The 57,671-nt window shown below is 55.4% G+C and carries 42 protein-coding genes (1 of these 42 running past the window's edge); 22 read left to right on the top strand and 20 right to left on the bottom strand.

Annotated elements, in window-relative coordinates:
- The 3 genes in view from ACETPC_RS16455 to ACETPC_RS16445 are tightly spaced (at most 10 nt apart) and all read left to right on the top strand, a layout consistent with a single transcriptional unit that may run on beyond the window.
- On the top strand, positions 1–1,574 hold the end of the coding sequence (locus tag ACETPC_RS16455) for a molybdopterin cofactor-binding domain-containing protein (RefSeq protein WP_380183143.1). Its footprint begins 1,645 nt before the window's first position; 1,574 of the gene's 3,219 nt are visible here — the last part of the coding sequence; its start codon lies beyond the left edge, outside the window; the stop codon is at positions 1,572–1,574.
- Between the two features lie 10 nt (positions 1,575–1,584).
- Positions 1,585–2,043, top strand: coding sequence for a (2Fe-2S)-binding protein (locus ACETPC_RS16450; protein WP_380183141.1), 459 nt, complete (start codon positions 1,585–1,587; stop codon positions 2,041–2,043).
- A gap of 5 nt (positions 2,044–2,048) precedes the next feature.
- Positions 2,049–2,615, top strand: a complete 567-nt coding sequence (locus ACETPC_RS16445; protein ID WP_380183139.1) for an NTP transferase domain-containing protein — start codon at positions 2,049–2,051, stop codon at positions 2,613–2,615.
- 3 nt (positions 2,616–2,618) lie between these two features.
- Here the strand turns inward: ACETPC_RS16445 and ACETPC_RS16440 are convergent, their stop codons facing one another.
- Complete coding sequence (locus ACETPC_RS16440) at positions 2,619–4,394, bottom strand: sigma 54-interacting transcriptional regulator (RefSeq protein ID WP_380183137.1); 1,776 nt, start codon at positions 4,392–4,394, stop codon at positions 2,619–2,621.
- Positions 4,395–4,749: 355 nt separating this feature from the next.
- On the opposite strand from ACETPC_RS16440, the gene ygeW reads away from it, so the two are divergent.
- The 5 genes from ygeW to arcC are packed head-to-tail and all read left to right on the top strand — an operon-like array spanning position 4,750 to position 10,748.
- A complete protein-coding gene (gene ygeW / locus ACETPC_RS16435) occupies positions 4,750–5,940 on the top strand; it encodes a knotted carbamoyltransferase YgeW (protein WP_380183135.1) in 1,191 nt (396 codons plus the stop codon).
- Positions 5,941–5,976: 36 nt separating this feature from the next.
- On the top strand, positions 5,977–7,188 hold the full coding sequence (locus ACETPC_RS16430) for a diaminopropionate ammonia-lyase (protein ID WP_380183133.1): 1,212 nt from the start codon (positions 5,977–5,979) through the stop codon (positions 7,186–7,188).
- The gene (locus ACETPC_RS16425) at positions 7,182–8,396 is read left to right on the top strand and encodes a YgeY family selenium metabolism-linked hydrolase (RefSeq protein WP_380183407.1); all 1,215 of its coding nucleotides are present in this window, start codon (positions 7,182–7,184) and stop codon (positions 8,394–8,396) included. Before ACETPC_RS16430 ends, ACETPC_RS16425 begins: the two co-directional genes overlap by 7 nt.
- Positions 8,397–8,430: 34 nt before the next feature.
- Positions 8,431–9,816, top strand: coding sequence for a dihydropyrimidinase (gene hydA / locus ACETPC_RS16420; RefSeq protein WP_380183131.1), 1,386 nt, complete (start codon positions 8,431–8,433; stop codon positions 9,814–9,816).
- Complete coding sequence (gene arcC / locus ACETPC_RS16415) at positions 9,816–10,748, top strand: carbamate kinase (protein WP_380183129.1); 933 nt, start codon at positions 9,816–9,818, stop codon at positions 10,746–10,748. Before hydA ends, arcC begins: the two co-directional genes overlap by 1 nt.
- Here the strand turns inward: arcC and ACETPC_RS16410 are convergent.
- Entirely contained in the window at positions 10,735–11,559 is an 825-nt protein-coding gene (locus ACETPC_RS16410) for an XdhC family protein (RefSeq protein ID WP_380183127.1), read from the bottom strand. The two genes, arcC and ACETPC_RS16410, sit on opposite strands and share 14 nt — an antisense overlap.
- Positions 11,560–11,732: 173 nt before the next feature.
- On the opposite strand from ACETPC_RS16410, the gene ACETPC_RS16405 reads away from it, so the two are divergent.
- From ACETPC_RS16405 to ACETPC_RS16390, 4 genes are read left to right on the top strand one after another with little or no spacing between them, the layout of a single operon-like run.
- Entirely contained in the window at positions 11,733–11,888 is a 156-nt protein-coding gene (locus ACETPC_RS16405; protein WP_380183125.1) for a hypothetical protein, read from the top strand.
- 23 nt (positions 11,889–11,911) lie between these two features.
- Positions 11,912–15,019 (top strand): putative selenate reductase subunit YgfK, encoded by a 3,108-nt coding sequence (gene ygfK / locus ACETPC_RS16400; RefSeq protein ID WP_380183123.1) that lies wholly within the window; start codon positions 11,912–11,914, stop codon positions 15,017–15,019.
- A gap of 2 nt (positions 15,020–15,021) precedes the next feature.
- A complete protein-coding gene (gene ssnA / locus ACETPC_RS16395; RefSeq protein WP_380183121.1) occupies positions 15,022–16,347 on the top strand; it encodes a putative aminohydrolase SsnA in 1,326 nt (441 codons plus the stop codon).
- Positions 16,348–16,406: 59 nt separating this feature from the next.
- Entirely contained in the window at positions 16,407–17,876 is a 1,470-nt protein-coding gene (locus tag ACETPC_RS16390; RefSeq protein ID WP_380183119.1) for a nucleobase:cation symporter-2 family protein, read from the top strand.
- A 345-nt stretch (positions 17,877–18,221) separates the two neighbouring features.
- Here the strand turns inward: ACETPC_RS16390 and iolB are convergent, their stop codons facing one another.
- Positions 18,222–19,043 (bottom strand): 5-deoxy-glucuronate isomerase, encoded by an 822-nt coding sequence (iolB, locus tag ACETPC_RS16385; protein ID WP_380183117.1) that lies wholly within the window; start codon positions 19,041–19,043, stop codon positions 18,222–18,224.
- 18 nt (positions 19,044–19,061) lie between these two features.
- The gene (locus ACETPC_RS16380) at positions 19,062–20,567 is read right to left on the bottom strand and encodes a CoA-acylating methylmalonate-semialdehyde dehydrogenase (protein ID WP_380183115.1); all 1,506 of its coding nucleotides are present in this window, start codon (positions 20,565–20,567) and stop codon (positions 19,062–19,064) included.
- A gap of 497 nt (positions 20,568–21,064) precedes the next feature.
- Here ACETPC_RS16380 and ACETPC_RS16375 point away from each other — a divergent pair, with 497 nt between their 5' ends.
- A complete protein-coding gene (locus ACETPC_RS16375) occupies positions 21,065–21,889 on the top strand; it encodes a TIM barrel protein (RefSeq protein ID WP_380183113.1) in 825 nt (274 codons plus the stop codon).
- A gap of 113 nt (positions 21,890–22,002) precedes the next feature.
- Here the strand turns inward: ACETPC_RS16375 and ACETPC_RS16370 are convergent, their stop codons facing one another.
- Entirely contained in the window at positions 22,003–23,211 is a 1,209-nt protein-coding gene (locus tag ACETPC_RS16370; protein ID WP_380183111.1) for an MFS transporter, read from the bottom strand.
- Positions 23,212–23,431: 220 nt separating this feature from the next.
- Here ACETPC_RS16370 and ACETPC_RS16365 point away from each other — a divergent pair, with 220 nt between their 5' ends.
- Entirely contained in the window at positions 23,432–24,493 is a 1,062-nt protein-coding gene (locus tag ACETPC_RS16365; RefSeq protein ID WP_380183109.1) for an AI-2E family transporter, read from the top strand.
- A 3-nt stretch (positions 24,494–24,496) separates the two neighbouring features.
- Here ACETPC_RS16365 and ACETPC_RS16360 read toward each other — a convergent pair whose 3' ends face one another.
- Positions 24,497–25,438 (bottom strand): ABC transporter substrate-binding protein, encoded by a 942-nt coding sequence (locus tag ACETPC_RS16360; protein ID WP_380183107.1) that lies wholly within the window; start codon positions 25,436–25,438, stop codon positions 24,497–24,499.
- A gap of 9 nt (positions 25,439–25,447) precedes the next feature.
- Positions 25,448–26,212 carry a class II aldolase/adducin family protein gene (locus ACETPC_RS16355; RefSeq protein ID WP_380183105.1) on the bottom strand — a complete coding sequence of 255 codons (765 nt, stop codon included), beginning with the start codon at positions 26,210–26,212 and terminating at the stop codon, positions 25,448–25,450.
- Positions 26,213–26,403: 191 nt separating this feature from the next.
- Between ACETPC_RS16355 and ACETPC_RS16350 the strand changes: the two genes are divergently transcribed.
- On the top strand, positions 26,404–27,966 hold the full coding sequence (locus ACETPC_RS16350) for an EAL domain-containing protein (protein WP_380183103.1): 1,563 nt from the start codon (positions 26,404–26,406) through the stop codon (positions 27,964–27,966).
- Positions 27,967–28,022: 56 nt separating this feature from the next.
- Here the strand turns inward: ACETPC_RS16350 and ACETPC_RS16345 are convergent, their stop codons facing one another.
- Positions 28,023–28,505: a hypothetical protein gene (locus tag ACETPC_RS16345; RefSeq protein WP_380183101.1), complete on the bottom strand. Its 483-nt coding sequence runs from the start codon at positions 28,503–28,505 to the stop codon at positions 28,023–28,025.
- Between the two features lie 414 nt (positions 28,506–28,919).
- On the opposite strand from ACETPC_RS16345, the gene proP reads away from it, so the two are divergent.
- The gene (gene proP / locus ACETPC_RS16340; RefSeq protein WP_380183099.1) at positions 28,920–30,425 is read left to right on the top strand and encodes a glycine betaine/L-proline transporter ProP; all 1,506 of its coding nucleotides are present in this window, start codon (positions 28,920–28,922) and stop codon (positions 30,423–30,425) included.
- A 305-nt stretch (positions 30,426–30,730) separates the two neighbouring features.
- Here the strand turns inward: proP and ACETPC_RS16335 are convergent, their stop codons facing one another.
- From ACETPC_RS16335 to ACETPC_RS16320, 4 genes are all read right to left on the bottom strand, one after another.
- Positions 30,731–31,825 (bottom strand): ABC transporter substrate-binding protein, encoded by a 1,095-nt coding sequence (locus ACETPC_RS16335; RefSeq protein WP_380183098.1) that lies wholly within the window; start codon positions 31,823–31,825, stop codon positions 30,731–30,733.
- Positions 31,826–31,841: 16 nt separating this feature from the next.
- Entirely contained in the window at positions 31,842–33,971 is a 2,130-nt protein-coding gene (locus ACETPC_RS16330; RefSeq protein ID WP_380183096.1) for a TonB-dependent siderophore receptor, read from the bottom strand.
- A 140-nt stretch (positions 33,972–34,111) separates the two neighbouring features.
- On the bottom strand, positions 34,112–37,504 hold the full coding sequence (locus ACETPC_RS16325) for an autotransporter outer membrane beta-barrel domain-containing protein (protein WP_380183095.1): 3,393 nt from the start codon (positions 37,502–37,504) through the stop codon (positions 34,112–34,114).
- Between the two features lie 619 nt (positions 37,505–38,123).
- On the bottom strand, positions 38,124–39,305 hold the full coding sequence (locus ACETPC_RS16320) for an NAD(P)/FAD-dependent oxidoreductase (protein WP_380183094.1): 1,182 nt from the start codon (positions 39,303–39,305) through the stop codon (positions 38,124–38,126).
- A 243-nt stretch (positions 39,306–39,548) separates the two neighbouring features.
- On the opposite strand from ACETPC_RS16320, the gene pitA reads away from it, so the two are divergent.
- Positions 39,549–41,051, top strand: coding sequence for an inorganic phosphate transporter PitA (pitA, locus tag ACETPC_RS16315; RefSeq protein ID WP_380183092.1), 1,503 nt, complete (start codon positions 39,549–39,551; stop codon positions 41,049–41,051).
- A 58-nt stretch (positions 41,052–41,109) separates the two neighbouring features.
- On the opposite strand, the gene uspB is transcribed toward pitA, so the two are convergent.
- On the bottom strand, positions 41,110–41,445 hold the full coding sequence (gene uspB / locus ACETPC_RS16310; RefSeq protein WP_380183090.1) for a universal stress protein UspB: 336 nt from the start codon (positions 41,443–41,445) through the stop codon (positions 41,110–41,112).
- 375 nt (positions 41,446–41,820) lie between these two features.
- Here uspB and uspA point away from each other — a divergent pair, with 375 nt between their 5' ends.
- Positions 41,821–42,258 carry a universal stress protein UspA gene (gene uspA / locus ACETPC_RS16305; protein ID WP_380183088.1) on the top strand — a complete coding sequence of 146 codons (438 nt, stop codon included), beginning with the start codon at positions 41,821–41,823 and terminating at the stop codon, positions 42,256–42,258.
- An 87-nt stretch (positions 42,259–42,345) separates the two neighbouring features.
- Here the strand turns inward: uspA and rsmJ are convergent, their stop codons facing one another.
- Complete coding sequence (gene rsmJ / locus ACETPC_RS16300; protein WP_380183086.1) at positions 42,346–43,101, bottom strand: 16S rRNA (guanine(1516)-N(2))-methyltransferase RsmJ; 756 nt, start codon at positions 43,099–43,101, stop codon at positions 42,346–42,348.
- Positions 43,098–45,146 (bottom strand): oligopeptidase A, encoded by a 2,049-nt coding sequence (gene prlC / locus ACETPC_RS16295; RefSeq protein WP_380183084.1) that lies wholly within the window; start codon positions 45,144–45,146, stop codon positions 43,098–43,100. The genes rsmJ and prlC overlap by 4 nt, the downstream gene beginning before the upstream one ends.
- 181 nt (positions 45,147–45,327) lie before the next feature.
- On the opposite strand from prlC, the gene ACETPC_RS16290 reads away from it, so the two are divergent.
- Positions 45,328–46,152 carry a CPBP family intramembrane glutamic endopeptidase gene (locus tag ACETPC_RS16290; protein WP_380183082.1) on the top strand — a complete coding sequence of 275 codons (825 nt, stop codon included), beginning with the start codon at positions 45,328–45,330 and terminating at the stop codon, positions 46,150–46,152.
- A gap of 91 nt (positions 46,153–46,243) precedes the next feature.
- On the top strand, positions 46,244–47,086 hold the full coding sequence (locus tag ACETPC_RS16285; protein ID WP_380183080.1) for a 23S rRNA (adenine(2030)-N(6))-methyltransferase RlmJ: 843 nt from the start codon (positions 46,244–46,246) through the stop codon (positions 47,084–47,086).
- Between the two features lie 42 nt (positions 47,087–47,128).
- Here the strand turns inward: ACETPC_RS16285 and rnz are convergent, their stop codons facing one another.
- Positions 47,129–48,043 carry a ribonuclease Z gene (gene rnz, locus ACETPC_RS16280; protein WP_380183078.1) on the bottom strand — a complete coding sequence of 305 codons (915 nt, stop codon included), beginning with the start codon at positions 48,041–48,043 and terminating at the stop codon, positions 47,129–47,131.
- Positions 48,044–48,195: 152 nt separating this feature from the next.
- On the opposite strand from rnz, the gene gorA reads away from it, so the two are divergent.
- Entirely contained in the window at positions 48,196–49,548 is a 1,353-nt protein-coding gene (gorA, locus tag ACETPC_RS16275) for a glutathione-disulfide reductase (RefSeq protein ID WP_380183076.1), read from the top strand.
- A 257-nt stretch (positions 49,549–49,805) separates the two neighbouring features.
- Here the strand turns inward: gorA and ACETPC_RS16270 are convergent, their stop codons facing one another.
- A complete protein-coding gene (locus ACETPC_RS16270; RefSeq protein WP_380183074.1) occupies positions 49,806–51,986 on the bottom strand; it encodes a hypothetical protein in 2,181 nt (726 codons plus the stop codon).
- 239 nt (positions 51,987–52,225) lie between these two features.
- On the bottom strand, positions 52,226–54,394 hold the full coding sequence (locus ACETPC_RS16265) for a TonB-dependent siderophore receptor (RefSeq protein WP_380183072.1): 2,169 nt from the start codon (positions 54,392–54,394) through the stop codon (positions 52,226–52,228).
- 266 nt (positions 54,395–54,660) lie between these two features.
- Here ACETPC_RS16265 and ACETPC_RS16260 point away from each other — a divergent pair, with 266 nt between their 5' ends.
- Entirely contained in the window at positions 54,661–55,482 is an 822-nt protein-coding gene (locus tag ACETPC_RS16260; RefSeq protein ID WP_380183070.1) for an alpha/beta fold hydrolase, read from the top strand.
- A 25-nt stretch (positions 55,483–55,507) separates the two neighbouring features.
- On the opposite strand, the gene birA is transcribed toward ACETPC_RS16260, so the two are convergent.
- Positions 55,508–56,470, bottom strand: coding sequence for a bifunctional biotin--[acetyl-CoA-carboxylase] ligase/biotin operon repressor BirA (gene birA / locus ACETPC_RS16255; protein ID WP_380183068.1), 963 nt, complete (start codon positions 56,468–56,470; stop codon positions 55,508–55,510).
- Positions 56,467–57,504, bottom strand: a complete 1,038-nt coding sequence (gene murB / locus ACETPC_RS16250; protein ID WP_380183066.1) for a UDP-N-acetylmuramate dehydrogenase — start codon at positions 57,502–57,504, stop codon at positions 56,467–56,469. Before murB ends, birA begins: the two co-directional genes overlap by 4 nt.
- Between the last annotated feature and the right edge of the window lie 167 nt (positions 57,505–57,671).

Here is a 57,671-nt window from a genome sequence, read left to right as displayed (position 1 = left end):
TGAAAAAAGAGCTGGAGATAGCCACCGATGACGAGCTGGTGTTTGAAAACGGCAAGGTGTTCAATGCCCGACATCCCTGGAAGCGTCTGGATTTTCAGCAGGTTGTTGATATTACCAGAGCCACCGGTGCCAACCTTTCCGCCTATGGCTGGCACGTAGCGCCGGATATCCACTGGGATGAAGAAAAAGGCTGCGGCAGCCCTTATTTCACCTGGGTTTACGGTTGTCAGGTCGCCGATATCGCTCTGGATACACGTACCGGGAAAATTTCCTTCAACAATGCCACGGCGGTGCACGACGTCGGCAAGGTAATCAATAAAGTTGGCTTTGAAGGGCAGGTATACGGCGGCCTGGTGCAGGGCATGATCGGTTACGCCATGCTGGAGGAGTTCAATATTGAGCAGGGCGAGGTCAAGTCAGAGAACTTCGATACCTACCTGCTGCCCACCATTAAAGATGTCCCCAATATTGATATCGTCGCGGTAGAAAATCACGACAAGGCTGGCCCTTACGGCGCGAAAGTTATCGGCGAACCCGTGCTGGAACTGGGCGGCGCAGCGCTGAATAACGCCGTAAGTTTCGCGCTTGGGCGGCGCAACTACGCGCTACCGCTTACGCTGGAGCAGGTTCGCCTGGGTTATGCCCTGAAAAAACCGGTCAGGCAGAGCGAGCTGCTGGCGGAATCTGGCGATAAAAAACAGGTTCTGCGCCTGAATACGCTGCGGTTTTATCGCGCCCGAACGCTGGAGAAAGCGCTTCAGGCGCTGGCCGATGGCAGCAGCAGGCCAATCGCTGGCGGTACGGATGTGCTGGTACAGGCAAGGCTCAGCACGGCACCTTTGCCGCTGGTAGATATTTCTGGTTTGGCTGAGCTAAAAACTATTGCGCCCTGCGAAGAAGGCATAACTATCGGCGCGGGCGTGTGCTTTAGCGAGCTAACGGCCAACAAACAGATTCAGGCGGACTATCCGCTGCTGGTCACTGCCTGCAACACCATTGGCTCCTTACAGCTACGCAACCGCGCCACCATCGGCGGCAATATCGTCAACGCCGCGCCCTGCGCAGATTCAGTACCGCCACTGATTATTTACGATGCGGCAGTGGTACTGCAAAGCCATAAGGCCCGGCGCAACATGCCGCTGGCGGATTTTATTACCGCTGGCTATCGCACTCAGCTACAACCGGACGAGTTACTGACGGCGGTGATCCTGCCTGCGCCTTATCGTGACGCTGGTTTACAGCAGCGTTATCTGCAGCTGGGCCGCCGCAACGCGTTAAATATCACCCGCCAGAGCTTTACCGGCCAGTTCACCTTTAACAAAGCGGGGATTTTAGTCCGCTGTCGGCTGGTAGACGGCGCGCTGTTAAGCAAACCGCAGCGCCTGATTGCGGTTGAAAAAGTCCTGACCGGACAAACGCTGACCGCCGCCCAAATCGAGGCGGCGGCCCAGGCCCTTGAGGCACAGCTAATGGCCGCAATAGGCAATCGCTGGTCCGCTGCGTACAAAGTGCCGGTAGCGTTAGACATGTTACGGCAGATATTGCAGGAAGCCCGTGAAGCCGCGGCATATTAAGGAGCAAAGCATGAATGAGATCAGGCTGACAGTAAATGGTGTACAGGTTGAAACAACGGTAGGGGACAATCGACGCCTGCTTGATTTTCTGCGGGAGGATCTGCAGCTGACCGGCACTAAAGAAGGCTGCTCGGTAGGCGAGTGCGGAGCCTGTACGGTTATCATGAACGGCAAATCCGTCTGTTCATGCCTGCTGCTGGCGGCACAATGCGAAGGCGCGGAAATTACCACTATCGAGGCGTTGCATCAGGATGAGATCGGTCAGAAACTCCAGCAGGCATTTGTGCGGCATGGCGGCGTGCAGTGCGGCTTTTGTACGCCGGGCGTTTTGATGAGCACCAAAGCGCTACTGGATAAACACCCCCAGCCCAGCGATAACCAGATAGCCGAAGCCCTTGAGGGCAATCTTTGCCGCTGTACCGGCTATCAACCGATTATTCAGTCAATTAAAGCCGTACTAAAAGATTAAGGCAGATGAAAGAGTGCATTATGCTGGCGGCCGGCCTCTCTTCGCGGATGGGCAGCTGGAAAATGCTGCTGCCGTGGCAAGGCAGCACGGTGCTGGACAGCGCGCTGGATAACGCCCTGGCATTCTGCGACAGGGTTATACTGGTAACCGGCCATCGCGCAGCCGAGCTACACCAGCGCTACATGGGATGTTCTGCTGTCCAGCTTTGTTATAACGTGCGCTATCAGGCGGGCATGTTTTCATCTGTTCGCTGCGGCGCGGCCGCCCTCTCTGGCGGACGATTTTTTGTGGTGCCGGGCGATATGCCAGCTATCGATGCAGAAGTCTACGCGCAGCTCTGGCAACAGCAGAGCTGCGGCTGTCTGCTGCCGAGCTATGCCGGGAAAAACGGCCATCCGGTTTTGCTGCCTTTTACGCTGGCTACTCATATTTTGGCCGCGCCGGAAGAAAGCAATTTGCGATCGCTGATCCGCGCATATGGCTATACCAGCGTACCGGTGGAAAGCCGGGCCATTCACTGGGATTTGGATACTCCCGAACAATATCAAAAGCGGCTGGCCACCGCCTGTTAGGACTCATGCTTTAAGTCCATATTTCTTTATTTTGCGATAGAGCGTCGCCACGCCGATGCCCAGCTCTTCCGCTATCTGCTTTTTATTACGGGTACGCTGCAACGCCTCTTCAATCAGGTTTTTTTCCAGGAATTTTAGCTTCGCACCCTCTTCTTCTTGATGCTCATCCATCATTTCCGGCATGGAAAGCGCTGGCGTGACCGGACGAACGGCGGTATGAAACAGCGGCGGCAACAGCGCGCTATCAATCACTTCCCCTTCCGGTACTATGTTGACCAAATATTCGACCAAATTGCTTAGCTCGCGCACGTTGCCTGGCCAGGGGTAACGTTGCAGCAGTCTGATCACTTCCCGGCTAACGCCAGGATAGGTGCAGCCGACGCGCTGCGAATGAAGATTAATAAAATAGTGCAGCAGTAGTTCAATATCGCCGCTGCGATCGCGCAGCGCCGGCACTTCCAGCGGGATAACGTTAAGACGGTAGTAAAGATCTTCACGAAATTTTCCTTCCGCGATAAACCTTCGCAGATTCTGATGCGTGGCGGAAATAATTCGGATATCAACCGGCACGGGTCGACTGGCACCGACCGGCAGCACTTCGCGGTTTTCAATCGCCCTTAGTAGCCGGGCCTGCAGGCTTAGTGGCATATCGCCAATTTCATCCAAAAACAGCGTGCCGCCATTAGCTGACTGGATTAGCCCCGCCCGCCCGCCTGGCGCCGCGCCGGTGAAGGCGCCTTTCACATAGCCAAACAGCTCGCTTTCCAGCAGGTTCTCCGGGATAGCGGCGCAGTTTATTGCCACAAACGGCTTATCGTGTCTTTTACTGAGCCGATGAATCGCCCGCGCTACCACTTCTTTGCCGGTTCCGCTTTCACCCAGAATCATCACGCTCGAAGGGCTGGAGGCGATGCGCACGATTAACTGTTTTAGCTGGCAGATAACATCCGATTTTCCTACCAGACGTTCAATGCCGGGCGGCTCGTTTTCGACCAGAAGAGGCGTGCCGGAAGCATCCTGATGAAAAGCCATTAAAAACAGCGTCTGATTTCCGGCGTGATGCAGCTGACCCGTTAGCAGCAGTTGCCGATCGTCCAGCCTGACACGGTACTGCGCATTACCTTTACTCGCCTCACGCTGGCGGCTTAACGGCTCAATAATCAGTGGCCGCCCTGTTAAACTGTCCTGCGTCGCATGCAGTTGGCTTAGCGCCCGATCGTTAACAACTTTAATTTTGCTGTCGCGATCCAGCAGGATCACGCCCTGATCCATATTACCCAGCAAAATATGTAAAACGGCATCATTTTGTGGCAGCCGCTGCTGTACGCTGGCAAGGTTAGCCACCAGCAGGCGGGAAACATGCTGCATGTATTGCACGAACATTTCCGCATTATCACTAAGTTTACGATGCTGTTCATTGTTAACGGCGATCAGACTGATAACGCCCAGACAGCGCTGGGGAGCCAAAATAGGCACGCCGATAAAGGCCCGCTCTTTGCAGGTCGAGCGGTGTTGACAGGCTTTGCACAAAGGATTGTGGCGCGAATCCACCACTACCATCTCTTTCTGCGTTTCGATGACGTTCCGCAGCAGGCTGGTATTGCCCTCCGGGCTGTGGCCAAAATGATGGCCATAGGGGCCGGTGCCGGCAATGCGGATCAGATGGCGATCGACAACTTCCACCTCCATTTCCAGTACGTTAGCCAGCAGGCTACTGAAATTCAGGATAGTCGGCTGTATCGCCATCAGGGTCGAAGGCAGCGTTGGGGTTTCATCCATGGAAAATATCCTTTTATCCACTGTCCATTCTCTTATCCGGGAGAATCTGACGCCGAATCTCATTTTGAGAGAAACCGCGGGCTTTATCATTTTGAGCGCTGAGAATTCAACGATCGCGTAACACCATACTCCTTCAGGCGACCGGCTGTCATGTTCATTGCCCTGCACAAAGCTCGTTCATTAACAATTTCGTTTTTATTTTGCAGCAAGCCTCGCAAATTCAGAAATTGATCACATTTTTTTCGCATAAAAGCGCACGCCAGTACGCCCTGGCACAAAAGTTGATTACAGCGGGCAGGCTTTCCGCCGCGCCGTCAGCGGTGGAATAACTTTATCGTTATAAGGAACCGCTTAAATGGAAGAGACAGGCGCACTGCTGCAGGCCATTGGCCAGAGAAAAACCGACCTCGCCAGTAAAGATTTTCTGCTTACCTGGGAGCAGACCCGCGGCGAGCTCGAACAAATCCTCGATATCGCCAGGTTAATGAAAATGATGCGGGAAAAAAACATCGACACGCGGGTTTTTAATAACGGCCTTGGAATCTCGGTTTTCCGCGATAACTCCACGCGCACGCGCTTTTCCTATGCTTCAGCGCTGAACCTGCTTGGCCTGACGCAGCAGGATCTGGATGAAGGAAAATCGCAGATTGCCCATGGCGAAACCGTCCGGGAAACCGCCAACATGATCTCCTTTTGCGCCGATGCGATCGGCATCCGCGACGATATGTATTTAGGCGCGGGCAACGCCTATATGCGAGAAGTCGGCGAAGCGCTGGATGAGGGCTTCGAGCAGGGCGTGCTGCCGCAGCGGCCTGCGCTGGTTAACCTGCAATGCGATATCGATCATCCTACGCAGTCGATGGCCGATCTGGCCTGGCTAAAAGAGCATTTCGGCGGGCTGGACAAGCTGAAAGGTAAAAAAATCGCCATGACCTGGGCCTACTCGCCCAGCTATGGCAAACCGCTTTCGGTACCGCAGGGCATTATCGGCCTGATGAGCCGTTTTGGTATGGATGTCACGCTGGCGCATCCCGAAGGCTACGACCTGATCCCCGAGGTGCTGGAGACAGCCCGCCGCAACGCCGCAGCCTCCGGCGGCAGCTTCCGCCAGGTCAGCAGCATGGAGGAAGCTTTCCGCGATGCCGATATCGTCTATCCGAAATCCTGGGCGCCCTGGCAGGTGATGCAGCAGCGAACCACGCTGCTGCGCAGTCAGGACGGTGCGGGGCTGAAAGCGCTGGAACAGCGGTGCCTGCAGCAAAACGCGCAGCATCAACAATGGCACTGTACGGAAGAAATGATGAAGCTGACCCGCGGCGGAAAAGCGCTCTATATGCACTGTCTGCCTGCCGATATCACCGGCGTTTCCTGCGAAGCGGGAGAAGTGGCCGCCAGCGTTTTCGAACGTTATCGCATCGCGACTTACAAAGAAGCCAGTTGGAAGCCCTGGATTATCGCCAGCATGATCCTCGCCAGAAAATTTGCCGATCCCGCGGTCGTGCTGCGCCAGCGCCTGCAGGAAGCGCTGCCGAGAATCAAATGCTGAGGGCCACCCGCTCGCTTTTTTAAGGAAAGGTCAGCTATGTCGAATTTCACGTTAAAAATGACTATTGCGGATAACACCGCTTTTGCCCCCCGGCGTTCCGAACTGTTTAACCGGCAATCCGCCAGAGAGGCGCGAGCCTTTCACAGCAAGCTGCCGGGCTATCGGCCTACGCCATTACTCTCTCTGCCCGCCTTTGCCGCCGCGCTTGGCGTTGAACAAATTTTGGTTAAAGACGAGTCCCATCGTTTTGGACTGAATGCGTTCAAAATGCTTGGTGGCGCATGGGCTATCGCCCGTCTGCTCTGTAAAGAAACCGGCTGTGATATTCACGATTTTTCATTTGCCGCCTTTCGGCAGCAGCAGCGCGAACCTATGACTTTCGCCACCACCACGGACGGCAACCACGGCCGCGGCGTCGCCTGGGCAGCGCGCCAGCTGGGACAGCGGGCCGTTATCTATATGCCTAAAGGTTCCTCTCAGGCCCGCGTCAAACACATCACCGAGCTGGGCGCGGAGTGCATCGTGACCCAGATGAACTATGACGACACGGTGCGTTTGACCATGCGCAATGCCGAGAAGCACGGCTGGAAGGTGGTGCAGGATACGGCCTGGGAAGGCTACAGCGAAGTGCCCACCTGGATTATGCAGGGTTACGCCACGCTGGCGGATGAGGCGGTAGAACAAATGCAGGCGATGGCTGTTCGCCCTACCCATGTTTTTCTTCAGGCTGGCGTAGGCGCCATGGCCGCTGGCGTACTTGGCTACCTGAGCGATGTTTACGATGCCGAAAAGCTGCATGCCGTGGTGGTAGAACCGGATAAAGCCGACTGCCTTTTTCGCTCGGCCAGAAAGGGAGAGATGGTGAATGTTGGCGGCGAGATGAACACCATTATGGCCGGGCTGGCCTGCGGCGAGCCGAACCCGCTTGGCTGGCCGCTGCTGCGCGACTGCGCCCGCCAGTTTATCTCCTGCGAAGATCGCGTGGCCGCTTTAGGCATGCGCGTATTAGGTAATCCGCTGGGGGAAGATCCGCGCATCGTCTCCGGCGAGTCGGGCGCGGTCAGCGCAGGCGTGCTGGCCGCTATTTTGCACCATCCGCAGGCTGAGGCACTGAAACAGAAATTAAAGCTTACCCCAGCTTCACGCGTGCTGCTGCTCAGCACCGAAGGCGACACCGATCCGCAGCACTATCGCGAAGTGGTATGGGAAGGAAAAGACGGCGTTACCATTGACAGGAGTGAATCATGAAAACCGTTCCGTTCGAAGAGATCCTTGAGTTGGCAAATAAATACCAGCCGGAAATGACGCGTTTTCTGCGCGATATGATCGCCATTCCCAGCGAGAGCTGCGATGAAAAACGGGTGATAGCACGTATCCGCGAGGAGATGGAAAAAGTCGGGTTCGACAGGATCGAGGTCGATCCTATGGGCAATATCCTGGGCTATATCGGCCACGGCCCTCGCCTGCTGGCTATGGATGCCCATATTGATACGGTAGGCATCGGCAATCGTAAAAACTGGCATTTCGATCCTTACGAGGGCATGGAGGATGATGAGCTGATCGGCGGACGCGGCGCCTCCGATCAGGAAGGTGGCATGGCGGCAATGGTCTATGCGGCTAAGATCATTAAAGATCTGCATCTGGAAGATGATTATACGCTGCTGATAACAGGCACAGTGCAGGAAGAGGACTGCGACGGCCTGTGCTGGCAGTATCTGATTGAACAGATGAACATTAGGCCCGAATTCGTTATCAGCACGGAGCCTACGGACTGTAAGATCTATCGCGGTCACCGTGGGCGTATGGAGATCCGGGTCGAGGTACAGGGCGTAAGCTGCCACGGTTCGGCACCGGAACGCGGCGATAATGCCATCTTCAAAATGGCACCAATCCTGACCGAGCTGCAGGATCTCTCCGGCCAACTGGGTGATGACGAGTTCCTTGGCAAAGGCACCCTGACCGTTTCTGAGATTTTCTTTACTTCGCCCAGCCGCTGTGCAGTGGCGGACAGCTGTGCCATCTCCATCGACCGCCGCCTGACCTGGGGCGAAACCTGGGAAAACGCGCTGGAGGAGATCCGTGCTTTGCCTGCCGTTAAGGCAGCGAAAGCAGAAGTTTCGCTTTATACCTACGAACGGCCTTCCTGGACCGGGCTGGTCTATCCCACTGAATGCTACTTCCCTACCTGGAAAGTCGGGCCTGAACACTTCACCGTGCAAGCTCTTAGCACTGCCTACCGCGGCCTGTTTAAATGCGAACCCGTGGTAGATAAATGGACGTTTTCCACCAACGGCGTTTCTATTATGGGCCGCCACGGCATTCCCGTTATCGGCTTCGGGCCGGGCAAAGAGCCGGAAGCCCACGCGCCAAATGAAAAAACCTGGAAAGCGCATTTGGTGACCTGTGCTGCCCTGTACGCCGCTACGCCGCTGACCTGGCTGCAACAGCAGGCCTGATGCTGGCGTAGCTGGCGCGGGCAGGAGAGCGAGAATGAAGATATTGCTGAAAGGAGGCACCCTGGTGGACGACGCCGGGGAGTACCGTCAGGATCTGCTGATTATGCAGGGGAAAATCGTTCGGCGCGCGCCGCAGATTGATGCAGATGAAACCATGGGCGTCATTGACGCCCGTGAACTGCTGGTCATGCCGGGCGGCGTAGATGTGCATACCCACTTCAATATAGACGTTGGTATTGCGCAAAGCTGCGACGATTTTTTTACCGGCACACGCGCCGCGGCGTGCGGCGGCACCACCACCATTGTCGACCATATGGGCTTTGGCCCGGCTGGCTGTTCGCTGCATCACCAGTTGGAGAAGTATCACCGTGATGCCGCCAGTGCGGTTATTGATTACAGCTTTCACGGGGTTATTCAGCATGTTAATCCGCAAATTCTGGAGGAAATCGCGCCCATGGTGCAGCGGGAAGGGATTAGCAGCTTTAAATTTTATCTGACCTACGGCCATATGCTGCAGGACGAAGCTATCCTGGAGGTGCTGCAAAGGCTTAACGAAGCGGGCGCGCTGGCGACGGTGCATCCGGAGAACGATGCGGCGATACGCTGGCGTCTGCGCCAGTTTAGCCAGCAGGGCAAAACCGCACCGATCTGGCATGCCCACAGCCGGCCGCTGGCCTGTGAAGCAGAGGCGATTTCACGCACTATCAACCTGGCCAGAATGGCAGATAACGCGCCTTTATATATAGTTCATCTTTCTAACGGACAGGGACTGGACTATATCCGGATGGCACGGGCAAGCGGGCAGCCGGTCTGGGCGGAAACCTGCCCGCAGTATCTGTTACTGGATATCAGCCGCTATTTGCTGCCTGACGGGTTGAAATATATCCTCAGCCCGCCGCTACGTCCGCACAGCGAGTTGGATAAATTGTGGGTAGGCATCGCCGACGGCGCTATTGATACGCTGGCGACCGACCACTGCAATTTCCCTTACCGGCAGCGCCAGCAGATGGCGACGGGTGCTTTTACCCGCTGCCCTAACGGCCTGCCCGGCGTAGAAAACCGGCTGGCCCTGCTTTTTTCTGAAGGCGTTATGAAGGGCCGCATCAGCCGTTCGCGTTTTGTTTCACTGACCAGCAGCATGCCCGCGAAACTGTTTGGCCTGTGGCCGGAAAAAGGCAGTCTGCAACCCGGTGCCGATGCCGACCTGGTACTGTTCGATCCTCGCCGCCAGCAAATTGTGCATCACGCCGATCTGCACGATAACGGCGACTACACACCCTATGAAGGATTTTGCTGTCAGGGCTGGCCAGTTATGACCCTTTCCCGGGGAGAAGTTGTCTGTCGGGAAGGCCGCTTTACTGGCCAGGCCGGACACGGTCGTTTTATTTCTCGTAAGCCATTTGTAACAGGGAGTCACTGATGAAAAAAAGAATCGTATTGGCGCTGGGCGGCAATGCGCTTGGCGCCGGGCTGACCGAACAGATGCAGGCCGTGCAGAGTACGGCAGAAACTATCGTGGAGCTGATAGCGGAAGGCCACGAGCTGGTTATTACCCATGGCAATGGTCCCCAGGTCGGCATGATCCACCAGGCGTTTGAAGCGGCGGCCCATACGGCAGCCCATTCGCCAATATTGCCGATGTCGGTTTGCGTGGCGCTCAGCCAGGGTTATATCGGTTACGATCTGCAAAATGCGCTGCGTGAAGCGCTGCTCGATCGGGGCATCAGTAAAAACGTGGTTTCGCTAATTACCCAGGTGCGCGTGGATGCGCGAGATCCGGCGTTTTTGCATCCTGATAAACCGATCGGCTCTTTTTTGTCGCAGGAAGAGGCACGCAAGCTGAAGGCGATGGGGATCCTGTTAATGGAGGATGCCGGTCGTGGCTGGCGGCGCGTGGTCGCCTCGCCCAAACCTTTAGAAATAGTTGAGGCGCACGCAGTCAAAACCCTGCTGGAGGCCGGTCAGATAGTGATTACGGCTGGCGGCGGCGGCATTCCGGTCATCGCTCAGGGGAACCACCTTCAGGGTGCCAATGCCGTGATCGACAAGGATCTTGCCAGCGCGGCTCTGGCGCAGGATATCGACGCGGATATGCTGGTTATCCTGACGGCCGTCGAAAAAGTTGCGGTGGATTTTCGTCAGCCTCAGGAGCGCTGGCTGGATAAACTGACGCCTCAGGAAGCTCTACGCTATATTGCCGATAAACAGTTTGCGCCTGGCTCTATGCTGCCGAAAATTGAAGCCGCTGTTGCCTTTGCCGAGTCAAAGCCGGGCCGTCAAACGCTGATTACGCTGCTTGCCAAAGCCCGGGAAGGCATTGCGGGCCAGACCGGTACTCTTATTCAGCAGTAGCGGCCAGCAATTTGTCTACTTTATCGATTATTTGCTCGTCGCTGGTGACGATCCGGCGACGGTGCTGGATCAGCGCTGCCAGAATGCTGGTGGCGATTTCCTCTGGCGTTTCCGCCGCAATATCCAGCCCTACCGGCGCGTGCAGACTTTGCAGCCGCGCTTCGTCGAGCGGCTGTTTCTTGAGTTTTTCGCGGTAGTGCTGCGCTTTGCGGCGGCTGGCGAGCAGCCCCAGGTAGCCCAGCGGCAGATAAATAATTTTCTCCAGCACTTCCCAGTCCTGGTGGTTGGTCGCCACAATCACCAGGCTGCTGTCGGTTAGCTTAAGCCGGGCAAGAATATCGCTATAGTCGGTGCCACTGACGCGCTCGCACGCTTTCGGCAGCGCCGGATGCCGCAGATTTTCCTGCCAGGGATCGGCGATAGTAACCTGAAACCCCAGGGGTATGGCCGCCTGAGCCACTGCCCGGTTGACATGGCCCGCGCCCAGCAGGAAGAGCGCCGGGCGACGGGGATAGACAGCAATATAGATAGTCATTGCGCCACCGCAATCAGAACCCACCGCATCCGCGCCCTGACGCGCCAGCTTGCCGTGGAAGAGGCGCGAGCGCTCTTCTGCCAGCGCGGACATGGCCTGTTCTACCGCCAGACGCTCAATCATTCCGCCGCCAACGGTGCCTGCCGTCACGCCCTCCTCCGATACCAGCATGGTAGCCGAATGACGCGGTGAAGAGCCTCGGCACTCAATAATATGCAGTAGCGCAAAAGCGCGGTTTTCTTTTTCCAGGCGACTGGCCAGCGCAAACAGACTCATTTTCACTCCCTCGCAATGGTTCCTTCCTCAGCCAGATGCAACCCCTGTGCCGTTTTTATTTTCTTTACATTCAATGGTATAGATTATTTTTTTCTCTCACCTTCTCATAATGAGAGCCAGTCTTCTTATATTGCGACGATTTTCGCCCGTCACGGCGGCCCGGGATTTTGCAAATGCCAGTCATTCTCACCCGCCGCGCTGCCGTTTTGGCTTCGCTGGCTAATTTGCGAAAGCCATCACGAAAAAGGGATGAAAAAGCAGCAAAAAAACACTCTGGCTCGCTTGTTGCTATGGCCCAGCCAAACCGCTGGTATTGGAAAAGCGGCTAACTGGCAGCATTAAGGAGCTACTTATGGGTGACATCATGCGTCCCATTCCTTTCGACGAACTCCTGACGCGAATAGGCGCGGAATATCAGGAGAATCGTTCGATCTTCGGTATTCCTGAAACGGAATTTTATCAACGGAACCCGCAGCGGCGGATAGCGCTGTTCGGCGAGCGCTGCGATACTCCGGTCGGGCCAGCCGCCGGGCCGCACACTCAGCTGGCGCAAAATATTATCGTCTCCTGGCTCACCGGGGGCAGCTTTATTGAACTGAAAACCGTGCAGATTCTGGACCGGCTGGAGCTGGAGAAACCCTGCATTGACGCCAGCGACGAAGCCTTTAATACCGAGTGGTCTACTGAATTCACGCTGAAAAAAGCCTGGGATGAATATCTTAAGGCCTGGTTCGTGCTACACCTGCTGGAAACGCTTTACACGCCGCGTCCTGAAGGCACGGGGCGCTCTTTTATCTTTAATATGAGCGTCGGCTACGATCTGCAGGGAATAAAGCAGCCCGCGATGCAGACCTTTATTAACGATATGCTGGATGCCGGTAAACATGAAAAATTCACGCTGTATCGGCAAAATCTGCAGCGCTTTCTCGCCCACGGCGGCTATCAGCTGCTGCAAAAAGCACGGTCTGCCGATCTACAGGCACTGCCCCAGCGAATTTCCGCCCGTATGGTTAACAGCGTTACGCTTTCCACCATGCACGGCTGCCCGCCAGACGAAATCGAGTCTATCTGCCGCTATATGCTGACGGAGAAACAGCTGCATACTTTCGTCAAGCTGAATCCCACGCTGCTGGGCTACAGGCGAGTGCGGGAAATTCTGGATAACAATGGCTTTAACTATATAGAGCTGAGCGAAGAATCCTTTAGTCACGATCTGCCGCTTGAGCAGGCGTTGGGCATGCTCGAACGCCTGATGACGCTGGGCCGGGAAAAGCAGCGAACCTTCGGCGTGAAGTTAACCAACACGCTGGGCACGCGTAATCATAAACAGCGTCTGCCGGGCGAAGAAATGTATATGTCAGGCCGCGCGCTTTATCCACTCTCCATTAACGTTGCTGCGCTGCTGTCGCAGCATTTCGACGGCAGGCTGCCCATCTCTTATTCCGGTGGCGCCAGCCAGTACAATATTGCGGAGATTTTTGCTACCGGCATCCAGCCAATCACGATGGCGACCGATTTGCTTAAGCCCGGCGGCTATTTAAGGATGAAAACCTGCGCGCAGATCCTTGAAAACAGCGAGGGCTGGGCGCGCCAGGCCATTGATGTTCCCCGGCTGCAAAAGCTGGCCGACGAGGCGCTGTCCGCGCGCTGGGCGCAAAAATCCTGGAAATCCCGCGAACAAATCGACGCTGGCGGCCCGCTACCGCTGACGGATTGCTATGTCGCGCCCTGCGTCACCGCCTGCGCCATCAGCCAGGATATTCCTGAATATCTCCGGCTGGCGGGCGAAGGCCGTTACGTCGAGGCGCTGGATTTAATCTACCAGCGTAATGCCCTGCCTGCGATTACCGGCCATATTTGCGATCATCAATGCCAGAATAACTGTACTCGCCTGGATTACGACAACGCGCTTAATATCCGCCAGATTAAAAAAATCGTGCTGGAAAAAGGCTGGCAGGCGTATCGCCAGCGCTGGCATAAACCGGCAGGCTCAGGCGATAAACATCCCGCTGCGGTAGTAGGTGCCGGGCCAGCCGGGCTTGCCGCCGCTTTCTTTCTGGCGCGGGCGGGCCATCCGGTCACACTGTTTGAACGCGAAGCCAGCCCCGGCGGCGTCGTGCAGCATATCGTGCCCCGGTTCCGCATCCCGGCGAAGCTGATTGAGCAGGATATTCAGTTTATCGCCGACCACGGCGTCAGGTTCGTTTTCAACTGCGACCCCAACCTGACCATAGCGCAGCTTCGCCAACAGGGGTTCAGCTGGATTTGTCTCGGCATCGGCGCCGGAAAAAACAATGCGCTGCCGCTGGCGGGCGGCAATCCGCACGTCTTCCGCTCGTTTGATTTCCTGAAGGCATTTAATCAGCAGTGCGTCGATGGCGCGATTCAGGGCGACGTAGCCGTGGTGGGCGCAGGCAACACGGCGATGGACTGCGCCAGAGCCGCGCTGAAAGTGCCGGGGGTTCATTCCGTCACCCTGCTTTATCGCCGGGAAGAACAGGATATGCCCGCCTGGCCGGAAGAGATAGCCGCAGCCAGGCAGGAAGGCGTGCAGTTTATGACGCTGGTCAACCCCGAAAGCTATATGCCCGACGGCGAGCTGCTGCTGCGGGTCATGAAGCCCGGAGAACCCGACGACCAGGGCCGACGCCGTCCGCAAGCCACCGCGCAAACGCTGAGCCGGAATTTTGACGCGCTAATCACCGCCACCGGCGAAAAACCGGATGAACAGGTTCTGCAGCAAATCGGTCTGCCCCTTTCCGCTTCCGGCCATGTCGAGGTCGATCCGCACACGCTGGAAACCAGCCTGCCAAACGTTTTTTTAATTGGCGATGTGCAGAGCGGCCCGGCTTCGGTGGTTGCGGCGATTGGTGGCGCGCGCAAGGCCACGCGCGCCATTCTCAAACGAGAAAATATTCACTGCAACGATGAAGACAAACGCTGGCTGAACAGCGATCCCATTGCCATTTATCGCCGCCACGGCGTCGTTGCCGTGCAGCAAATAGAGGCAGACGACGCGCAGGCTTTTGCCCGTCAGGAAGCCGCCCGCTGTCTGGAATGCAACTACGTTTGCGCCCGCTGCGTGGATGTCTGCCCGAATCGCGCTAACGTTGCGCTTGCCGTTCCGGGCTTTAGCAGCCGCCAGCAAATTTTGCATCTGGACGCGCTCTGTAACGAATGCGGCAACTGCGCGCAGTTCTGTCCGTGGCAGGGGAAACCCTATAAAGACAAAATCACCCTGTTCAGTCGCCAGGACGATTTTGAAAATAGTACCAATCCCGGCTTTTTACTCGACAAACAGCAGGTTCGGCTACGCCTGAACAAACGCGTCTGGCAGCTGGATCTCGACAGCCAGGGCAATATCACGGATGAGATCCCTGACGAACTGCAAACCATGGCCAACATTATCAGCTACACGCGCCAGCAACATGCTTACCTGCTGGGCAGAGTGGAGGAATAACCATGCTGCTGCTGAAAAACTGTACTCTTGTTAATTTTTATCCCGCCCGGGTCGTCGAAAACGGCGATATTGCCATCGACGGCGATAAAATCGTTGCCGTTGGCGGCGATCTCACGGCGGATTACCCGGATGCCTACTCTAAGCCCATGCACGGTAAGTTGGTTATGCCGGGGCTGGTCTGTGCGCATAACCACTTTTATTCAGGCCTGTCACGCGGCGTGCTGGCGCCGATTCCTCCCTGCCCGGATTTTATCTCCACGCTAAAAAATCTCTGGTGGCGACTGGACCGAGCCCTGGATGAAGAGTCGCTCTATTACAGCGGTTTGATCTGCGCACTTGAGGCGATCCGCCACGGCTGCACCGCGGTTATCGATCATCATGCCTCGCCGAACTTCATTAAAGGATCGCTGGCGATCCTGCGGCGTGGATTTATCGAAGCCGGGCTGCGTGGCATGACCTGTTTTGAAACCACGGATCGCAACGGCGGTTTGCGCGAGCTTGAAGCGGGCGTATCGGAAAACATCGATTTCGCCCGCCTGATCGATGCCCGCCGCGCCGACAGCCTGCAGGAAAGGCTGGTTGAGTGCCACCTTGGCGCGCATGCGCCGTTTACCGTACCGGATAGCGGCCTGGCGATGCTGGCCGAAGCAAAGCGGGAAACAGGCCGTGGGCTGCATATCCATGTAGCGGAGGATCGCTACGACGTCTCGCACAGCCATGATAAGTACGGTATGGCTCCCATCGCCCGCCTGGACAGGTTCGGCCTGCTGGACGAAAAAACACTGATTGCGCACGCGCTCTGGCTCTCGGCGGAGGAAGTCGCGCTGCTTAATCAGCGTCAGGCCTGCCTGGCGCACAATGCTCGTTCCAACATGAATAACCATGTCGGCTATAACCATCATCTGGCCGACTACCAGCTGGCAGCGTTAGGTACCGACGGCATTGGCGCGGATATGTTTGAGGAGCTGAAATTCGCCTACTTTAAACATCGCGATGCGGGCGGCCCGCTCTGGCCAGACAGCTTCTTACGCATGCTGCATAACGGCAATATCGTGCTGGAGCGGAATTTCTTACAGCCTTTCGGCCAGCTGGCTGCAGGTTATACCGCAGATTTGACCATCTGCGACTACGTTTCGCCTACGCCGCTCCGGGCAGAAAACCTGGCGGGACATTTGGCTTTCGGCCTCAACAGCACGGCGGTACACAGCGTGATGGTCGCTGGCAAGCTGGTTTATGAAGATCGCCAGTTCCCCTTTGACATTGAACCGCTTTATGCGCGCGCGCGCAAAGCCGCTGCCAGGCTGTGGCAAAACATAGCCGGGCTGTAAATCGGTAAGCCTTCGAATCGTAGCCGGGACGAGTGCCCGGCCGTAAGGGAGATACATCAATGAATGCCTCTGCAGTCCACACCGAATCACTTCCGGCTTCTGTTTTACCTGTCGATCGGGTGCTGCCCGTTGGACAAATGATCCTCTATGGACTCCAGCATGTGCTGGTTATGTATGCCGGTGCCGTGGCCGTACCGCTCGTAGTTGGCGCGGCGCTTGGCCTCAGCGACGCGCAAATTATTATCCTGATTAGCTGCGATTTAGTAATTTGCGGCCTGGCTACGCTATTGCAAACGCTGGGTGCCGGACGCTGGCTGGGTTGTCGCCTGCCTGTGGTACAGGGCTGTACCTTTGCCGCGCTGATCCCGCTGGTGCTGATTGGCCGGGAGTACGGCATGGGCGGCATCTCCGGCGCGGTCATGGTTGCCGGGGGTTTTACGTTAATTAGCGCGCCCTGGATCTGCCGACTGGTACGCTTTTTCCCCAAAGTCGTGATGGGATCTATCGTCACGCTGATTGGCCTGTCGATTATGCCGGTGGCCGGTGGCTGGATAGGCGGAGGAAGCAGCGGCATGGCCGGATTTGGTAACGTCACCTCGCTGGCGATGGCCGCCCTGACGCTGGTGATCATTCTGAATATTTATACCTTTGGCTCCGGACTGATTAAAAATATTGCCGTTTTGATCGGGTTGGTTGCAGGTACCACGCTGTGGTATTTCGTCGATACGCTGGATTTCAGCCGCGTAGCGTTCAGCCCCTGGGTGAACGTGCCCGTTCCGCTACAGTTTGCTACTCCGGAGTTTCATCTGGTGCCAATCCTGCTGCTGTCGATGGTAATGATTGTGGTGATGGTGGAAACCATGTCATCCATGATTGCTACGGGTGAAATGGTAGGCCGTAAAGCCGATCGGGAGACGCTGAAGAAAGGGCTGCTTGCCTGCGGCATGGCCACCTTTTGCGGTAGCCTCTTTAATTTGTTTCCCTATGCGGCCTTTGCACAAAACGTGGGGCTGATTAGCCTGACCGGCGTAAAAAGCCGCTTTGTCGTGGCTGTCTCCGGCTGCATTCTGATTTTAATGGGGCTATTTGCCAAAATGGCCGCGCTGGTGGTTATCGTGCCCAAACCGGTGCTGGGCGGTGCTGGCGTGGTAATGTTCGGCATGGTTGCCGTTTCCGGCATCCGCACGCTGGGCGAGGTCAACTATCGCAACAACAACAACGGCATGGTGGTGGCGCTGACGCTGGGTCTGGGATTAATGCCCGTGCTGGTGCCTGCGCTGTTCGCGCAGCTCCCGGAGATGGCAAAAATGTTTTTGCACAGCGGTATTACGGTCGGCACCTGCGTGGCGATTGTGGCGAACCTGATCCTGAACGGTAAAGGCGCTCAGTTTCAAAACCGCAGCTGCGTAAACTGCGCACCCGAAGAACTCGTTCAGTCTACGGCAGCACGTACCGTAGCGGTCAGGACGGTCAGAATGTGGCTGCTGCTGCGTCGGGCCAGAGAACAAAAGGCGAAAGAAGCGGATTAGGTCTGAAAAGCACACACAGCCGTGGTTCAACAGACCCGCGGATAATAACTGAGGCGCCTGGTCGCGTTTAAACCAGGAGCAGCTGTAGAAAAGTCGAACCCGCCGGAAGCCTCAGGTTTATCAGCAGGCTGGACTGCACCTTACCCGGTTGGCTAACCAACCTTTGGGTCGCAGCTCCGGCACTGAGCGGATAAAATGCCGCCGTTGTGTGCCGGGCATGCAGTCAACCTGGTTCAGGTTAGTTCAGGCCGCGTTTGCAGCCTGCCGCCCTGTTGCTTTTGCCCGACCGCCTCGGTTTCTCCGTATTGGCTGCTGTCCTGGAGGTCTGCCCGGCTTTCACTGAAACTACTCCGGCTTGCGTGGATACTCCTCGCTGTTTACCCAGGCGTGATCTTTTTCCCAGCTGAACTTCCACAGACGTACCGGCCCGGCCATCACGTTCAGGTAGTAGTTGTCATAACCGGCGATGGTCGCCACAGGATGGTAGCCGCGCGGCACCGTCACCACATCGTGGTTATAGACCGCCATGCACTCATCCAGCGAACGATCGTCGGTATAGACGCGCTGCATGGCGAAACCCTGCTCCGGATTAAAGCGGTGGTAATAGGTCTCTTCCAGATAGGTTTCGCTTTCTGAATTCTCCTGGTCGTGCTTGTGACTGGGATAAGAGCTGGTATCGCCTTCGTCGGTATAGACCTCGACCACCAGCAGGCTGTCGGCTGGCTTATCGTCCGGCAGGATGTTGTGTACCAGCCGCTTATTGCGGCCTTTGCCGCGTCTTTCGACGCCCACATCGCCTGGCGCAATCAGCCGTGCAGGCAGGTTGCCGCTGCCGGGCGCGCGGCATACCGCCAGCTCCAGATCGGAATCCGCCCGTACCTCTACCTTGTCGTTATGCGGCACGTAGACCGAATAGGGCGGCGTGCGCTCAAAAGGCGACATGCGTTTGCCGATGCCGGGAAATTCGGCGTTACGGGTTTTCACCGAGGCCAGTCCGGCGACCAGCACCAGGCACAGCTCCTGGCCGCCACTTTCAAGCTGCAAAGTCTGGCCCTGCTTCAGCTGCCAGGCTTCAAAGCCTACATAGCGCCAGTTAGCGCTTTCCGGCGTCACCTGCTGGATGCGCCCCTGCGCATCCGGGCGTTGTGCTTTAGACAGCAATGACATCACGCTTCTCCTTGTAGATTAGCCCAGGGTTGGCATGCTGAATTCAGAGACGGTTTTCTGACCGCTCGGCCAGCGCACGGTAGCGGTTTTCATCCGCGTATAGAAGCGAACGCCGTCCGGCCCATGAACGTTGAGCGCACCGAACACGGAACGCTTCCAGCCGCCGAAGCTATGGAAGGCCATCGGCACAGGAACCGGCACGTTAACCCCTACCATACCCGCCTGTACTTCGCGGACAAAGTCGCGTCCGGTATGACCGTTGCTGGTAAAGATAGCGCTGCCGTTGCCGAACTCGTGGCTGTTAACCAGCTGCAGGGCCGTGGCGTAATCCGGCGCGCGCATAATGCTGAGCACCGGGCCAAAGATCTCTTCCCGCCAGATCACCATATCTGAGGTGACGTTATCGAAAAGCGTGCCGCCAACATAGTAACCTTCTGTATAGCCCGGCACCTGGAAGTTACGGCCGTCTACTACCAGCTTCGCGCCCTCTTCCACGCCTTTATCGATATAGCCCAGCACTTTTTTCTGATGGGCGGCGGAAACTACCGGCCCCATTTCGTTTTCTTCGCTGCCTTTCTGTATGCCAGGCCCCACGCGCAGGGCTTTGACCAGCGGCGTGAGCGCGGCGATCAGTTTATCTGCGGTATCATCGCCGACGGCGACGACCACAGGCAGCGCCATGCAGCGTTCGCCAGCTGAGCCAAAAGCGCCGCCCATAATGGCGTTAACGGTGGCATCCAGATCCGCATCCGGCATCACTATTGCGTGGTTTTTGGCGGCGCCGAAGGCCTGCACGCGTTTACCGTGCGCGCTGGCGGTTTTATAAATGTGTTCCGCCACGCCGGAGGAGCCGACAAAGCTGACTGCCTGAACGCGCGGATCGGTATAGAGCTGTTCTGCGTCTTCGTTTGAGCAGTGAATAACATTAAAGACGCCGTCCGGCAGCCCTGCTTCCGTCAGCAGTTCGGCCATGCGCACGGAGGCGGATGGATCCAGCGCTGGCGGCTTGAGTACGAAGGTGTTGCCGCAGGCCAGCGCGATAGGGAACATCCATAGCGGCACCATCGCCGGGAAGTTGAACGGCGTAATACCCGCCACCACGCCCAGCGGCTGCATCAGCGAGTAGCTGTCTACGCCGGTCGCCACGTCTGCGGAATTTTCGCCTTTGATCAGATGAGGAATACCACAGGCGAATTCAACGACCTCCATACCTCGGGTCAGTTCGCCCAGCGCATCTGACCAGACTTTGCCGTGCTCGCTGACGATCAGCGCGGCCAGCTCGTCGCGATGCTGCTCCATCAGGGCTTTAAAGTTAAACAGCACGCGGGCGCGACGCAGCGGCGAAGTACGTGACCAGCCGTCAAAAGCGTTATGCGCGACCTCAATGGCTTTGGCTACTTCTTCCGCCGTGCTTTGCGTTAACTCACGCACCGGTTTGCCGGTCGCCGGATCGTAAACCGGAATCGTTTCATTGCTGGCGCTCAGAGAGGTTTTCCCGCCGATAAAGTTTCCTGTGATAGTCATGTTCTGGCCTCTTGGATGTATGTGTTCCCCGTCGGCGGCCGCCCTGATGGCAAACGACCCGACCGGGCAATTCCCGAATGCGTGCAAAGACAGTATTATATTGGAATAAATTTTTCAAATACTCGACTTTAGAAAATCTGTTTTTAGCGGCGCAGATCGCATTTTTTTGCTGGCCCGCCGTTGGGAAACCTCTGCCCTCTGAGCAGGATGAAAAAGAGTACGAACCCGCTTTTGCTGCGGTCTGATGCACTAAAAAATCCGGACAGCAGAAGAAAAACCTTCTTAGGGCCCGGTTCAGAAACCGCGCCAGCCACTGGGCTATCACCAGGCTAAAAACGAAATTTTGCGAGAGGGATCCAAAAATTTAAGTTTCATAGTTCCTTTGTTATGAAATAAATGTTTTCTTAAGCCGCATAGCCTCGCCGTGCTGATAACAGGCTGGTTGCCCAGGTCAGCGCTGGCGACATTTGTCCCCTTTCTTTTGCAGGAGCAGCAAGATGGCCATTGATCCAACCCGTTTCTGTGTTAACCGCAAGATCGCGCCCGGTCTCAGCATTGAGTCTTTCTTTCAGCTGGTTCACGGCCTCGGCCTGAACAAGGTTGAGCTGCGTAACGATATGCCCGGCGGCAAGGTAACGGATAATCTGAGCTACGGTGAAGTTCGCGAGCTGGCGCAGCGCTACGGTCTGGAGATAGTCACCATTAACGCCGTCTATCCTTTTAATCAGGCTGACGACGCGCTGCTGGCAAAAGCGGAAGGCCTGCTGAAAGATGCTAACGGCGTTGGCGCAAAGGCGCTGGTGCTCTGTCCGTTAAACGACGGCACGCCGGTTTCGGCGGAAGAAACCATCAGCGCACTGAAAAAGCTGGCGCCGCTTTTTGAAAAGTATGGCGTGGAAGGGCTGGTCGAACCGCTGGGCTTCCCAATCAGCTCGCTGCGCTCTGCCGTCCAGGCGCAGTCGCTGATCCGCGATGCCAACGTGCCTTTCCGCCTGCTGCTGGATACTTTCCATCATCATCTGTATGAAAAAGCGGAAGAAGAATTTGAAAGCGGCATCGATATCGACAATATCGGTCTGGTTCACCTGTCCGGCGTCGAGGATACGCGCCCGACCGCAGAGCTGACCGATGAAGAACGCATTATGCTGAGCGAAGGCGATCTGCTGAAGAGCGCGGCTCAGGTACAGCGGCTGGAACGTATGGGTTATAAAGGCATTTACGCGCTGGAGCCTTTCTCTTCGGTCATGGAGGCCTGGAGCGCGGCGGATATCGAGCGAGAAATTCGCCAGAGCATCAGGCTGCTGCAGGATCAGGCTCTGTAGCCACCAGCTTTATTTCGCCATTGTCAGATCCCTTATTTCCTCTCTTTTATCTGTGTTGTGTCTGGCGGCCTTTATGGCCGCCCTTTTTTTAACGGTTTCGGCAATCGCTTTTTTCAGCCGCTTTCCTGAACGCTTGCTGCCAGCAAACGGCGGGCTTTTAGCGTCAGCAGCATTGCCAGGCAGACCAGCAGCGCGCTAAGCAAATAGATAGTCGGCACGCCAGCGTAGCTCATTACCAGCCCCGCCAGCGGCCCGGTGATGCCCAGGGATAAATCCATAAAGGCGGTATAGGTCGCCAGCGCGCTGCCCTGATTCTGCGCCGGAACGGCCTTCACCGCCACTACGCCAATTGCCGGAAAAACCAGCGAAAAACCGGCGCCGGTCAGCAGCGCGCCCAGCTTCGCCATCCAGGGATCAACCGCCCCCCAGACCAGAAACAGACCAACCGCCTCTACGGCAAAGCAGACCGCCGCCACCATCAGGCCGCCATAGCGATTGATGGCGTTGGGAAATAGCAGTCGCGTGCCGACGAAGGCACTACTAAACAGCGTTAGCGCCCAGGCCGCGCCGTCCCAGCCTTTGGCCTGATAAAAAAGCGTGATAAAGGTGGCAATAACGCCGAAACCGGCCGAGCCCATCGCCAGAATAATGCCGAAGCGCCAGACTTTGCCCAGTACGGCGCGGAAAGGCAGCGGCCTGCCCTTAGCGCTTTTAACCGTGGGTCGCGGCAGCGCCATCAAAAGTGCTACCAGCGCGATTGCCGTGACCACGCCAGCCAGCAGCAGCAGACCGCCCCAGCGATAGATGCCTACGCCCAGCGGCGCCCCTATCGCCATCGCGCCATAGGTGAAAATACCATTCCAGGAGATAACGCGACCGATATGCAGTGAACCCACCACGCCAACGCCCCAGAGCGTTGAGCCAGTGCCGGCAAAACTCTGCCCAACGCCGAGAATTACCCTACCCAGGCAGAGCAGCAGCAGGCTCGCCACAGGTGCTGCCGCACTTAAAGCGGCAAGCGCATAGCAGAGTCCGCTAATCAAACAGCCGCAAAGCCCGAGTATTACTACTTTTTTTGGCCCCAGCAGATCGGCAAAACGGCCTGCATGCGGGCGGCTAAGCAAGGTGGCGAAATATTGCAGGCTGACCACCAGCCCGGCCCAGAAGGCGCTGTAGCCCATCACATCATGAACATAGCCAGGCAGCACCGCCAGCGGCAGTCCTATGGTCAGGTAGGCGGCGAAGTTGAAAATAACCACGGAAATAATGCGCAGATTCAGGCGTAAAGCGCCAGGAGCTTCCGACGCGGGTTGTTCAGGCATGGCAGGGAATATCCTTTCCGGGATGAGATAAAAATAACTATAACCTGATTTTATCCTGCCCAGACACCCAACGAAAAAATCAGTTGCGGTGTCTTCTCCGGCGCAGGCCAGCGATTGCTGCGGCCTGCGCACTAGTGCCGTGTTAAGAGCTTTCCTGAAATCAGGCGCTTGCTGGCGAACTGCCGCTACACTTAATCACAAAAAGCCCAAAGGAGAAGGCATGAACGCACCACAGCAGGAGAAGATGGGGCAGAATATGCTGCTGAAGATGGCGACGCTGGTCGTAGTATTGGCAGGCATCAAAGCGGCTTCTTCCATTCTGGTTCCCTTTTTACTGGCCCTGTTTCTGGCCATTGTTTTAAATCCGCTGGTAACGATGCTGATGCGGCGCGGCGTGAGGCGCGGCCTGGCTATCAGCCTGGTGGTTGCCGCCATGCTGATAGCACTGGGGCTATTAGTAGCGATGATCGCCGGTTCGGCGGACGAGTTCACCACCGTTTATCCGCAGCTTCAGCAGCAGATGACGCAAAAGCTGGCGCAGGCACAGCAGCTTGTCGCGCCTTTGCATATTAATTTGTCCACTAACAGTCTGGCCGCCCGGCTCGATCCCAACGCTATCATGGGCATGGCAACGCTGATCCTCAGTCAGTTCTCCGGGGCGTTGACTAACTTTGTGCTGCTGCTAATGACGGTCATTTTTATGCTGTTCGAGGTGCACCACCTGCCCTACAAGCTGCGGTTCGCGCTGATCAACCCCAAAATCCGTATTGCTGGCCTGCACAAGGCGCTGAAAGGGGTTACCCATTACCTGGCGCTGAAAACCCTGATTAGCCTGATTACCGGCTTTGCCGTCTGGCTGGTGCTGATGTTGTTGGGCGTGAAGTTCGCGCTGATGTGGGGCGTAGTAGCTTTCGTTTTAAACTACATTCCCAATATCGGGCCTATTATCGCTGGCGTGCCGCCTACGCTACAGGCGCTGCTGTTAAATGGTATTTACGAAGCGGGCCTGGTCGCCGCACTGTTTAGCGCTATTCACATGGTGTTTGGCAACATGCTTGAGCCGCGCGTCATGGGAAAAGGCCTTGGCCTTTCCAGCCTGGTGGTTTTTCTGTCGCTGATTTTTTGGGGCTGGCTGCTGGGCCCGGTAGGTATGCTGCTTTCTGTCCCTCTTACCAGCGTGTGTAAGATCCTGATGGAGACCACGCCGGGCGGCAGCAAGCTGGCTATTCTGTTGGGCAACGGCAGGCCGCCGCGTACGCCGAAGCCCAAATTGCAGAAGTAGCCGTCAGCGCGCGTCAAAAACGCTGGTGTCGGTAATGGCCTGGACGTTGACTTTATTGGGAAGAACCGCCAGCGATGAGAAGAGATCGGCCACCTGCTGAACTTTTTGGATATCCTCCGCCGTTACCGGGCGTATGCCGTGAGAAATGCGCGCGGTAATAGCTTCGGACTCTTTTGGCGGCAGGCGAGTCAGCGAAGAGTAAACCTGATTATATTCTGCAGGATGGGCAATTCCCCAGGCGCGCGCTTTTGCCAGGCGGCGAGCAAAGTCGGCGATAGCCAGCCGCTTCTGCGGATCCTGCAATGAGCTGCCGGTCGCGGTGACGAAAGAGAGCGAAGTAGTCAGGCCTTTACTGTCGCGCAATAGCCGGGCGCCGTGCTGTTCAGCGATGCCGAGGTAGGGATCGAAAGTAGCCCAGGCGGCGATTTGCCCGGAATTAAACGCCGCGCTGGCGTCGGTCGGCAGGACAAAGCGCACCGTAACCGCCGTTTGCGGCACTTTAGCCTCCTGTAGCGCTTCGTACAGCAGATGCTGCGAGATGCTGCCGCGAGCCGAGGAAACCACTACCGTTTTTCCAGCCAGATCTTTAACGCTGCGCAGCGGTGAATCCGCTGGCACAATCAGGCCGTTGGCGGCACCGTCGCCGACATTGGTAGCGATAATTTTTAGATCGACGCCGCCAGAAGCCGCCATTAACACCGGCAGATCGCCTGCATAGGAAGTATCCACCGCGCCAGCGCGCTGCGCTTCAAAAAGCGGCGCGGCGCCCTGAAAATTTGCCCAGCGATAGTCATAAGGCGCATCCTTCATGACGCCCGAGGCCTCGACCAGCGAGCGCAGGTTACGCGCCTGATCGCCCAATACCAGCGTGACTTTTTCCGCTTTTGCCGTCCCAGCTACCGCGATAAGCCCCAACAGCAGCAGCGCAACTTTTCCTGCTTTCATGCTTGTTCCTTAAAGCGCATTGCGCTGTAGCTGACGGATATAGGCATCCCAGTGCAGAAGATATTTTTTGTTTTTAATACCGTTATCAAAAACCTGCGCGGCTTTTTCCGCCACGTTATCGGGAACAATCGTGAGTTCCGCGCCGCCGGACTGCGCGGCCAGCTGCGCCACGCACGCGCGTTCCAGGTAATAGAGGTTGTAAAAGGCCTCTTCCAGATCCTGGCCACAGGTAAGCAGGCCATGATTGCGCAGGATTAGCGCATTCAGATCGCCAAGATCGCCGACGATACGCTGCTGTTCATCCAGATCCAGCGCGATACCTTCATAATCGTGGTAGGCCAGCCGACGATAAAAACGCATACTGTGCTGCGAGATCATCAGCAGGCCGTTTTTCTGCGCCGCCACGCCAATTCCCGCCGCCGTATGCGTATGCAGGACAGCATGTGTCTGTGGCCGGGCACGGTGGATGGCGCTATGAATGACGTAGCCTGCGGGATTGATACCCAGCCCGCTGGGGTCATCCAGAATTTCGCCGTCCAGATCGACTTTTACCAATGTTTCCGGCGCAATTTCGTCAAAAGTCTGGCCATAGGCGTTGATCAGGAAATGCGGCTTGTCACCCGGCACCCGCAGCGAAAAGTGGGTATAGATATGGTCTGTCCAACGCAGCCGCGCGGCCAGCTGGTAACACTGCGCCAGTTTGACGCGAGCCTGCCATTCGGCGTCGGTAATGCGCGCACGAAGCGAATCGGCGGAATGCAGAGCGCCGGTCATAAAAACCTCCTGAATAACAGCATGATGGGTAGCCTGGGCATCCTGGCACAGAAGAAACGCCGGGCGGAAACGATCAATACGGCAATAATTTGCATAAAATTAGCTAAGCGGCGGCGACACGCTTTTTCCCGGCGCCATGCTACCTTTACTTTTTTCAGGCGGCGCAGGAATGCCGCTCACAGGGGTTGGACGTGCCGAAAAAAAATGGTGAGAAAAGAGGCGTATTGCTGGCCGTTGCTGGCATAGTTCCGCTGCTGCTTTGTCTGGTTTTTACTTTTATTGACGCCAGGCAAATTGTTAAACGGCAGCAGGAAGCCACTGCCGATATGCTGCTGTCGCATGCTGAAGCGATCGCCGATCGAGCCTGGAGTATGATCGATCGGCTACAGCTTTTTACAGGAAAGTCTTGCCCGGATATTAACGAGCAGCTGCGGCGCTATGCGGCGCTGTTCCCCTATTTCCGTTCGGTAGGGCTGATGCAGGACGATCTGGTGTCCTGCTCTTCTGCTTTTGGCAGCATGAGCATCAATATCGCCACCATTATCCAGCGTCAGCCGCCGGAAAACCGCAGCGCGCGGTGGATGCTTTCCTTAAGCAAAACCTGGGCCGTACGGGATCGCCCTGCCGTAATTTTTATGTACGATGCGCCGGGCCATTTCAGCACTTTTGTACTGGTAGACGGCCAATATTTGCTGGACGTGATGAATGCGGTCGGCAGTAGCCAAAACAACAGCATCGATTTGCAATTCGGCAGCGGCTTCGCCCTAAGTAGCCATATGACCGAAACGCACGAGCACAGCCTGCTACAGGCGGCGACGCTGGGCAAAAGTTCCGGCCGCTACCCCATCGCCGTTCAGGTGACTTCGCCCGCCAGCGATATTGCGCTGAACTGGCGCCACGGTCTGTTTACTTTTTTACCTATGGCGCTAATCCTTTCGCTACTGCTGATGACCGTGACCAATAACTGGTTGAAACGTAAGCTTTCTATGCGCGATCGGCTGCGGCAGGCCATGTTACGCCGCGAATTTTCAGTGAATTATCAGCCCGTTTACCATATTGCTACTGGCAGGGCCAGCGGCGCCGAGATATTGATGCGCTGGCAGCAGCCGGACGGTAGCTGGGTAAGGCCGGATCTGTTTATCGCCGCTGCTGAAGATGAAGGCATGATAGTGCCGCTAACGCGCCATCTGATAGAGCTGGTGCTTGAAGATGCAAAGCAGTGGATTCTACCGCCCGATTTTCGTCTGGCGATTAACGTGGCCGCTGCGCATGTGCAGCACGCCGACTTTGTCGATGATATGCGCTATTTCGCTGCCGGTATGGCGGTGCATCAGCCGGACATTACGCTGGAACTAACCGAGCGCAGTCTGCTTTCAGATGGCGAAGAGGTCGTGCAAAAACTGCAGCTGCTGCGTAGCGAAGGCATTCATATCGCCGTTGACGACTTCGGTACCGGCCACTGTTCGCTCTCTTATCTGCAAACCTTTCCGCTTGATTACCTGAAAATCGATCGGGGGTTTATCAACGCCATTGAGGCGGTGGAAGGCGAAGCGCCGGTGCTGGACGCAATCATCATGCTCAGCCACAAGCTTGGGTTGAAAATTGTGGCGGAGGGCGTAGAAAATGCTGTGCAGCTGCATTATCTGCAGGATCGCGGCGTAGTATTTATTCAGGGGTATTATTATGCGTATCCGATGGACAGCGGCGCGCTAATGGCCTGGCTAAAACAGGAAGGCCAACGTCCGCTGATTTAATCATTTATCGCATCTGGTATTAACAACGCGATCTAAATGCGTAACGATTTACAATTTCATTTGCGATGACGTAATGCGGCGCGTAATGCTACCGTCACCGCCTCATCTTCGGAAAGGCTTTTCTGAACATTCGTTTTTATTCCGGCTTCCTCACGTTTTAACCGCTGTCTTTCATTAATCCTTTCCAGCGTGGATATAATACTTTCCGTGAGCTGCTGATACTCCTGATATATTTCATGCTGATTTTTTGGGCGATCTCTCTCAGCTCTGAAACCCTCTATTTCACCAGTAAAATCAGCTAAATAATTTGATTTTACTCCTTTTGTTTTGGGGGGCGACAGGGCTAATTCCCCTGAGTTGACCCCACACTTTTGCAGCATCTTGTCTGCGCTTTTACCACAATCTAACCAGGCATTTTGGTCTGCATAAACCTTAATTTTACCAGGGTTTAATTTTGTGACCTTTTGGGAAAATTTTAAATTAACCTCGGTAACAGACAACCAATAATTTTCAAAGGGAGATTTTGTTTTATTATACATTGCACACTCCGCATAACTGCGGCTGGCAGTATTACTGATCAAAGAAGCAGGTGCAATACTTAATTCATCCGGGTTCTGGGCTTGATTTTAATATAAAAAAATGTGTTTATTGCGGCTATTTATGCCTGCTGTGGCCGCGTTGCGGATACCATTTTCGCCTTGAGGAGTGATGGCAAGCGCGCCGCCCACGCTGTAACAATTGGTAACATAATCTAATTTCAGTTAGAAATTATGTTACGCAGCGTAGAGACGATATACTGAAAGCAGACAGGAATTTGTTACAGGAACAACAAGCTTGCTACCAATCTCTGTCTGTAGGACAAAAGTCCGTACGTTATTTCGCTCTGCCCCGCTACAGTCGCGTGGCAGAACGGATGATTTTTTCAGGAAACAGTCAATTACAGGGTGTTTTATATGAAGCTACGTAGGAAGCGTGTTAAGCCGATTGGCTTAAAAGACGTAACGATCATTGATGATGCCAGGTTACGCAAAGCCATCACCGCCGCGTCGCTTGGCAACGCCATGGAGTGGTTTGACTTTGGGGTATACGGTTTTGTGGCCTATGCGCTGGGCCAGGTGTTTTTCCCGGGTGCCGATCCAGGTCTGCAAATGATCGCCGCGCTGGCGACCTTCTCCGTTCCTTTCCTTATTCGCCCGCTTGGCGGTCTGTTTTTCGGCGCGCTGGGCGATAAGTATGGCCGTCAGAAAATCCTTTCTATTACTATTGTTATTATGTCGGTCAGTACCTTCTGTATCGGCCTGATACCTTCTCATGCCAGTATCGGTATCTGGGCGCCGATCCTGCTGCTGCTGTGCAAAATGGCGCAGGGCTTTTCAGTCGGCGGTGAGTATACCGGCGCTTCTATCTTCGTGGCCGAATATTCGCCAGACCGCAAGCGCGGCTTTATGGGTAGCTGGCTCGATTTCGGCTCCATTGTCGGTTTCGTGACGGGCGCGGGCCTGGTAGTGCTGATTTCAACCGTGGTCGGCGAAGCGAACTTCCTCGACTGGGGCTGGCGTATTCCTTTCTTCGTGGCGCTGCCACTGGGGCTAATCGGTATTTACCTGCGTAACGCGCTGGAGGAAACCCCGGCGTTCCAGCAGCACGTCGATAAGCTGGAACAGGGCGACCGCGAAGGCCTGGCCGATGGCCCGAAAGTTTCCTTTAAGGAAATTGCTACCAAACACTGGAGAAGCCTGCTGGCCTGTATCGGTCTGGTACTTTCGACCAACGTGACCTATTACATGCTGCTGACCTATATGCCAAGCTATCTGTCGCATAACCTTCATTACTCCGAAGATCACGGCGTGATGATTATTATTGCGATCATGATCGGTATGCTGTTTATTCAGCCGGTAATGGGGCTGATGAGCGATAAGTTCGGCCGTCGCCCGTTTGTGATTATCGGCAGTATCGCGCTGCTGCTGCTGGCGCTGCCGTGCTTTATGCTGATTAACAGCAACGTAATGGGGCTGATTTTTGCCGGTCTGCTGCTGCTGGCGGTGATCCTGAACTGCTTTACCGGCGTGATGGCGTCGTCGCTGCCAGCGATGTTCCCTACCCATATCCGCTACAGCGCCCTGGCCAGCGCCTTTAATATTTCGATTCTGGTGGCTGGCCTGACGCCGACGCTGGCGGCATGGCTGGTGGAATACACCGCTAATCTCTATATGCCAGCTTACTATCTGATGGTGGTAGCGGTTGTCGGCTTGATTACCGGTATCGCAATGAAAGAGACGGCTAATATGCCGCTGCGCGGCGCTACGCCAGCGGCGTCTGATATTGCCGAAGCCAGAGAGCTGCTGCAGGAACACCACGATAATATCGAGAGCAAGATCGAAGATATTAATGAGCAGATTGCCGAGCTGGAAGAAAAGCGTAAGCATCTGATCAACCAGCATCCGCGTATTAACGAGTAATCTGTACGAAGTTGTTTTAGCCTGAGGCCCGCGATCGCGGGCTTCAGGTTGATGACAAACTCTTTGTTGCGTTTAAATCAGTGCCAGAGCAGCAGAGGCAGAGCGGAACATGGACACGCCGTGAAATCGTCCCTGATGGCTCGGTTGGCGCGTCCATTCGCCAAACGGTCCACTTATCCGCTCAGCCTCTGCCGCTATCAAGCTGCCGTATTGCTGTAAAAAAAGAGAGTCCTGATGAAGGGTTCGAGTTTATCAGTAGTCTGAGGCCCGCTATCGCGGGCTTTTTTTCGTCTGTTATGCGCCTGTCAGAGCTTTTCGCCCGTGGTCCAGTAGGTACCGGTTTCCGGCAGCGGCAGGAAATCCCGGTTCATTTCCCGTAGCGTATTGGCCGGATCCACATCCTGGAATAGTTGTGGATGTAACGTTTTGGCAAAGATTTCTACCGTCAGCAGATGCCAGGGACTGAGATAGAAATTGTGCCAGACCGCCAGCGTTCTGCCGTGGCGAATCGCCGCCAGCTGCGCCAGCACCGGCTGAGCGGCCAGCGCCCGGGAAAAAGAGTGCCGCGCCGCTTCCTGAGTAGCCTGAGGGCCCAACTGCAGCTGATGCTGTCCGTTACCTAATCCCGTCGCCAGGAAAAAGTCGGGCTGGGCGGCCAGCACCGTCTCCGGGCTTAACTGGCCAAATACGCTGCTGAATTTGCCGGCGGCGATATTGTTGCCGCCTGCGAAGGCCAGCAAATCAGCAAGATTGCCGTGCCCAACGGTAGTACAGCACTCTTCGCGGCGGCCTATATGCAGCTGTAGCATCACGCTCGGCTTTTTCGGATCGGCCTGGCGCAGCCGCTCGCGGATCAGCCCCATATGCTGCTGGTAAAAAGCGATAAAACGCCGGGCTTGCTGCTGGTCGTCCAGCGCTTCGCCCAGAATTTGCAGGCTGGGCACGGTATTTTTAAGCTGATCCACGCGAGTATCAACATAGATAACCGGAATGCCCGCCGCGCTCAGTTGCGTCAGCAAATTATCCTGCGTCGTTGGCTTTTTAGCGTAAAGCGGCAGAATAACCAGATCGGGACGCAGCGCGATAATTTTTTCCACGCTGAGCTGGCCGGGCGCGGCTCCGCCAATTAGCGGTATATTTTTGATAGCGGGAAAAGCGGCTGTGTAGCGCGCCCAGGTTTGCCGATCGTAATGTTCTAAATCGGCAGGCCATCCCGCCACACGCCGCAGCGGATTACCTTTTTCCACCAGCGCCAGCGTATAAAGCAGGCGTCCCTCGCCCAGCACGATACGCTGCGGGTTGTCCGGCACTGTGACTTTGCGCTGCAAAATATCGGTTACCGTTTTCGCCTGCGCCGCGCTGCTGGCAACCAGCAGCAGCATTATCAGCCATTTCTTCATGGTTTTTCCTGTCGGTTCAGAAATCTACAGAAGCAGAGACCACGATTTCACGCGGTGCTCCCTCGCTGACGCGCAGGCTGCCACCGCTGGATTCGTAATACTCTTTATCGAACAGATTGTTGACGTTGACTTTCAGACGGGTCTGTTTGCCCACCAGCTTGCTGTCCCAGGCGACGAAAGCATCTGCAACCGTATAGTCCGGCATGGTGAAGCTGTTTTCCGGATCGCCTGCACGCGAACCGACATAGCGTGCGCCGCCACCTACGCGGATATCGCCCGGCAACCAGGAGAAGCGCATGGCATGCGTCAGATAGAGGCTGCCGCTGTTGGTTGGCGCATTGACCAATCGGTTGCCGACGTTAGCGGAATTGACATCATCCTCGACGATTTCCGTTTTATCGTGGCTGTAAGTAGCGATCAGATTCCAGTCAGGCGCCAGCTCGCCGTTGATTTCCATTTCCGCGCCGGTCGAACGCGCTTTGGGGATATTGCGCGTGCTGCCGTTAATCAATACCGACATATCTTTTTCGTCGATACGGTAGAGCGCCAGCGTGGCGGACACCGCAGGCACCATTTGCCACTTGGCACCCACTTCATAGGTGGTGCCTTTTTCCGTCGAGGCGACATTGCCGTCGTCATCGGTCTGGGTTGAAGGCGTAAAGGATTTACTGTAGCTGCCATAAAGCGACAGATCCGGCCGTACTTTGTACACTAATCCCATCTGTGGCAGGAAAGCATCGCCGCGATCGTTCAGCGTGGTCTGCGGATCGCTCCAGCCGCTACTGGCGGTTTGGGTATAGCGCTGATAGCGGGCACCCGCTACCGCTATCCATTTATCCGTCAGGTGAATACTGTCTTTGGCATAAAGCGAGCGACTATAAAGATTAGTGCGCAGGTTACTTTGAGCGTCAGAAACCGTGCTGGCGTTGACCGGCGGCTCTTCGCCGTAAACCGGATCGTACATATTGAAGGTTTTCGAAACCTTGCCGCGGTAAGAATAGGCTTTATAGGTTTCATCCTGCTCGTAGTCGAGACCCAGCATGATGTCATGCTGCATGCCCCAGATTTCCGGGCTGCCGCCAATATCCCAGGAGAGATAAGTCGTTTGATGGTTGAAGCCGCGGTTGGCATCCGCACGACGGGAAACAATGCCCGTTGTCGCGTTGATTGCTGTCGCGCGCACTTCATTACTGTCATAGCGGCGCTGCATCCAGGCGTAGTTGAAGTGGGTTTCCCATGTCTCATCCAGATTGTAGCCGTAGCTGACGTTGAGGCGCTTGTTTTTCCCCCAGGCATGGTTGGCGCTGTCGTCGATACGCTGGTTGTAAGGGATGTTGATCGGCTTCTTGTTGATAAAAGCGGTGCCGCGATCGACAGGAATATCGAACTTATATTCGGTATAGCTGATGTTGAACGAGGCTTTATCGCCGTACCAGCTTAGCGATGGGGCCAACAGCGTATGCTCCTTTACCCCAAAGTTGCGCCAGTAGTCTTCACGCTGTCGTTCCGCAATCAACCGGAAGGCGAAACCGTCGCCCAGCGGGCCGGTGATATCTACGCTGCCCGCGCCGCCGCCTGAACTGGTGGTTTCGCCGCTAATACGGGTATTCCATTCATACTGCGGCTTTTTGCTTATCAGATTGATAATGCCGCCGGGATTTTGAATGCCATACAGCAGCGAGGCGGAACCCTTCAGCACCTCCACATGGTCTATGGTGCTGTCCATCGACAGGCCCTGGTTGCTGCGCACGCCATCGATAAAAATAGAGCCATCTGAGTTGCTGCCGAAGCCGCGCTTGACGAAGCCGTCTTCAATCGCGCCCAGCGTATTGCCCTGGGTCACGCCGCTAACAAACTTCATTGCGTCGGTCACGCTTTTAACCTGATAGTCTTCGATTACCTGCGGCGTGACCACGCTGACAGACTGAGGCGTTTCATTACGCGGCGCGGACGTTTTGGTTGCGGCGGTGGCTGTGTCCTGGTTATAGCTGCCCGCCGTGTCGGCACGAGCGGCAGTAACGGTAAGCGTTTCAGCGCCGTTCTCCGCAGCCAGCGCGGCGGTGCTAATCAGGGAAAAGAGTAAAAACAGGGGCGTTTTTCCTTTAGCGCCTGAGGCGGCAAAAGGCATAGCAAAAGGTGTTTTCATAATAGGCGCAGGCTGTCGTTATAATTGGCGCGGATGATAATAATTTTCATTGCTATTAGCAATTTCAAAAAGCCGATTAAAACAACGAAAAAGGGCCCGAAGGCCCTTTAGTCTGCGGATAATCTTTGGGGTGATGAAAATCAGAATTTATAGCGCATGCCCAGGTTGCCGGTATAGCCTTCCGTACCTGCGCCGAAGCTGTGCGAATATTTCACCTGCGCGTAGACGCTGAAGTGCGGGTTAAGCTGGCTGCTGATGCCCGCGCCCGCCTGCCAGTAGTTGCGGCGCACGTCCGGGGTCATTTTTTCGTCATTCATTTCAATGCCTGGCGTATGCCCCAGCATCTGTACCACGTCCGCCTGCAGATAAGGCTTCAGCACAGGGTTATCGTAATAAAGGCGTATGCCTTCACGCAGCTGGGCCACCATTTTGTTCTGATCGCTCAGCTTGACGTCGCTGGCATAAGTCTGGCTGATGTTCATATATTGCCCCATCGCCTGCAGCTGCGGTTCGATCTTCAACTGGCCGCCCAGCGAAAGCGGTATACCGGTTTCTACCGAGGCGACTACGCCGTAGCTGTCCATTTTGGCATTGGTCAGGCTGGAGAAATTATTGCTGTAGCGCGTAACCTGCACCACGTTATCCAGATAGGCGCCGCTATCATGCCAGGCCGTCAGATAGCCACCGAGACCATAAGCGGTAGTATCTATTTTGCCGACATCGACTGAGAGCTCCGATCTCAGGCTGCGAGCGGTATCCTTGTTCTCGCTGCGCTGGTGCCCCAGCGTCATCAGCGGGCCAGCCGTCAGATGCCAGCCGCTGGCGAGCGGCACGCGCACCAGGTCGCCGCCCAGTTGCAGGTATACGCTATTGACATTGAACGCAAAACGGCCTGCATCATAGCTGTCGTGACGCCCCGATACCCGCGCCCACCAGGCCGTACCCTGCTGGTAAGCATCCAGACGCTCGTGCCAGGCACCAATAGTGTCGAAACCGTAGGCCGAGTTCAGGTAAGGCGCGACCAGATAGCCAGCCGTTTCTGGCCTGTAGGCTTTGACTCCTGGCGAAGGCGCTGGTGCAGGATCGGGATCGGGGATAACATCGGTATCGGTGGATTCGCCCGGATCTACCGGCGTCAGCGAAGATTGCAGATACCAGTTGTTCTCGCCGACCTTATTCAGGAGGTACTGATAGTTCCCCGCCACCAGCGTATTTTTCTGGTTAAACTCTGCCGCAGAAGCATCACCAGCCACGCTGACCAGCAGAATACCGCTGTTAGTTAACGCGCCCATTCCGCCTCTGTTACTGATGGTTACATCATAGGCGCCTGAGGCATCGCCGCTCACCAGCAGTTTATCGCTGAGCGAGCTGTCGTCGCCCAGCTGCGTATTGAAGTAAAACGCGCCGGAACCGGTGAGATCGCCATCTACGGTTACCGTGCTGTAGCCTGAAGCGTTGTTGAAGATGACCGAACCGCTATTCAGCGCCAGGTTTTTCAGGTTGGAATCGGCGGTGACCAGCCAGCTGCTGGCACTGTTAAGGATAAGCTGGTTAACGTTTTGCGTCGCGCCGTTCAGCGTTGAGCTGTTTGCCAGCGTCAGGCTGACCGGGCTGTCGTAGCTGTCGACGATAATATCGCCCAGCAGCTGTGAACTGTTATCCGCCGTGACGTTAACCGTAGAGGTTAACACCGTGCCATCGTCGGTTTCGTTTGCAAGCACGCTTACCGCCGTGCCGTTGCCGCCATAAACCAACGTATTGTTATCAAGCGACAGATCCAGCGCGGAACCTTTTACCAGCACGCCGGTGCCCGCTTCGCTGCTTAACGTCGTGTTATCCAACGCTACCGTACTTTTCAGCGTATCTGACCAGCTGGTGGCATAGAGCCCGACGGCGCCGGGTTTATCCGCTGGCGTGGCCGTCCCCGTATTGGCGATAACGCTATTGCTGATAGTGTAGTTGCCGAGCACCGCCAGCATGCCGAAAGCGTTGTCTCCGGAAGCGGTGACGGTGACGTTGTCGGCATTAATGGTTGCGGACGAACCGGCATACAGGCCTGCGCTCTCATCGCCGGAAGCGGTTATCTCGCTGCCGTTGATTGTCACCGAGCCGCTGCTGGAGGCGGCTACGCCATAGGCTGTTTTACCCTCAGTCACCAGGGTGGAACCGGTAAGCGTTGCAGAGCCACCATTCTTAGCCCACACGCTATACGCCCCAGGGCCGGAGGTTTTAACCGAGGAATCGTTCAGCGTGAGGCTGCCGAGAATATAGGCACCGGTGGCTTTTGTGCTGATTTCCGTGTTAGTTAAATGCAGTTCGCCTGTTCTTGACGCAATAACGCCATAAGCCGTGTCGCCAAGCGTTGTTATGTGGGAGTTGGTTAAGGTGATTACCCCTGAAGATACGTTATCCGCCTGTGCATACGCACCATAACTCTCTTCGCCAGAGGTGATAACGGTTACGTTTTCTCCCACAATGCTGGCCCTGGTAAGCATGCCATAGCTTTGTTTACCCCAGGTTTGCACCGTTACGTCCGCCAGGGTTACGTCGCCACGATAGGCATTCAGCGCATGCGCTAACTCGCCGGTAGTCATAAAGCTGGCGTTAGCGGCATCCAGCGTTGCCTCCCCCATATAAACGCTATAAGAGCCTTTTCCGTTAGTCATGTAAGTACCGCCACGAACAACGGCATTGGAGCCTTCAACAATAGAAAGGGCATAAGAGCCAAAGTTATTGGTCGTAACGTTAACATTAGTTAACTCTACATCCGCTTTCATGGCGAGTATCCCGCCATAATTTACGCTAATGGTACTGTCGCTTAATGTTAAGGTGCTTTTAGTCTCACCGTTATGGCCAACCTTAATGGCCTGACAATTTTGCTGACTGGCTGAGCTAATAGTAATATCGCTGCCGGTAAAACTCCCCTGAAATACATCAATTGCTATACGTGCGCCTGTTCCGGATAAGTTAATATTCGCATTATTTATGCTGACTTCGCCATCGACGCCTTCGTAAGAATCTATTGTGATACCGCTTATTATGCTGCTCAGCGTCAGGTTATCGGCAGTTAGCATACCTCCTGCCACCTTAATAGCTTCGTTACCACCGTTATTAATTACAGATGTATTAATAAGGTTAATATTGCTGTCCTTTGCATTTATTGTAGCGCCGGTTGCTGCCAGCGAGCCGCCGGTAACCGCCAGCGTTCCTGACGTTATTACTACCGCGCTGGAACTTGTTCCCTGGGCGCTTAAGGCAGCATTATTTAACGTCAGGCTACCGCCATCGGTTACGCGAGCAACCGGTGTCAAGGCTCCCGAGGTAGAAAAAGAGAGTCCGTTGTCGGTTACTATTTCGCTTCCCGCCCCGGAAACCTGAAGAGGGATATCATCCGCCTCTGTAGAATAGTACTCTGAAGTAACCTGAAGGGTGGTGCCGTCATTCACCATCCATGGCGAAACCGCGACGGCATAATAAGGTGTAAGCAGTAGCGGAAAAAAACCGAGGGCGAAAGGCCGTGATTTGCTAGCCATAGTGCATCCTTTCGTTAATATCCATAAAATAGCGCGTTTTACCCGGCTTTTTAGCGGAAAGCTATTTCTGGCTCCTTGCAATTAAGCAGCCAATAAGAGGGTGATGAGTCCAAAGCTTCCTGCTCAGACCTTTCGGGCGCGCCGGGCGTCCTTTTTTGGCTATACTAATTGATAGCCATAAAGCCGAGAAGCATTTTTTTGATTTTTTTTACGAAATTAGGACAAAGCCAGACTTTATTTATCAATTCGAATAACGTTAAAAACTTACTGGATCTTTTAATCGCTTCAAATATAACTTTAAAGCCGACAAAAAAGCAGAATTTTCCTGGATACATTTTCTTCGCCTCTGTTTTTATTATAAAATAAAGCGAGGAAATCTTTATTTAATGCGGAATATTGCCTGCTCGATCAGGGTTAGTAATCGGCAGAATGTTATTTCCCGCAGAAAAATACGCTTATTGAAATCGCTATTTGGAATTAATAAAAAATCACCTGCCGCTGAGCGTTTAAAAGCGCCACGGGATCGGCACCGCTACTGGTTGCTGACAGAAAAAGTACAACCAGGCAATGCCAAAGGGGGATTTTAGGCAGGCATAGCCTTATTCTTAGCGGGCGCCAGTTACAGCGCCTGCGCGCAGGCCCAGGCCGAGCTCCAGGCCCACTGGAAGTTATAGCCACCAAGCCAGCCCGTGACGTCCACAACTTCACCGATAAAGTAAAGGCCCGGCACCTCGCGTGCCTCCATGGTTTTGGAAGAAAGCGCGTCGGTATCAACGCCACCCAGCGTCACTTCAGCCGTACGGTAGCCTTCGGTGCCGTTGGGCTGCACTCGCCAGCCGTGCAGCACTTCTGCCAGCTCGTTTTGCTGGCGGCTGTTGAGCTGCTTTAACGTGCATTCAGGTACTATTCCCAGCAGTTGCAAACACTCGACCAGGCGGCGAGGCAATACTTTAGCCAGCGTATTTTTCAGACTCTGATTGGGATGTGCCTCGCGCTCTTCGCTGATAAAGGCGCCGAGTTCACGTTCCGGCGAGAGATCGATGATGATATGTTCACCCGGCTGCCAGTAGCTGGATAACTGCAACACCGCCGGGCCAGAGAGGCCACGATGGGTAAACAGCAGCGCTTCTTTAAAAAGGGTGCCGTCTTCCGCTTTAATTACGGCAGGCACAGCGACGCCGGAAAGCGTTTGTAGCTGTTCAAGCAGCGGCTTATGCAGAGTAAAAGGCACCAGCCCCGCCCGCGTAGGGAAAACCTTCAGCCCGAACTGCTCCGCGATTTTATAGCCAAAAGGCGAAGCGCCCAGTCCCGGCATCGACAGGCCGCCGGAAGCGATGACCAGTTTTTCGGCCTGTACCGTGCCGCCGTTCAGTTCCAGGGTATAGCCTTCGTCGTGAGTCACTTTCAGTACTTCGCTACGCAACCGCAGCGTTACCTGGCCCGCCTCGCACTCTTTCAGCAGCAGATCCACAATTTGTTGTGCCGAATCGTCGCAAAATAGCTGGCCCAGCGTTTTCTCATGCCACTGGATACCGTGCCGGTTGACCAGATCGATAAAATCCCATTGGGTGTAGCGCGCCAGCGCGGATTTACAAAAATGCGGATTATGCGACAGATAGGCAGCAGGCTCGGTATAAAGGTTGGTAAAGTTGCAGCGGCCGCCGCCCGACATCAGGATTTTACGTCCGGCCTTTTTGCCGTTATCCACCACCAGCACGCGTTTGCCCCGCTGCCCCGCCAGGGCGGCGCAGAACAGGCCAGCCGCGCCGGCACCGATTACGATAACGTCAAATTTTTCCACACTGCTCTCCGGCCTGCCGCTTAAAAAACGGTGATTGTAATGACAAGCGCCGTTGGCCGCCAGCGTCATAAAAGCGTCACAGGGCGCCAGCTTTGCAACTGAATGATTTTCATACGCTTCAGGGCCGCTATTTGCTCCGGTTGACGCATTAATGTCAAAAAAAGTCTATATTTCACTTTCCCCAGGCGCGGTTTCTCGCTGATAATGCGCCGCGTTCATGTCCTCCAAAATGGCGTAACGCTTATGCTACATCTGTTTGCTGGTCTTGATTATCATACCGGCCTGTTACTCGTCCTGGCCCTGCTCTTTGTTTTGTTTTACGAAGCCATCAACGGCTTCCACGACACGGCAAACGCGGTGGCTACCGTAATTTATACCCGAGCAATGCGATCGCAACTGGCGGTGGTGATGGCCGGCGTATTTAACTTCTTTGGCGTACTGCTGGGCGGGCTAAGCGTTGCTTACGCTATCGTTCATCTGCTACCCACCGATTTGCTGCTTAACGTGGGATCGGCTCACGGTCTGGCGATGGTCTTTTCCATGCTGCTGGCCGCTATTATCTGGAATCTGGGCACCTGGTATTTCGGCCTGCCTGCTTCCAGTTCTCATACCCTCATCGGGGCCATTATCGGCATTGGCCTGACCAACGCGCTGCTTACCGGCACTTCGGTGGTGGACGCGCTGAATATCCCGAAAATGATCGGCATCTTTCTGTCGCTGGTGATCTCGCCGATTGTCGGCCTGGTGCTGGCTGGCGGCCTGGTGTTTATCCTGCGCCGCTGCTGGAGCGGCAGTAAAAAACGCCGCCGTATTCATATGACGCCAGCGGAACGCGAGAAGATTGACGGCAAGAAAAAGCCGCCGTTCTGGACGCGTATTGCCCTGATTGTCTCGGCTATCGGCGTGAGCTATTCGCACGGCGCTAATGACGGGCAGAAAGGCATCGGCCTGATTATGCTGGTGCTGATCGGCGTAGCGCCAGCGGGCTTCATCGTTAATATGAATGCTTCCGGCTACGACATCACGCGCACGCGCGATGCGGTTAATCATCTGGAACAGTATTATCAGCAGCATGGCGACGTGCTGACGCAGATGATGCAGATGGCGCCGCCCGCGCTGCCGACGCCGGAGCAAAATCCGGGCAATCCGCAAGAGTTCCACTGCGATGTCACTCGCGTGATGCCTGCCATTGAGCGCACTCAGGGCTTGCTGAATAATCTGCAAAGCTACGATGCGCTTAACGTCGAGCAGCGCAGCCAGCTGCGTCGTCTGCTGATGTGTATTTCTGATACCGCCGATAAAACGGCTAAGCTGCCAACCGTGCCTGCCGAAGACCAGCGTTTTCTCAGCAAGCTGAAAGGCGATATGCTGAACACAGTTGAATACGCACCGGTCTGGATCATCATCGCTGTCGCCTTAGCGCTGTCGCTTGGCACTATGGTGGGCTGGCGCCGCGTCGCCACCACTATCGGCGAGAAAATCGGCAAAAAAGGCATGACCTATGCTCAGGGGATGTCCGCGCAGATGACCGCTGCGGTCTCTATCGGCGTAGCCAGCTATACCGGCATGCCGGTGTCGACGACCCACGTGCTCTCTTCTTCCGTCGCCGGGACTATGCTGGTTGACGGCGGCGGCGTGCAGGGCAAGACGATCAAGAACATCCTGCTGGCCTGGGTGTTCACGCTGCCGGTGTCTATTGTGCTGTCAGGTAGCCTTTACTGGCTGGCGCTGAAGCTGGTGCCTTGATTCATCAAGCCGAAACAGTTTAAGGGCGGGGGCATTTCCCCGCCCTTTTTTATTGGCTTTAGTGCCAGATAAGCAGGCCGATCAGGCTAATAAACACCAGCCCGCACAGCGAGCTGGTCAGGATAAACTGGCCGCGCACCCGTTCGCAGCGGCGAATAAATTCCTCGTCGTGATGATCGCGATAGCGTTGTAGCCAGATGTAGCGCACCAGCCGCACCTGTTTACCCGGCTGGCCGTGAGAAGTAAAAAAGCCTGCGCCATCAACATATTGATAGAGCAAAGGATCGCAGCCGCGAAGCACCACTAACAGCGCGCGCAAAGAAGAAAAGTAGCGTGCCATATTCACCAGACAAACCACGCAAAGTGCCCAAAAAAGTGCAATGGTGCTAATCATGATCCCCTCCACGACAAGGCTCTGTCGATCGACGCGACGGGCGCCGCCTGCACAGAGTTGAGCCAACCCCATGACCAGACTGTGATAACGGCAAAATCGCCGCTCAGCGTTTTTATCTCTTCAGTTTAGGAGATGAGTTGAATATTTTGCCAGCGCCCCAGCCGCCGCGATAAAAAAGAGCGCGCGATTCATGTTGATCCGGCTCGCAAAGGTGAGGCGCAAACCGGGATTTGTTAACAATTTTCGCTATACTGAACAGATAATAAATGCGCTCTATCAGGCGCCACGAACCCTGCCACATCGCATTAATTCAATGTGTTATGATGCCAGACTGCCTGCGAATACGCAGCCGCACCGAATGGAAGGAGTAGCGTTATGTCTTACAAACACATTCTGATTGCCGTGGATTTGTCACCGGAAAGTAAACTGCTGGTCGCTAAAGCGGTTTCTATGGCTCGTCCTTACGATGCCAAAGTCTCGCTGATCCACGTTGATGTTAATTACTCCGATCTTTATACCGGCCTGATTGACGTCAATCTTGGCGATATGCAAAAAAGGATTTCCGAAGAGACCCACAGCGCGCTGTCCGATATTTCTGCCAGCGCTGGCTATCCGATTTCCGAAACCCTTAGCGGTAGCGGCGATCTGGGCCAGGTGCTGGTGGATGCCATCAAGCGCTACGACGTGGATCTGGTGGTCTGCGGCCATCACCAGGATTTCTGGAGCAAACTGATGTCCTCTGCGCGCCAGCTAATCAATACCGTACATATCGATATGCTGATTGTGCCGCTGCGCGACGAAGAAGAAGGCTAAGGCTTTCACTTTGGACCATAAAAAAGCCGCTTTCGCCTGTTGGATGAAAGCGGCTTTTTAGCGGTGTGAGGCGCGCCCCGAAAGAGGTTATTGCTCGTTCAGCGGCGGATAGATATCGAAACGGTGGCTTTTGGTGACGATAGCGGACTGCGTCACTATGCCCGCCAGCGGAGGCGCATAGTCGGGCCGTTTGACCACTACCCGCTTTTTCGCCAGCCGCCGCGCCGGTTCCAGCAGCCCGTCCGCATCTTCATCCGCGCCGACCAAAGTCTGAAAAACACGCATCTCTTTTTTTACCAGCGCGCTTTTTTGCCGGTGCGGATACATGGGATCCAGATAGACCACGTCCGGCTTTTCGCCAAGCTGCGCCAGCGCTTCCAGGCTGGAGGCGTGCAGCAGCGTCAGCCGTTGCTGTAACCAGCCACCGATTTCCGCGTTGCGATAGCCGCGCTGAAGGCCATCGTCCAGCAGTGCGGCTACCACCGGATGCCGTTCCAGCATCTGCACGCGGCAGCCCAGCGAAGCCAGCACGAAAGCGTCGCGGCCCAGGCCCGCAGTGGCATCGGTCACCACGGGTAAATAGCTGCCCTTGATGCCAACCGCTTTAGCCACCGCTTCGCCGCGGCCGCCGCCAAAGCGACGCCGGTGCGCCATCGCGCCCTCAACGAAATCAACAAAGATGCCGCCCAGTTTAGGCTCGTCGCGCTTGCGCAGCTCCAGATGTTCGGCGGTCATAACCAGTGCCATCGGCGCGTTTTCATCGTGCTCCAGCCGCCAGCGCTCGGCCAAAAGAGATAAGGCGCCGTTTCCGGCGCCCGCTTCGTCAACTAAGCAAATCTTCACTCAACCTGTTCCTGAATGCCGTAGTGCGCCAGCATCGCGTCCAGCTGCGGCTCGCGACCGCGGAAGCGTTTGAACAGCTCCATAGGCTCTTCGGAGCCGCCGCGCGTCAGGATGTTGTCCAGGAAAGACTGGCCCGTTTCGCGATTGAAAATTCCCTCTTGTTCAAAGCGCGAATAAGCGTCTGCCGCCAGCACGTCCGCCCACAGGTAGCTGTAATAGCCCGCCGCGTAACCGCCAGCAAAGATGTGGCTAAAGGCATGCGGGAAGCGACCCCAGGCCGGGCTCGGCACCACGGCCACCAGCTTTTTAATCTCTTTTAACATTTCCAGGATCTGCGCGCCTTTAGCCGGATCGAACTCGGCGTGCAGGCGGAAGTCGAACAGGCCGAACTCGAGCTGACGCAGGATAAACAGCGCCGCCTGGTAGTTTTTCGCCGCCAGCATTTTGTCCAGCAGCGCCTGAGGCAGCGGCTCGCCGGTTTCGTAATGGCCGGAGATAAAGGCCAGCGCGTCCGGCTCCCAGCACCAGTTTTCCATAAACTGGCTCGGCAGCTCTACCGCATCCCACGGCACGCCATTGATGCCGGACACACCCGGAGTTTCAATGCGGGTCAGCATATGGTGTAAGCCGTGTCCGAACTCGTGGAACAGCGTGGTCACTTCATCATGCGTGAACAGCGCGGGTTTGCCGCCCAACGGACGGTTAAAGTTACAGGTCAGATAAGCTACAGGCTTTTGCAGTGAACCGTCGGCGCGGCGCATCTGGCCTACGCAGTCGTCCATCCATGCGCCGCCGCGTTTATTTTCGCGTGCATAAAGATCCAGATAGAAGCTGCCGCGCAGCTCGCCGCTTTCATCAAACAGATCGAAGAAGCGCACGTCCGGATGATAGACATCCACGTCTTTACGTTCTTTAGCCGTGATGCCGTAAATGCGTTTAACCACTTCAAACAGGCCGTTGACCGCACGCTCTTCCGGGAAGTAAGGACGCAGCTGCTCGTCGCTAATAGCATAGAGGTGCTGCTTCTGCTTTTCGCCGTAGTAAGTGAGATCCCACGGGTTCAGCTCGTCGATGCCATGCTCTTTTTTAGCGAACGCGCGAAGCTGCTCCAGCTCTTTTTCTGCCTGCGGACGAGCGCGTTTAGCTAAATCGGTCAGGAAGTCGGTAACCTGCGCCGGGTTTTCGGCCATTTTAGTCGCCAGCGATTTATCGGCATAGGAGGAGAAGCCCAGCAGCTCTGCCAGTTCGTGACGCAGCGCCAGCGTTTCCGCCATCACTTCGCTGTTGTCCCATTTACCGGCATTCGGCCCCTGATCGGAGGCGCGGGTTGAATAGGCGCGATACATCTCTTCGCGCAGCGCCTGGTTGTCGCAGTAGGTCATCACTGGCAGATAGCTTGGAATATCCAGCGTCAGCAGCCAGCCTTCCTGCTCTTTCGCTTCAGCCTGCGCTTTGGCAGCGGCCAGCGCGCTTTCCGGCATGCCTGCCAGTTCGCTTTCGTCGGTAATCAGCTTGCTCCAGCCCATAGTGGCGTCGAGCACGTTATTGCTGTAGGTGGAACCCAGTTCGGAGAGGCGCGCGGCGATTTCGCCATAGCGTTTTTGCTTCTCTTTTGACAGGCCGATACCGGAAAGCTCAAAGTCGCGCAGCGCGTTATCCACCGCTTTTTTCTGCGGCGCGCTCAGCGTTGCGTAGCCGGTCTCTTTCAGGTTGCGGTAAGCCTGATAAAGCCCTTCGTGCTGGCCTACCCATGTGCTGTATTCCGACAGCAGCGGCAGCGTTTGCTCATAGGCCTGACGCAGTTCCGGGCTGTTTTTAACTGAATTCAGGTGGCTGACCGGCGAGAATAAACGGCTCAGACGGTCGTCCACTTCGGAAATTGGCTGCACCAGGTTTTCCCACGTGTAGGGCGCGCCCTGGGCGACAGCTTTTTCCACTGCCGCGCGGCAATCTTCCAGCGCGGTTGTTACCGCCGGCACCACGTGTTCTGGTTTGATGGCGGAAAAAGGGGGAAGCGTAAAAGAAGTCAGCAACGGATTGGTCATAGCGCAGTCCTTGTTATCGATGTATGAGGCGCGTTGCCGCGCGCGATTAAGCTAACATGAGGCTAAGTGTAGCGAAAATCAATGGGGCGACGACGCTCGCCAAAAAGGGAATTGCCTGGGAAGCGCAGCGGGAGCATACTTTTTCCGCTATCTATTTTTTGCTTAACAGGGAGCGTCTTTTATGTGGTATTGCCTTGCCGCATCACTGTTCTTTCTGCCCTTTTACCGCCGGGTTTCGCTGGGCCTGCTGGCCGTGTCGCTGATTGCCGCCGTCAGCAACCACACTTTGCAACTGCCTGCGATTGGCGTGCTGGCGGCAATAGGTGCCGTGGCATTTTTTTGCCACCGCCAGCAGGAGCGCAACGCGTTGACGCTGGCGGCGGAAGCCTTTCTGGTGTGCAGCGCCGTCGCGTTAATGCTGCATCTGCTGCCTGGTTTCCAGAATCTGGTGGTGGTTTCCGGCGTCAAGGCCGGGCCGGAGAGCGCGCCCTTCACTTTCTGGTACAACTTCGATAAGGCACTGGTTCCCTTTGTGCTGCTGGGCACGCTGCCGACGCTGTTAAAACGTCCCGCCGTTCCGCCCGCCAATCGCCTGTGGTGGCTGGTTTTGCTGCTCTCTGCGCCGCTTTTGCTGCTGGTGGCAACGCTGGCTGGCGGCCTGCGCGTGGAGTCGCACTCTCCCGCCTGGCTCGGCTCTTTTATGCTGGCTAATCTCTTTTTTGTTTCGCTGGCGGAAGAGGCGCTGTTTCGCGGCTGGCTGCAACAGCGGCTAAGCGAGCGGCTGGGCAATTTTTGGGGCCTGGCTATCGCCGCCGTGCTGTTCGGGCTGGCGCATGCGCCAGGCGGCGCTCTGCTGGTCTGTTTTGCAGCGCTGGCTGGCGTGATTTATGGTTTGGCCTGGCTGTGGAGCGGGCGGGTGTGGGTCTCTACGCTGCTTCACTTTGCCTTTAACCTGCTGCATCTGCTGTTTTTTACCTACCCTTTCTGGCAGCACCAGAGCGGATAGCGCATTTTTTCCGCCGGAGCGTTATACTATGCCCGACTCGTGCCGCTCAGGCGGCACACTTGCTTTTCTCCCACCGGACAGATCCCACGACATGCTGAGTTATCGCCACAGTTTTCACGCCGGCAACCACGCCGACGTTCTCAAACATACCGTTCAGAGCCTGATCATCGACGCGCTCAACGAGAAAGAGAAACCTTACCTTTATCTCGATACCCATGCGGGCGCCGGACGCTATCAGCTGAGCAGCGAGCATGCCGAACGTACCGGCGAGTATCTGGAAGGGATTGCCCGGATCTGGCAGCAGGACGACGTGCCGGCCGAGCTGGAGAGCTATCTTTCCTGTATCAAAGCGCTGAACCCTAACGGCAAATTACGTTTTTATCCCGGCTCGCCGCTAATTGCCCGTCATTTGCTGCGTGAAGACGACAAGCTGAATCTGACCGAGCTGCATCCAAGCGACTTTCCGCTGCTGCGCAACGAATTTTCTAAAGACGATCGCGCTCGTACCGAACGAGCCGATGGCTATCAGCAGTTAAAGGCGAAACTGCCGCCGCCGTCGCGCCGCGGGCTAATCCTGATCGATCCGCCTTATGAGCTGAAAACGGACTACCAGGCCGTGGTAAAAGGCATCCAGGAAGGCTACAAGCGTTTCGGCACCGGCGTGTTCGCACTTTGGTATCCAGTGGTATTACGTCAGCAGATTAAGCGTATGGTGGCCGATCTGGAAGCGACCGGCATTCGCCGTATTTTGCAGATTGAGCTGGCCGTGCGTCCGGACAGCGACCAGCGCGGCATGACCGCTTCCGGCATGATCGTGATTAACCCGCCGTGGAAGCTGGAACAGCAGATGAACAATGTGCTGCCGTGGCTGCACAAGCAGCTGGTTCCGACTGGCACCGGCCACACCAAAGTTAGCTGGATTGTACCGGAGTAACACTGTAGCGCCGGTCGGGCTATTTCGACCGGCTTTTTGCGGCTAAAGCGGGAACACGGCGAAGTCGTGCGCCATCTCGGTAGCGGGGAAAATTTCCCGGCATTCTGCCAGTAGCCGCTCAGTGTCCTCACGCAGATAGCGCGAGCTGAGGTGGGTAATTATCAGCCTTTTTGCTTGTGCTTCCTTTGCCATCGTAGCCGCCTGTACCGTTGAAGAGTGCCCACGGCTGTTGGCTTTCTCTTCCATCGCCGCCTCCAGCGTCGCCTCATGCACCACCACATCTGCCCCGGCCGCCAGCTCTTTCGCTGCTGGTCCAGGCGCGGTATCACCGAAAATAGCCAGCGTCAGCCCTTTTTTCGACGGGCCAAGATAGCGGCTACCGTCCACTACGCGCCCGTCTTCCATCGTGACGGTTTTACCCTGCTTTAGCTGCTGGAAAAGCCGTCCTGGCTTGATGCCGTCTGCCAGCAAACGCTCTGCGTCCAGCGTGCCCGGGCGATCGTGCTCTTCGATACGAAAGCCATAGCATTCCACAGGATGCGTGAGCGGATAAGCGATTACGCGAAAATGTTCATCGCGGAAAACTTCCCCGGCGCCGATCTCCACGATTTCCAACGGAAAGGTTAGCCAGGAGCCGCTCAGGCTAAGCGAAGTTTCGACAAAAGCTTTTATACCCGGCGGCCCATAAAGCGTGATCCCCTCGCTGATGCCGTTCATTGAGCGGCTGGTCAGCAAGCCCGGCAGGCCGAAGATATGGTCGCCGTGCAGATGGGTAATAAAGATTTTTTCCAGCTTACCGGGCTTTGTCGCGCTGCGCATAATCTGGTGTTGAGTGCCTTCGCCGCAGTCAAACAGCCAGCTGCCGCTGCGCACGCCCTGTAAGTTTAACGCGATGCTGGTAACGTTGCGCTGGCGGCTGGGCGTCCCCGCGCCGGTACCTAAGAAAAGCAGTTCCATTTAATCTCTCTTTGCCGGTTTTAAAGCTAAAAATATCTGTCAGGCTGTCACGCGTCCCGCCCTATCACAATCATAGACGCAAACTTTGCGGCATCCGGCTTACAGGCGTTACACTATGCGCAGTTTATTTGACTCTATATGGAACTCTTTCGATGACCAAACACTATGACTACCTTGCTATCGGCGGCGGCAGCGGCGGCATCGCTTCCATTAATCGTGCGGCTATGTATGGCCAGAAATGCGCGCTGATCGAGGCGAAAGACCTTGGCGGCACCTGCGTGAACGTTGGCTGCGTGCCGAAAAAAGTGATGTGGCATGCGGCGCAGATCGCAGAAGCTATTCATCAGTATGGCCCTGACTACGGCTTTAATACCACCGTCAACAGCTTTGACTGGGCGACGCTGGTTAAGAACCGCAGCGCCTATATCGATCGCATCCATACCTCTTACGATAACGTGCTGGGCAAGAATAAAGTAGATGTTATCAAAGGTTTCGCTCGTTTTGTCGATGCGCATACCGTGGAAGTAAACGGTGAAAAAATCACGGCCGATCATATTTTGATTGCTACAGGTGGTCGTCCGAGCCATCCGTCTATTCCGGGCGCGGAATACGGCATCGATTCCGATGGTTTCTTCGATCTGGACGCGCTGCCAAAACGCACTGCTGTCGTGGGCGCGGGCTATATCGCCGTTGAGATCGCTGGCGTGGTTAACGCGCTGGGTTCCGAAACCCATTTGTTCGTGCGTAAGCATGCGCCGCTGCGCACCTTCGATCCGCTGATTGTGGATACGCTGGTGGAAGTGATGAATGCGGAAGGCCCAACGCTGCATACCGAGTCGATCCCGAAAGCAGTGGTTAAAAATGCCGACGGCAGCCTGACGCTGCAGCTGGAAAACGGCAAAGAGCAGACCGTGGATTGCCTGGTCTGGGCAATTGGCCGCGAACCGGCGACCGATAACCTGAACCTGAACGTGACCGGCGTCGAGCTGAATGAGAAAGGCTATATTCAGGTCGATAAGTACCAGAATACCAATGTTAAAGGTATTTATGCGGTCGGCGATAACACCGGCGCGGTAGAGCTGACGCCGGTAGCCGTGGCCGCTGGCCGTCGCCTTTCCGAGCGTCTGTTTAACAACAAGCCGGACGAGCATCTGGATTACAGCAACGTGCCAACCGTGGTCTTTAGCCATCCGCCAATCGGCACCGTGGGCCTGAGCGAGCCGGAAGCGCGCGAGAAGTACGGCGACGAAGAGGTGAAGGTATATAAATCCGCCTTTACCGCGATGTATACCGCCGTCACGCAGCACCGCCAGCCATGCCGCATGAAGCTGGTTTGCGTGGGCAAAGACGAGAAAATCGTCGGCATTCACGGTATCGGCTACGGCATGGATGAGATGCTACAAGGCTTCGCGGTAGCGCTGAAAATGGGCGCGACCAAGAAAGACTTTGATAATACTGTGGCTATCCACCCAACCGGTGCGGAAGAGTTTGTCACTATGCGCTAATTGCGCGTTTAGTCTGAAGGGCCAGCTATCGCTGGCCTGAGATTGATGACAAACCCAGGTCGCGTTTAAATCTGTGGCAGAGCAGCAGAGGCAGATCGGAACATGGACACGCCGTGAAATCATCCCTGATGGCTCGGTTGGCGCGTCCATGCGCCCACCTATCCGCTCAGCCTCTGCCGCTATCAAGCTGCAGCATTGCTGTAAAAAGAGGCAGTCCTGATGAAGGGTTCAGGTTTGTCAGCAGCCTGAAGGGCCAGCTATCGCTGGCCTTTTTTATTGGCCTCAGCTGGCAGCGCCTTAAGCGAGCAGTGGTTGATAAATCGCGGCAGAGTATCCAACGGCAGATAGCGTAGCTGGCCATTTTCCGCTTTCAGCAGCGCCTGAAAAGACATCGCAGGAAAACCGTTGAACACCATGGTCAGCGCCATAGCCGGGCCTTCTTTAAGCTGCCGTTCGGAAACGATAACCTGGCTCATGCGCCAGCGCTGGGCCAGATCCGATTTCACAAGGTTGAGCTGCCAGGCGGGGTTTTGCGCCTCCAGCTGCGAGTTGTAGCGGCCGTAGAGCGTGCGGTAGGCTCGCTGCCTTAGTGAACCGGCTTCGGGCGACTGTAGCTGTTTGTCCAGGCTGATTTCGCAGCGTAGCTGGTAGCTGTCGGCAAAATAGCTGCTGCCAGCCGCCGGGCTTACTAACGAGGTGATAAAGAAATCGATCGCCAGCGTATCGGTTTTAACTGTCGTCGCGTTTTGTCCGCTCTGGTTCTGCCACCTGTCGGGCGCAACACGGGTCAGGATCATTAACGGCGCATCCTGCGTGCTTATGTAAGCAACGATCGGCGGCAGGCTAATATAGCCATTTGGAACGGGCACCGGGATGCTCAACGTTTGCGGGTCAGGGTTAGGTTTGGCCCCGTCCTGCGGCAGTCGCCAAAGCTTTACCAGTGGCGGATGCTCTGCCGGTTTGCCGTTTTCCACCAGCCGCAGATCTTCCGCCGACCAGGCCAGCCCCATTAGCCCCGTTCCCTGTTCCTTACCCAGCCGGACAACTGACAAAGGCTCGTCCGTCTCTGCGGCGTTAAGGGAAAAGCGCTGCAGCGAACCGGCCTGACTATTGCCCAATTTCTGTCGCGCTACGGTCAGACGCGTGGCGTAATCTTTTCCGCTGTCATCGCGGATAAATCTTGTGCCATCCGGCGCAACCGCCACGCCGCGAGCAAATGCCAGCGCATGCGTAACCTCGCCACGGTTATCTCGTTCAAAGAGCATGTCATGGGACAGAAAGCGGTACTGATTATGAATCGAGGTTTGCGGGCCGTTCAGAGCGTAATCGCTCATCGGGGTTCTGCTCTCGCCCTGTAAAAATACGTTTTGCTCAATTTTGACGGTGGTTTTGTTACGGCCCAGCACGCCGCGATGGGTCAGTGAGATCAGCGTTGGCTTACCGTCAATCATGGCGAATTTGTTTATCGAAGCGTCAGCGTCCAGCGTACAGGCATCAGATGTTCCCGGACAGTTGGGCAGGGTCAGCAGATAGCCCGCCTTCGGCGCCGCGTCCTGGCGAGTAATAGCAAAAGGGATCAGATGTACGCTGGTTTCGGTAAAAGAGTTACGTGCCAGCGACACCAGCGATGGCAGCCCCGCGCCTGCGGCCTGACCCGTTAAAATTGGCGGCGTCGCTACCAGCGCATCGGGGAACGAAACTGCCTTGACGCTGCTGCTCTCTGGCGGCGTAGCCAGTATGCGCATTTTCACGGTATTGCGCCTGAAGTAGAAAGTGCGGATGCCGAAGTCTTTGCCTGCATCGCTGACGCTATCCTCAGGCACGGCGCGACCTACGATATAGTCATCGGCACGGGCAGGCTGAGGATCATATTCGAAATAAGTTGAGCTTCTTCTGCTGTGGAAAGAGCCTGCTCCGCCAAGTGTTACGCCCAGCAAGACTTCTTTAGCCTCATGCTCGCATCCCGTATAGGCCGACAGTGGATCCTGCGTGTTTCCCTGCCGATTGATTTGGCGGCATAAACGGTAGGCGGACTGCTGTAGCTGGCTGTCGCAATCGTCCTGGGTGTAGCCATAAGTCGCGTAGCCGTGGCGATAACAGAGATCGTGCATGACGCAAGCCTGACGAAAGCGTAAAGAGATATCCGAACCGTCCGCAGCGGGCTTGAAGGCGACTTTTTCCATCATTTTTGGAATAGAGCAGTTCAGGCCGGTGCCCTGGCCGCCAATAATCGCTTCCGTGACCAGCGAGGAGCGAAAAGTGGTAAAGGTGGAAGGCGCTTCCGTTTCTTCCGGCTGCGCCAGATCCGGGAAAACTTTCTCGGCGGCCACGCCGCTAAATAAGCGGCAGGCGATAAATACGGCGACCAGTAAAAGCAACAGGCAGGCTATGATCCTGAGCCAGCGATGGGAACGAATAAAATATCTTATTTTCGCCATAAAAAACGCCTCTCCGCCCGGTGCTGTATGCCAACAGCTTTCTTATGAATAATGCAGGGAGTATAGGCGCGCTTATATTTACGCAGGGGAAGGAAAAGCAACTTCAAAATAAAAATTGAAAGGAGCAGGCGCGTACGCGATTAATCACCGGTGCGATGATAAAAAAATATTTTTATGTCCGTAAGCGCGGTAGCAGACAAAACAGCAGGCCAGCCCGAACTGGCCTGCTGTTAAGCTAATCAGAAGGAATAGGTTACGCCCGCATAATAAGCGCGACCCGGTTCGTTATAGGTGGAAGCGCCTTCGTTTTCACGATAGATGCGTTTATCAAACAGGTTGCTGATCCCTGCTTTGAGCTGGACGTTTTTCACCACTTTATAGTCAGCGCCAATGCCAACTACGGAGTAAGCGCCAACTTTTTTATCCGACAGCCCCTCTTTCTCCGTATTAATTTCCGCATACTGGCGCGGCTTTTGTTTACCATAGAACGTCCAGTTCAGATTGGCGGAAAGCTTGTCCGTCACCTGATAGTCCAGCATGGTGTTTATAGTGTATTCAGGAATAATCGACAGCGGGTTGCCGGTGTCTTTATTTTCTGAAGTGATCATATAGGTCGCGTTAGTACGCCATTCCAGCTTCTCTTTGATCAACGGAATGGTCAGGTTACCTTCCAGCCCTTCCACCAGCGCCTTGCCGCCATTTTCCCAGCGCAGGACATTATAATTGTCCGAGGTTTTAGCAATAATATCGGTTCCGGCAACGATTTTATTTTTATAATCGTTGCGGAAATAAGTAATGCCGGCAGCATAGCCGTCTTTGTTGAAATCCAACCCAATTTCTTTATTGATGCTGATTTCCGGATCCAGATCCGTATTGCCTATCAGATAACACTGGTTGGTTATACCGATAGGGCAACCATTGCCGCGAGTTTTCAGCAAATAGCCTTCGGTTGACTGATAAAGATTAGGCGCTTTAAAGACGCGCGCGATACCCGCCTTCAGTTTGAAATATTCGCCCAGCGCCTGGGATGCGTTCAGACTGGGGCTAAAGTTGCCGCCAAATTTGTCATGATAATCAAAGCGCAAGCCGGGGATGAGGTTGGTGCCCACCACAGGTTCAATATTATCTTCAAAGTAGATAGCGCTCAGTTCCGCACTGTTTTTGGCGCTGCGATCGTCGCTGATCCCGCCGCCTGTACCGCCATTAGTGCTGGTGGCCTGCATAGAATCCGGATCGTTGAGCGCCTCGCGGTTCCACTCTGCGCCCAGCGTTAGCGTCTGTTCCAGCCATTTTTCTACCGGAATGGTGACTTCGCCGCTGGCGCGGTAATTTTGCAGGCGGCTGGTGCCATACTCTTCTTTATCGATCATGCCTTCATTACGCCCTGTTGTGCCTTCATGCAGGCGCGTGTTGTTGGTCTTTTCGTAATAGAAGCCGACTTTTGACTGGCCCCAGTCCCATACGCCGTTGTGCGTCACGCCGTAATTCTGACGATACATCCGGTTGGTTTCATGGCCGTACAGCATTGGCACCAGGCTGCTGATATTGCCGTTGCTGTGCTGGGTATCGCCCGCATAGATATTGCCCTGTCGACTGTAGCCGAGGTCAAAATCCAGGATTTGCGTCGGCGTGATTTTCCACGATAGCTGGGCGTTGATATCCTTATTGCGTACGCCTTCCCGCCCCGCCGCATAGCTGCCGTTTTCTGCCGTATTAATATCAAAAGCGTCGGCATCGGTTTTGTTGATATTACCGTAGAGCCGCATGGTGAGCGCCTCGCCCGCCAGCGGGCCGCTCAGGCTGAAGTTGGCGCGTCTGGTATCGCCTTCCTTGCTGTTTTCCGGCTGATTGGTAAACAGCGACAGCGAACCATGCCAGTCATTGGTGGGTCGTTTGGTGATGATATTAATCACGCCGCCCGCCGCGCCGGAACCGTAGCGTGCCGCAGCCGGGCCGCGCAGCACTTCTATACGCTCCACCATTTCCGCCGGCACCCAGTTACTGTCGCCACGCGTATCGCGTTCGCCGCGCCAGCTATAACGCACGGAATTGCGCGAGCGCGTCGGTACGCCGTCGATGAGGATTAGCGTATTTTCCGGGCCCATGCCACGGATATCGATTTGCCGATTGTTGCCACGGCTGCCGGTGGCGCTATTGCCGGTCAGATTGACGCCGGGCATTTTGCGGATGATATCGGAGAGGTCATTAACGGGCGGGTCTTTGGCAATATCTTCCGCGGTGATAACTGAAACGCCGGGCTGCTGCTTTAGCTGCTCTTCGGCAGAACGAGTCACCACCATTTGAGCTTCATCGCTTTTTACTTCTTCTGCGGCGAAAACCGGGCCGCTTAAAATACCGGCAAGCGCTATCGCCAGCTTTTTGTACTGCAACGCATTTGAGTCAACCATGATAATCCAGTCCCTGAATATGTCTGTTTGTTTCAATGAATGCGTATGATAACGATAATTGTTACTGTTTGCATAGATTCTACATAACTTCACACTTTATCCATGATTGTTGAAAAAATAAGCGGTGCTTTCATGGCTGCCAGTCTTAGATTTTGGCGATGCCACTCCCCCTGATCCCCTGATTATGTCGTTAAAAATTTGTTTTAACTTGCTAACGGGAAAAGCGCTAAGGTTATTGAATCAACCACAAGCTGAGGAAAATAAGCATGAGCACTTTCACGACGCAGGATGGCACGCAGATTTATTATAAAGACTGGGGTAAAGGCAAGCCGGTACTGTTTAGTCACGGCTGGCCATTGGATGCGGATATGTGGGACAGCCAGCTTAATTTCCTGGCTGAACGCGGCTATCGTGCTATCGCCTTTGACCGCCGCGGCTTTGGCCGTTCCGATCAACCGTGGGATGGCTATAACTATGATACTTTCGCCGCCGACATCAACGATCTGATTGAGCATCTGGATTTACGCGACGTGACGCTGGTCGGCTTTTCTATGGGCGGCGGGGACGTAACTCGCTATATCGGCCGCTACGGCAGCGAACGCATTAGCGGGCTGGCGCTGCTGGGTGCGGTTACGCCGATTTTTATAAAAACCGATGATCATCCCGAAGGCGTGGAAAAATCCGTTTTCGATGATATCAAGGCAGGTTTGCGTAAAGATCGCGCGCAGTTTATCAGCGATTTCGCTACGCCTTTCTATGGCCTGAATAAGGGGATGACGGTGTCAGAGGGAGTAAAAACGCAGACATTGAATATTGCGCTGCTGGCTTCACTGAAAGGCACGCTGGATTGCGTCACTGCCTTTTCAGAAACCGACTTCCGCCCGGACGTGCAGAAAATCGATGTGCCTACGCTGGTGATCCACGGCAGCAGCGACCAGGTGGTGCCTTTTGAAGCGACCGGCAAGCTGGCCGCAGAAACAATCAAAGGCGCGCAGCTGAAAATTTATGACGGCGCGCCGCACGGCTTTGCCGTTACCCATCAGCAGCAGTTGAATGAAGATTTACTGGCTTTCCTGCAGTCGCATTGAGTTTAAGGGGCCACGGCCCCTTTTATTAGTTCTGCGGACGCAGCGAGATTTCACCGCCAACCCAGGATTTACGCACGCCGTCCTGTTCCAGAATCAAACCGCCCTGCTGATCGATGCCTCTGGCGATGCCCGGAATTTCTCGATCGCCAATCAGCAGCTTCACCGGACGATCCATAAAGTTATCCAGCCTGCTCCAGCGTTCAACAAAGGGCGCAAGGCCTTCACGTTCAAACTGCTGAAGAGAGTCGCGCATCTTATTTACCAGCGCGGCTGCCAGCGTATTACGATCAATCGCAACGCCCGCTTCCTGCAAATTGATCCACGCCTGGTTGACTACGCTGCTGTCCGGTGAGCGCATGGCCAAATTAATACCGGTGCCGATAACGATATTAGCCGCATCTCCCGCTTTTCCAGTCAGTTCGACTAAAATGCCCGCTAGTTTACGATCGTTAAGGTAAAGATCGTTGGGCCATTTTACTTTGACATCCGTTGCACCCAGCGCCTGCAGTACTTCTGCCGTGACTATCCCTATCACCAGGCTTAACCCCATGGCAGCCAGCGGCCCCTGCTCCAGCCGCCAGTACATGGAAAGATAAAGATTGGCACCAAAAGGAGAGAACCACTGGCGTCCGCGACGGCCGCGTCCCGCCTGCTGATACTCTGCCACACAGGCGTCGCCGGATTGCAGATCCGCCATTCTGTCCAGCAGATACTGATTGGTAGAGTCGATCACCGGGATCACCGCCAGCCGTCCGTGATCGAGCTGCGTAATGATGGTTTCTTCATTTAACAGCTGGATTGGCGCTGGCAGGCTATAGCCTTTGCCGGTTACGGTGAAGACATCGATTCCCCACTCTTTTAGTGTCTGAATATGTTTATTGATCGCGGCACGACTCATGCCCAGCTGCTCGCCAAGCTGCTCACCCGAGTGGAATTCACCGTCGGCGAGGATCGCAATAAGTTTTAGCGGTACTGTCTGATCTTTCATGCAATCACTCCTACGGCATCCTGTTCACCCTGTGCACCGATGAATCGCACCTCAGGTTCAAGCCATACGTTAAATTTCTGACCAACGCGCTGACGCACCTCATGCGCTAAGGCTACGATATCGCCGCTGGTCGCCTGATGCTGATTGATCAACACCAGCGCCTGCTGCTGATGAACTGCCGCTCCGCCTATTGCAAAGCCTTTCAGATCGCAGCGATCGATCAGCCAGCCAGCGGCTAACTTGACGCTGCCATCGGCCTGCGGATAGCGCGGCGCATCTGGCCAGGCGGCCATAATAGCATTTGCCTGCTCTACGCTGACCACCGGGTTTTTAAAGAAGCTGCCAGCATTGCCTGTTTTAGCAGGATCGGGCAGTTTGCTGCTGCGCATCTGGCAAACGGTATCGAATATTTGCTGCGGCGTTGCCGTTTGCGGGGAAAGTTTGCCTAAATCGCCGTAGGAGAGTACTGGTTGCCACTTTTTATTCAGAATAAGCCCGACAGCAACGATAGCGTAGCCGTACTGGTATTTATGTTTAAAGATGCTGTCGCGGTAGCCAAACTGGCAGGCCTCAGTTGGCAGACGTTCAATTTCGCCGGTAGCCAGATGCAGGACATCAACATATTCACAGATGCTTTTCAGCTCTACGCCATAAGCGCCGATATTTTGAATAGGCGCGGAACCCGTGCAGCCAGGGATCATCGCCATGTTTTCCAGGCCGGGCAGACCTTTCTCCAGCGTGTATTTAACCAGCTGATGCCAGTTTTCCCCGGCGCCGACGTGCAGATGCCAGGCCTCTGCACCCTCTTTTACCGCTATACCTTTGATACGATTGATAATGGCTTTGCCCTGAAAATCATCTAAAAACAGGATGTTGCTGCCTTCGCCGATCAGTAAGACGGGCTGTTGGCGAAGCTGGCTCTCCTGCCAGGCAGCGCTTAAGGCCTCTGGCGTGGTGGCTATGATGAGTTCCTGAGCAAAGCGATCAAGATTAAAGGTATTAAAAGGTTTCAGAGAGTGCTGCTGGCTGGACATGAGACGGCCTTAACAAATTTAACTGCCGGTAGTTTACCCGATCCGGGCCGGGAGCGTGGAGGGATTTACTGTTAGGGGGCTAGTGGTTTTGCCAAAACAGGCTGCGATGCAGGCTTTTCTGAGGTTCAAACGCAAAAAACCCCGGCCTTTCGGTCGGGGTTATCGCA

The sequence above is a fragment of the Pantoea sp. sgz302252 genome (assembly GCF_042610525.1).
Classification (GTDB): Bacteria; Pseudomonadota; Gammaproteobacteria; order Enterobacterales; family Enterobacteriaceae; genus Erwinia.
This window is presented reverse-complemented; position numbering and strand designations above follow the sequence as displayed.

Bases quoted from the DNA above. Each gene is read 5' to 3' on its own strand.
- ACETPC_RS16330 (WP_380183096.1), bottom strand. From the start codon at position 33,971: ATGAAAACACCTTTTGCTATGCCTTTTGCCGCCTCAGGCGCTAAAGGA.
- ACETPC_RS16375 (WP_380183113.1), top strand. From the start codon at position 21,065: ATGGCCATTGATCCAACCCGTTTCTGTGTTAACCGCAAGATCGCGCCC.
- ACETPC_RS16440 (WP_380183137.1), bottom strand. From the start codon at position 4,394: ATGGATGAAACCCCAACGCTGCCTTCGACCCTGATGGCGATACAGCCG.
- ACETPC_RS16380 (WP_380183115.1), bottom strand. From the start codon at position 20,567: ATGACTATCACAGGAAACTTTATCGGCGGGAAAACCTCTCTGAGCGCC.
- ACETPC_RS16450 (WP_380183141.1), top strand. From the start codon at position 1,585: ATGAATGAGATCAGGCTGACAGTAAATGGTGTACAGGTTGAAACAACG.
- ACETPC_RS16270 (WP_380183074.1), bottom strand. From the start codon at position 51,986: ATGGCGAAAATAAGATATTTTATTCGTTCCCATCGCTGGCTCAGGATC.
- iolB (WP_380183117.1), bottom strand. From the start codon at position 19,043: ATGTCATTGCTGTCTAAAGCACAACGCCCGGATGCGCAGGGGCGCATC.
- ACETPC_RS16410 (WP_380183127.1), bottom strand. From the start codon at position 11,559: ATGAGTCTGTTTGCGCTGGCCAGTCGCCTGGAAAAAGAAAACCGCGCT.
- ygeW (WP_380183135.1), top strand. From the start codon at position 4,750: ATGGAAGAGACAGGCGCACTGCTGCAGGCCATTGGCCAGAGAAAAACC.
- arcC (WP_380183129.1), top strand. From the start codon at position 9,816: ATGAAAAAAAGAATCGTATTGGCGCTGGGCGGCAATGCGCTTGGCGCC.
- gorA (WP_380183076.1), top strand. From the start codon at position 48,196: ATGACCAAACACTATGACTACCTTGCTATCGGCGGCGGCAGCGGCGGC.
- pitA (WP_380183092.1), top strand. From the start codon at position 39,549: ATGCTACATCTGTTTGCTGGTCTTGATTATCATACCGGCCTGTTACTC.
- birA (WP_380183068.1), bottom strand. From the start codon at position 56,470: ATGAAAGATCAGACAGTACCGCTAAAACTTATTGCGATCCTCGCCGAC.
- murB (WP_380183066.1), bottom strand. From the start codon at position 57,504: ATGTCCAGCCAGCAGCACTCTCTGAAACCTTTTAATACCTTTAATCTT.
- ACETPC_RS16345 (WP_380183101.1), bottom strand. From the start codon at position 28,505: ATGTATAATAAAACAAAATCTCCCTTTGAAAATTATTGGTTGTCTGTT.
- ssnA (WP_380183121.1), top strand. From the start codon at position 15,022: ATGCTGCTGCTGAAAAACTGTACTCTTGTTAATTTTTATCCCGCCCGG.
- hydA (WP_380183131.1), top strand. From the start codon at position 8,431: ATGAAGATATTGCTGAAAGGAGGCACCCTGGTGGACGACGCCGGGGAG.
- ACETPC_RS16445 (WP_380183139.1), top strand. From the start codon at position 2,049: ATGAAAGAGTGCATTATGCTGGCGGCCGGCCTCTCTTCGCGGATGGGC.
- prlC (WP_380183084.1), bottom strand. From the start codon at position 45,146: ATGACCAATCCGTTGCTGACTTCTTTTACGCTTCCCCCTTTTTCCGCC.
- ACETPC_RS16390 (WP_380183119.1), top strand. From the start codon at position 16,407: ATGAATGCCTCTGCAGTCCACACCGAATCACTTCCGGCTTCTGTTTTA.
- rnz (WP_380183078.1), bottom strand. From the start codon at position 48,043: ATGGAACTGCTTTTCTTAGGTACCGGCGCGGGGACGCCCAGCCGCCAG.
- uspB (WP_380183090.1), bottom strand. From the start codon at position 41,445: ATGATTAGCACCATTGCACTTTTTTGGGCACTTTGCGTGGTTTGTCTG.
- ACETPC_RS16285 (WP_380183080.1), top strand. From the start codon at position 46,244: ATGCTGAGTTATCGCCACAGTTTTCACGCCGGCAACCACGCCGACGTT.
- ACETPC_RS16265 (WP_380183072.1), bottom strand. From the start codon at position 54,394: ATGGTTGACTCAAATGCGTTGCAGTACAAAAAGCTGGCGATAGCGCTT.
- ACETPC_RS16260 (WP_380183070.1), top strand. From the start codon at position 54,661: ATGAGCACTTTCACGACGCAGGATGGCACGCAGATTTATTATAAAGAC.
- ACETPC_RS16365 (WP_380183109.1), top strand. From the start codon at position 23,432: ATGAACGCACCACAGCAGGAGAAGATGGGGCAGAATATGCTGCTGAAG.
- ACETPC_RS16360 (WP_380183107.1), bottom strand. From the start codon at position 25,438: ATGAAAGCAGGAAAAGTTGCGCTGCTGCTGTTGGGGCTTATCGCGGTA.
- ACETPC_RS16335 (WP_380183098.1), bottom strand. From the start codon at position 31,825: ATGAAGAAATGGCTGATAATGCTGCTGCTGGTTGCCAGCAGCGCGGCG.
- uspA (WP_380183088.1), top strand. From the start codon at position 41,821: ATGTCTTACAAACACATTCTGATTGCCGTGGATTTGTCACCGGAAAGT.
- ACETPC_RS16290 (WP_380183082.1), top strand. From the start codon at position 45,328: ATGTGGTATTGCCTTGCCGCATCACTGTTCTTTCTGCCCTTTTACCGC.
- ACETPC_RS16405 (WP_380183125.1), top strand. From the start codon at position 11,733: ATGCCAGTCATTCTCACCCGCCGCGCTGCCGTTTTGGCTTCGCTGGCT.
- ygfK (WP_380183123.1), top strand. From the start codon at position 11,912: ATGGGTGACATCATGCGTCCCATTCCTTTCGACGAACTCCTGACGCGA.
- ACETPC_RS16325 (WP_380183095.1), bottom strand. From the start codon at position 37,504: ATGGCTAGCAAATCACGGCCTTTCGCCCTCGGTTTTTTTCCGCTACTG.
- ACETPC_RS16370 (WP_380183111.1), bottom strand. From the start codon at position 23,211: ATGCCTGAACAACCCGCGTCGGAAGCTCCTGGCGCTTTACGCCTGAAT.
- ACETPC_RS16355 (WP_380183105.1), bottom strand. From the start codon at position 26,212: ATGACCGGCGCTCTGCATTCCGCCGATTCGCTTCGTGCGCGCATTACC.
- ACETPC_RS16430 (WP_380183133.1), top strand. From the start codon at position 5,977: ATGTCGAATTTCACGTTAAAAATGACTATTGCGGATAACACCGCTTTT.
- proP (WP_380183099.1), top strand. From the start codon at position 28,920: ATGAAGCTACGTAGGAAGCGTGTTAAGCCGATTGGCTTAAAAGACGTA.